General features: G+C 64.0%; 53 protein-coding genes and 1 pseudogene (2 of these 54 only partly in view). 20 read left to right on the top strand and 34 right to left on the bottom strand.

Going from position 1 to position 57331, the window contains the following annotated elements:
* Both CK489_RS26915 and CK489_RS26910 read right to left on the bottom strand, forming a co-directional pair.
* Positions 1-1117 carry the 5' portion of an LL-diaminopimelate aminotransferase gene (locus CK489_RS26915; RefSeq protein WP_050629387.1) on the bottom strand. The gene continues 104 nt to the left of window position 1, outside the view, so 1117 of the gene's 1221 nt are visible here — the first part of the coding sequence; its start codon is at positions 1115-1117; the stop codon falls past the left edge of the window.
* Between the two features lie 216 nt (positions 1118-1333).
* Complete coding sequence (locus CK489_RS26910; RefSeq protein ID WP_050629388.1) at positions 1334-1609, bottom strand: hypothetical protein; 276 nt, start codon at positions 1607-1609, stop codon at positions 1334-1336.
* Positions 1610-1901: 292 nt separating this feature from the next.
* Between CK489_RS26910 and CK489_RS26905 the strand changes: the two genes are divergently transcribed.
* Both CK489_RS26905 and CK489_RS26900 read left to right on the top strand, forming a co-directional pair.
* Positions 1902-3710, top strand: a complete 1809-nt coding sequence (locus CK489_RS26905; protein ID WP_050629389.1) for a PHA/PHB synthase family protein — start codon at positions 1902-1904, stop codon at positions 3708-3710.
* Between the two features lie 73 nt (positions 3711-3783).
* Complete coding sequence (locus CK489_RS26900) at positions 3784-4182, top strand: MAPEG family protein (protein ID WP_050629390.1); 399 nt, start codon at positions 3784-3786, stop codon at positions 4180-4182.
* 172 nt (positions 4183-4354) lie between these two features.
* Here the strand turns inward: CK489_RS26900 and CK489_RS41465 are convergent, their stop codons facing one another.
* A complete protein-coding gene (locus tag CK489_RS41465) occupies positions 4355-4498 on the bottom strand; it encodes a hypothetical protein (RefSeq protein ID WP_158226507.1) in 144 nt (47 codons plus the stop codon).
* Positions 4499-4604: 106 nt separating this feature from the next.
* Entirely contained in the window at positions 4605-5183 is a 579-nt protein-coding gene (locus CK489_RS26895) for a hypothetical protein (RefSeq protein WP_143278225.1), read from the bottom strand.
* Positions 5184-5317: 134 nt separating this feature from the next.
* Between CK489_RS26895 and CK489_RS26890 the strand changes: the two genes are divergently transcribed.
* The gene (locus tag CK489_RS26890) at positions 5318-6745 is read left to right on the top strand and encodes a DUF1254 domain-containing protein (protein ID WP_095734673.1); all 1428 of its coding nucleotides are present in this window, start codon (positions 5318-5320) and stop codon (positions 6743-6745) included.
* 160 nt (positions 6746-6905) lie between these two features.
* Here CK489_RS26890 and CK489_RS26885 read toward each other — a convergent pair whose 3' ends face one another.
* From CK489_RS26885 to CK489_RS26860, 6 genes are all read right to left on the bottom strand, one after another.
* The gene (locus tag CK489_RS26885; RefSeq protein ID WP_095734402.1) at positions 6906-7496 is read right to left on the bottom strand and encodes a class I SAM-dependent methyltransferase; all 591 of its coding nucleotides are present in this window, start codon (positions 7494-7496) and stop codon (positions 6906-6908) included.
* 11 nt (positions 7497-7507) lie between these two features.
* Positions 7508-8485 carry an N-acetyl-gamma-glutamyl-phosphate reductase gene (gene argC, locus CK489_RS26880; protein ID WP_095734401.1) on the bottom strand — a complete coding sequence of 326 codons (978 nt, stop codon included), beginning with the start codon at positions 8483-8485 and terminating at the stop codon, positions 7508-7510.
* A gap of 103 nt (positions 8486-8588) precedes the next feature.
* Complete coding sequence (gene argC, locus CK489_RS26875; RefSeq protein ID WP_095734400.1) at positions 8589-9635, bottom strand: N-acetyl-gamma-glutamyl-phosphate reductase; 1047 nt, start codon at positions 9633-9635, stop codon at positions 8589-8591.
* On the bottom strand, positions 9635-10306 hold the full coding sequence (locus CK489_RS26870; protein ID WP_095734399.1) for an FMN-binding negative transcriptional regulator: 672 nt from the start codon (positions 10304-10306) through the stop codon (positions 9635-9637). The genes argC (CK489_RS26875) and CK489_RS26870 overlap by 1 nt, the downstream gene beginning before the upstream one ends.
* A 220-nt stretch (positions 10307-10526) precedes the next feature.
* Positions 10527-11516: an MBL fold metallo-hydrolase gene (locus CK489_RS26865; RefSeq protein WP_050629396.1), complete on the bottom strand. Its 990-nt coding sequence runs from the start codon at positions 11514-11516 to the stop codon at positions 10527-10529.
* A gap of 146 nt (positions 11517-11662) precedes the next feature.
* Entirely contained in the window at positions 11663-12193 is a 531-nt protein-coding gene (locus CK489_RS26860) for a DedA family protein (RefSeq protein WP_050629397.1), read from the bottom strand.
* A 187-nt stretch (positions 12194-12380) separates the two neighbouring features.
* On the opposite strand from CK489_RS26860, the gene CK489_RS26855 reads away from it, so the two are divergent.
* The 4 genes from CK489_RS26855 to CK489_RS26840 all read left to right on the top strand — a co-directional run bounded on the left by CK489_RS26855 (position 12381) and on the right by CK489_RS26840 (position 16923).
* Entirely contained in the window at positions 12381-12749 is a 369-nt protein-coding gene (locus tag CK489_RS26855) for a hypothetical protein (RefSeq protein WP_050629398.1), read from the top strand.
* 126 nt (positions 12750-12875) lie between these two features.
* On the top strand, positions 12876-14936 hold the full coding sequence (parE, locus tag CK489_RS26850) for a DNA topoisomerase IV subunit B (protein ID WP_095734398.1): 2061 nt from the start codon (positions 12876-12878) through the stop codon (positions 14934-14936).
* Positions 14937-15162: 226 nt separating this feature from the next.
* On the top strand, positions 15163-15954 hold the full coding sequence (locus CK489_RS26845) for an outer membrane protein (RefSeq protein WP_050629399.1): 792 nt from the start codon (positions 15163-15165) through the stop codon (positions 15952-15954).
* A gap of 198 nt (positions 15955-16152) precedes the next feature.
* Complete coding sequence (locus CK489_RS26840) at positions 16153-16923, top strand: glucose 1-dehydrogenase (RefSeq protein WP_095734397.1); 771 nt, start codon at positions 16153-16155, stop codon at positions 16921-16923.
* 73 nt (positions 16924-16996) lie between these two features.
* On the opposite strand, the gene CK489_RS26835 is transcribed toward CK489_RS26840, so the two are convergent.
* The 3 genes from CK489_RS26835 to CK489_RS26825 all read right to left on the bottom strand — a co-directional run bounded on the left by CK489_RS26835 (position 16997) and on the right by CK489_RS26825 (position 20783).
* On the bottom strand, positions 16997-17773 hold the full coding sequence (locus CK489_RS26835; protein WP_095734396.1) for an outer membrane protein: 777 nt from the start codon (positions 17771-17773) through the stop codon (positions 16997-16999).
* A gap of 197 nt (positions 17774-17970) precedes the next feature.
* Entirely contained in the window at positions 17971-19215 is a 1245-nt protein-coding gene (locus CK489_RS26830) for an FAD-dependent oxidoreductase (RefSeq protein WP_198961032.1), read from the bottom strand.
* A gap of 65 nt (positions 19216-19280) precedes the next feature.
* A complete protein-coding gene (locus CK489_RS26825) occupies positions 19281-20783 on the bottom strand; it encodes a caspase family protein (RefSeq protein ID WP_095734394.1) in 1503 nt (500 codons plus the stop codon).
* 219 nt (positions 20784-21002) lie between these two features.
* Between CK489_RS26825 and CK489_RS26820 the strand changes: the two genes are divergently transcribed.
* From CK489_RS26820 to CK489_RS26795, 6 genes are all read left to right on the top strand, one after another.
* Positions 21003-21956 carry an AraC family transcriptional regulator gene (locus CK489_RS26820; protein ID WP_095734393.1) on the top strand — a complete coding sequence of 318 codons (954 nt, stop codon included), beginning with the start codon at positions 21003-21005 and terminating at the stop codon, positions 21954-21956.
* Between the two features lie 115 nt (positions 21957-22071).
* Positions 22072-22686 (top strand): TetR/AcrR family transcriptional regulator, encoded by a 615-nt coding sequence (locus tag CK489_RS26815; RefSeq protein WP_095734392.1) that lies wholly within the window; start codon positions 22072-22074, stop codon positions 22684-22686.
* Between the two features lie 186 nt (positions 22687-22872).
* Entirely contained in the window at positions 22873-23670 is a 798-nt protein-coding gene (locus CK489_RS26810) for a helix-turn-helix transcriptional regulator (RefSeq protein WP_095734391.1), read from the top strand.
* 153 nt (positions 23671-23823) lie between these two features.
* Entirely contained in the window at positions 23824-27672 is a 3849-nt protein-coding gene (locus tag CK489_RS26805; RefSeq protein ID WP_095734390.1) for an autotransporter outer membrane beta-barrel domain-containing protein, read from the top strand.
* A 519-nt stretch (positions 27673-28191) separates the two neighbouring features.
* Positions 28192-29664: a DEAD/DEAH box helicase gene (locus CK489_RS26800; protein WP_095734389.1), complete on the top strand. Its 1473-nt coding sequence runs from the start codon at positions 28192-28194 to the stop codon at positions 29662-29664.
* Between the two features lie 314 nt (positions 29665-29978).
* On the top strand, positions 29979-31046 hold the full coding sequence (locus tag CK489_RS26795; RefSeq protein WP_050629408.1) for a GGDEF domain-containing protein: 1068 nt from the start codon (positions 29979-29981) through the stop codon (positions 31044-31046).
* Between the two features lie 238 nt (positions 31047-31284).
* On the opposite strand, the gene CK489_RS26790 is transcribed toward CK489_RS26795, so the two are convergent.
* The 13 genes from CK489_RS26790 to CK489_RS26730 all read right to left on the bottom strand — a co-directional run bounded on the left by CK489_RS26790 (position 31285) and on the right by CK489_RS26730 (position 44031).
* Entirely contained in the window at positions 31285-32010 is a 726-nt protein-coding gene (locus CK489_RS26790; protein WP_095734388.1) for an ABC transporter ATP-binding protein, read from the bottom strand.
* A complete protein-coding gene (locus tag CK489_RS26785) occupies positions 32007-32750 on the bottom strand; it encodes an ABC transporter ATP-binding protein (RefSeq protein ID WP_095734387.1) in 744 nt (247 codons plus the stop codon). The genes CK489_RS26790 and CK489_RS26785 overlap by 4 nt, the downstream gene beginning before the upstream one ends.
* Positions 32751-32752: 2 nt before the next feature.
* Positions 32753-33757: a branched-chain amino acid ABC transporter permease gene (locus CK489_RS26780; protein WP_094194065.1), complete on the bottom strand. Its 1005-nt coding sequence runs from the start codon at positions 33755-33757 to the stop codon at positions 32753-32755.
* Complete coding sequence (locus tag CK489_RS26775) at positions 33754-34623, bottom strand: branched-chain amino acid ABC transporter permease (RefSeq protein ID WP_050629411.1); 870 nt, start codon at positions 34621-34623, stop codon at positions 33754-33756. The genes CK489_RS26780 and CK489_RS26775 overlap by 4 nt, the downstream gene beginning before the upstream one ends.
* A gap of 41 nt (positions 34624-34664) precedes the next feature.
* Positions 34665-35915 carry an ABC transporter substrate-binding protein gene (locus CK489_RS26770; RefSeq protein WP_050629412.1) on the bottom strand — a complete coding sequence of 417 codons (1251 nt, stop codon included), beginning with the start codon at positions 35913-35915 and terminating at the stop codon, positions 34665-34667.
* A 515-nt stretch (positions 35916-36430) separates the two neighbouring features.
* Complete coding sequence (locus tag CK489_RS26765; protein WP_095734386.1) at positions 36431-36910, bottom strand: TfoX/Sxy family protein; 480 nt, start codon at positions 36908-36910, stop codon at positions 36431-36433.
* A 146-nt stretch (positions 36911-37056) separates the two neighbouring features.
* A complete protein-coding gene (locus CK489_RS26760; protein ID WP_050629414.1) occupies positions 37057-37446 on the bottom strand; it encodes a HesB/IscA family protein in 390 nt (129 codons plus the stop codon).
* A gap of 74 nt (positions 37447-37520) precedes the next feature.
* Positions 37521-37892, bottom strand: coding sequence for an SUF system Fe-S cluster assembly protein (locus CK489_RS26755; RefSeq protein ID WP_021081118.1), 372 nt, complete (start codon positions 37890-37892; stop codon positions 37521-37523).
* Positions 37889-39136 carry a cysteine desulfurase gene (locus CK489_RS26750; RefSeq protein WP_095734385.1) on the bottom strand — a complete coding sequence of 416 codons (1248 nt, stop codon included), beginning with the start codon at positions 39134-39136 and terminating at the stop codon, positions 37889-37891. Before CK489_RS26750 ends, CK489_RS26755 begins: the two co-directional genes overlap by 4 nt.
* Entirely contained in the window at positions 39133-40455 is a 1323-nt protein-coding gene (gene sufD / locus CK489_RS26745) for a Fe-S cluster assembly protein SufD (protein ID WP_095734384.1), read from the bottom strand. The genes CK489_RS26750 and sufD overlap by 4 nt, the downstream gene beginning before the upstream one ends.
* 17 nt (positions 40456-40472) lie before the next feature.
* Positions 40473-41225, bottom strand: coding sequence for a Fe-S cluster assembly ATPase SufC (sufC, locus tag CK489_RS26740; protein ID WP_050629437.1), 753 nt, complete (start codon positions 41223-41225; stop codon positions 40473-40475).
* 58 nt (positions 41226-41283) lie between these two features.
* On the bottom strand, positions 41284-42780 hold the full coding sequence (gene sufB / locus CK489_RS26735) for a Fe-S cluster assembly protein SufB (protein WP_050420250.1): 1497 nt from the start codon (positions 42778-42780) through the stop codon (positions 41284-41286).
* A gap of 93 nt (positions 42781-42873) precedes the next feature.
* On the bottom strand, positions 42874-44031 hold the full coding sequence (locus tag CK489_RS26730; RefSeq protein ID WP_095734383.1) for a cysteine desulfurase family protein: 1158 nt from the start codon (positions 44029-44031) through the stop codon (positions 42874-42876).
* Positions 44032-44471: 440 nt separating this feature from the next.
* Here CK489_RS26730 and CK489_RS26725 point away from each other — a divergent pair, with 440 nt between their 5' ends.
* Positions 44472-45119 (top strand): alpha/beta hydrolase, encoded by a 648-nt coding sequence (locus CK489_RS26725; RefSeq protein ID WP_016843213.1) that lies wholly within the window; start codon positions 44472-44474, stop codon positions 45117-45119.
* Between the two features lie 78 nt (positions 45120-45197).
* On the opposite strand, the gene CK489_RS26720 is transcribed toward CK489_RS26725, so the two are convergent.
* The 3 genes from CK489_RS26720 to CK489_RS26710 form a co-directional block, all read right to left on the bottom strand.
* The gene (locus CK489_RS26720) at positions 45198-45527 is read right to left on the bottom strand and encodes a DMT family transporter (RefSeq protein ID WP_050629417.1); all 330 of its coding nucleotides are present in this window, start codon (positions 45525-45527) and stop codon (positions 45198-45200) included.
* A 3-nt stretch (positions 45528-45530) separates the two neighbouring features.
* Positions 45531-46208, bottom strand: a complete 678-nt coding sequence (locus tag CK489_RS26715) for a glutathione S-transferase family protein (RefSeq protein ID WP_095734382.1) — start codon at positions 46206-46208, stop codon at positions 45531-45533.
* A gap of 82 nt (positions 46209-46290) precedes the next feature.
* Positions 46291-47394: an anhydro-N-acetylmuramic acid kinase gene (locus CK489_RS26710; RefSeq protein WP_095734381.1), complete on the bottom strand. Its 1104-nt coding sequence runs from the start codon at positions 47392-47394 to the stop codon at positions 46291-46293.
* Positions 47395-47546: 152 nt separating this feature from the next.
* Between CK489_RS26710 and tyrS the strand changes: the two genes are divergently transcribed.
* Positions 47547-48800 carry a tyrosine--tRNA ligase gene (tyrS, locus tag CK489_RS26705; RefSeq protein ID WP_050629420.1) on the top strand — a complete coding sequence of 418 codons (1254 nt, stop codon included), beginning with the start codon at positions 47547-47549 and terminating at the stop codon, positions 48798-48800.
* 56 nt (positions 48801-48856) lie between these two features.
* Complete coding sequence (locus tag CK489_RS26700) at positions 48857-50104, top strand: MFS transporter (protein WP_095734380.1); 1248 nt, start codon at positions 48857-48859, stop codon at positions 50102-50104.
* Positions 50105-50129: 25 nt separating this feature from the next.
* Here the strand turns inward: CK489_RS26700 and CK489_RS26695 are convergent, their stop codons facing one another.
* Complete coding sequence (locus CK489_RS26695) at positions 50130-50450, bottom strand: DoxX family protein (RefSeq protein WP_095734379.1); 321 nt, start codon at positions 50448-50450, stop codon at positions 50130-50132.
* A 1-nt stretch (position 50451) separates the two neighbouring features.
* Positions 50452-50832 (bottom strand): DUF4267 domain-containing protein, encoded by a 381-nt coding sequence (locus tag CK489_RS26690; protein WP_095734378.1) that lies wholly within the window; start codon positions 50830-50832, stop codon positions 50452-50454.
* Positions 50833-50956: 124 nt separating this feature from the next.
* Between CK489_RS26690 and CK489_RS26685 the strand changes: the two genes are divergently transcribed.
* Positions 50957-51550, top strand: a complete 594-nt coding sequence (locus tag CK489_RS26685; protein WP_095734377.1) for a TetR/AcrR family transcriptional regulator — start codon at positions 50957-50959, stop codon at positions 51548-51550.
* Between the two features lie 39 nt (positions 51551-51589).
* On the opposite strand, the gene CK489_RS41460 is transcribed toward CK489_RS26685, so the two are convergent.
* A complete protein-coding gene (locus tag CK489_RS41460; RefSeq protein ID WP_158226506.1) occupies positions 51590-51751 on the bottom strand; it encodes a hypothetical protein in 162 nt (53 codons plus the stop codon).
* 12 nt (positions 51752-51763) lie between these two features.
* Between CK489_RS41460 and CK489_RS26680 the strand changes: the two genes are divergently transcribed.
* Positions 51764-52225 (top strand): cache domain-containing protein, encoded by a 462-nt coding sequence (locus CK489_RS26680; protein WP_095734672.1) that lies wholly within the window; start codon positions 51764-51766, stop codon positions 52223-52225.
* A 285-nt stretch (positions 52226-52510) separates the two neighbouring features.
* Positions 52511-52678: pseudogene (locus tag CK489_RS42365) on the top strand (MFS transporter); the annotation flags it as partial.
* Here the strand turns inward: CK489_RS42365 and CK489_RS26675 are convergent.
* On the bottom strand, positions 52623-53906 hold the full coding sequence (locus tag CK489_RS26675) for an alpha/beta hydrolase (protein WP_095734376.1): 1284 nt from the start codon (positions 53904-53906) through the stop codon (positions 52623-52625). The pseudogene CK489_RS42365 and the gene CK489_RS26675 overlap by 56 nt on opposite strands.
* A gap of 161 nt (positions 53907-54067) precedes the next feature.
* Here CK489_RS26675 and CK489_RS26670 point away from each other — a divergent pair, with 161 nt between their 5' ends.
* Positions 54068-55474 carry an FAD-dependent oxidoreductase gene (locus tag CK489_RS26670; protein WP_095734375.1) on the top strand — a complete coding sequence of 469 codons (1407 nt, stop codon included), beginning with the start codon at positions 54068-54070 and terminating at the stop codon, positions 55472-55474.
* Positions 55475-55548: 74 nt separating this feature from the next.
* On the opposite strand, the gene CK489_RS26665 is transcribed toward CK489_RS26670, so the two are convergent.
* Positions 55549-57331, bottom strand: the final stretch of a protein-coding gene (locus tag CK489_RS26665; protein ID WP_095734374.1) for a YhdP family protein. It continues 1919 nt past the right edge of the window; 1783 of the gene's 3702 nt are visible here — the last part of the coding sequence; its start codon lies off the right edge, out of view — the gene reads right to left on this strand; it ends in the stop codon at positions 55549-55551.

Here is a 57331-nt window from a genome sequence, read left to right as displayed (position 1 = left end):
CCACCATCGCGATGCGGACATAACCTTCGCCGTGCTCGCCGAACGCGACGCCGGGCGACACCACGACGCCGGATTTCTCCACCATCAGGGTCGCAAACTGCATGCTGCCGACCGCCTCGAACGCCTTGGGCAGTGGCGCCCAGGCGAACATCGAGGCCTGCGGCGGCGGAATGTCCCAGCCGGCGCGGCCAAATGACTCAACCAGCGCATCGCGCCGCTTGCGGTAGGTGTCGCGCATCTCGCGGATGCAGTCGTCGGGACCGTTGAGCGCGGCGGTCGCCGCCACCTGCACCGGCGTGAAGGCGCCGTAATCGAGGTAGGATTTGACCCGTGCCAGCGCCGCAATGATGCGCTCATTGCCGACCGCAAAGCCCATGCGCCAGCCGGCCATCGAGAACGTCTTCGACATCGAGGTGAATTCGACGGTGACGTCGAGCGCGCCGGGCACCTGCAGCACCGACGGCGGCGGCTTGTCCTCGTCGAAATAGACTTCGGCGTAGGCGAGATCGGACAGGATGAAGATGTCGTGCTTCTTCGCGAACGCGACGAGATCCTTGTAGAAGTCGAGGTCGGCGACATAGGCGGTCGGGTTCGATGGATAGCAGACGATCAGCGCGATCGGCTTCGGGATCGAATGGATGATCGCCCGCTCGACCGCCTCGAAGAATTGCGGCGTCGGCTCCGACGGCACCGAGCGGATCACGCCGCCGGCCATCAGGAAGCCGAAGGCATGGATCGGGTAGCTCGGGTTCGGGCACAGCACGACGTCGCCGGGCGCGGTGATCGCCTGCGCAACGTTGGCAAACCCCTCCTTCGAGCCGAGGGTGGCCACGACCTGGGTGTCGGGGTTGAGCTTGACGCCGAAGCGACGCGCGTAATAGGCGGCCTGGGCCTTGCGCAGGCCGTTGATGCCGCGGGAGGCCGAGTAGCGGTCGGTGCGCGGCTTGCCCAGCGTCTCCTTGAGCTTCTCGATGACATGCGGCGGGGTCGGCAGGTCCGGATTGCCCATGCCCATGTCGATGATGTCGGCCCCGGCGTTGCGCGCGGCCGCCTTGGCCTGGTTGACCTTTTCAAAGACGTAAGGCGGCAAACGGCGAATGCGGTAAAAATCTTCCATGGGACCCTTGCTCCGACAACCGCGATGCCAGAATCGCCCCTTTTGCTGGCTTTGCGGAGGCCTCAACGGCCTCCTCCAGAAATCACACCAAATCAATGACTTAGAGCGAATTCAGGGGCGCGATCTGGGGGCTGTCGCCGGATCTGCGGTTGAATTGGATTTCTTTTAGCACGGACACCGGGCGGCGCCAGCGCTGATCGGCCGCCTGGTGGGGCCTTACTTGCCGGCCTGGGCCGCCGTCGAGGCCTGGTGCTCGCGCGCGGCGATCAGCTCCTGCTCGATCTTGGCTTGGTCCGCCGGCTTGATCGTCGGATCGGCGCGGTCGGGCGGAAGGTCATGGACCGGGAGGTAGCCGTTGGCATCCTTTTGCCGCGCCGGCGCATCGGCCGGCATCGCCATATCGGCGATCGTGCTCGAGCAGCCGCCCAGCGCCAGCGATGACGCGAGCAGCACTGCGGCCGCGAGCCCCCTGTTCTTTCGATCGATCGGCATGCGCCGAATTGTCCCCAACAAGCTAGCGCGCACGTGGCACGGTTGCCGACACGGGTCGCACTGGTACGAGCCTTGCAGCGTCCCCGCTGCGTTAATCCTGGCTTCAGCGTTTCAAACCATTGTCGCCCGAAACGCTTAAAGCGTGAACAGCAAAAGCGACCCCTGAGGCTTCAATATGACGGAACAAAGATTTTTTGTCGCACCGCAACAGAGCGAAACGTCTGATTTTCACTGATTTTCGTTGCCGCACCGCGCGATGACGCCCCCTAAACGACACGATATTGTCCCTGAAATGAGCAACGTCAGCACCGATACCCAAGCCCCCCCGAAATTCAACGCCGAAGCCTTCGCCATGAACATCGCGCGGGCGATGGAGAGTAGCGGCCAGGCGCTGGCAGCCTATCTCAAGCCGCGGCAGAGCGGGGAAGTCCGCGACAAGCCGCCGAACGAGTTCGGCGAGGTCATCAAGACCTTCAGCGTGATCGCCGAATACTGGCTGTCGGACAAGGAGCGCGCCTCGTCGCTGCAGATGCAGCTCGGCAAGGATTACCTCGATCTCTGGGGCTCGGCGGTGCGCCGCATGGCCGGCGAAGCCGACGCCAAGCCCGCGATCGCGCCCGCTCCGCGCGACAAGCGCTTCCAGGACCCGGAGTGGAAGTCGAATCAGTTCTTCGACTTCATCCTGCAGCTTTACCTGTTGACCTCGAAATGGGCGCAGCAGCTGGTCAACGACGCCGACGGCATCGACCCGCACACGCGAAAGAAGGCCGAATTCTACGTCCAGCAGATCACCAACGCGCTGGCGCCGTCGAACTTCGTCCTGACCAATCCGGAGGTGCTGCGCGCCACGGTCGAGACCAATGGCGACAATCTGGTGCGCGGCATGAAGATGCTGGCCGAGGATATCGAGGCCGGCCACGGCACGCTGAAGATCCGCCAGTCCGATTCGAGCAACCTCGAGGTCGGCGTCAACATGGCGACGACACCGGGCAAGGTGATCTACCAGAACGAGCTGATGCAGCTGATCCAGTATTCGCCGGCAACGGAGAACGTGCTGCGCACGCCGCTGCTGATCGTGCCGCCCTGGATCAACAAGTTCTACATCCTCGATCTGCGTCCTGAGAAATCCTACATCAAATGGTGCGTCGACCAGGGCATCACGGTGTTCGTGATCTCCTGGGTCAATCCGGACAAGGAACTCGGCAAGAAGACCTGGGCCGACTACATGACCGAGGGCCCGCTCACGGCGATGGACGTGATCGAGAAGGTTACCGGCGAGATGAAGGTGCACACCGCCGGCTATTGCGTCGGCGGCACCATGCTCGCCTCGACGCTCGCCTACCTCGCCGAGAAGCGCCGCCAGCGCGTGACGTCGGCGACGTTCTTTGCTGCGCAGGTCGACTTCACCCACGCCGGCGATCTGCTCGTCTTCGTCGACGAGGACCAGATCTCGGCGCTCGAGCGCGACATGCAGGAATCCGGCGTGCTCGAGGGCAGCAAAATGGCGATGGCCTTCAACATGCTGCGCTCGAACGACCTGATCTGGTCGTATGTCGTGAACAACTACCTGAAGGGCCAGCCGCCCTCCTCGTTCGATCTGCTGCACTGGAATTCGGATGCGACGCGGATGCCGTCGTCGAACCACTCCTACTACCTGCGCAACTGCTATCTGGAGAACCGGCTGTCGACCGGCACCATGGTGCTCGACAACACGCTGCTCGATCTGTCGAAGGTGAAGGTTCCCATCTACAACCTCGCCGCACGCGAGGATCACATCGCACCGGCGGAATCGGTGCTGTACGGCTCGCAGTTCTTCGGCGGCCCGGTGAAATACGTGCTGTCCGGCTCCGGCCATATCGCCGGCGTGGTCAACCCGCCCGCCTCGAAGAAGTACCAGTATTGGACCAACGACAACATCAAGGACATGAAGCTCGCCGACTGGCTGAAGGGCGCCGAAGAGCACAAGGGGTCGTGGTGGCCCGACTGGCGCAACTGGCTGGAGAGCCATGATCCGGAGACGGTGCCGGCGCGCATGGTGGGCTCGAACGGGGCGCAGGTGCTCGAGGACGCTCCGGGCAGCTATGTCCGCGTCCGCGCGTAGCGCCAACTCTTCCGCTCAGCTATAAACGGACGATCCCGGCGGTCGGGAATCGAATTCACGTGAGGGGGAGACGATGACGCGCGAACTGTTCTGGCTGTCGCTGACGGTGATCCTGACCGGGCTGTTGTGGATCCCCTACATCATCAACCGCTGCCAGGTGCGCGGCCTCTCCGGCGCGATGGGCAACCCCTCGCGCACCGACAAGCCCCAAGCCGAATGGGCCAACCGGCTGATGTTCGCGCATGACAACGCGGTCGAGAACCTCGTGATCTTCGCGCCGCTGGTCCTGATCCTCAACGCAGCCGACTACTCCACCAAATGGACGGTGCTGGCCTGCGCCGTCTATTTCTGGGCCCGCGTCGCCCATCTGATCGTCTACACGCTCGGCCTGCCGGTGTTCCGCACCCTGGCCTTCACGGTGGGCTTCCTCGCCCAGGCCGTGCTGGCGCTCGCGATCTTCAAGATCGTCTGAACCGCGCAGTCACGCCGGCGGCGGCAACCGCCGCGCCGGCGCTGCTGTCTTACCCGCGCACGACGATACCTGCCGCCGGCGCCTCGCCGGTCGTCTTGATCATGCGTGTAACCGGCGAAAGTCGCATCGATGGCCGCCCACCCTCCTGCGCGCCGAGCGGGTGGCGGCGAGATCACGCCATCGCGATCGCTGCTGCGAATTCACCGGCAAGGGAAACTGCTCCTCGCACCCCGTACATCAGGTTCAGACTATTTCGCTTGGCAGGGTCGAAGGCAGCATTCGCGGAACGCAGTTGATTGCCGTCCCGCACGATCAATATGTTCTCCCGTTTTCTACCAGCGGTAGTATAATTGCGGATCAATACTGAATCGTGTCCTCGATCGAAGGCGTCCCGAATTGTCAATCCTCGTCACCAGTCCATTTCAGAGTTGCCGGATTCTCCGCCGGTGAAGAAGTTTATACACCTGCGGATATTCGCCCAGGCCGCGATCCGGGGCCCGCAACGCAAACTCGCTCGCAATCTCTGGATTCAGACTTAGCGAAACTCCGGGTAATACCTGTCCCGGCGCATCTGTGGGGACGCTTTTTATTGCGTCGAATGTCCGCCCAGTACCGTGATAAAGAGGCGTCTCAGTCCTGAAGCCCATTTCACTGGCTCGCGCCATGCGCGACTCGATATCTATTGCCAGTTGCTTCCCCGCGCCACCTCCCGGCACCATACCTGCCGCCGCCTTGGCCGCGCCCCATACGTCGTCGCGGTTTTTTGCATCGATCAGGTCGGCCGCGAAGAACGGTACGGCGAAGGGTGTCAACGAGAGTATGTTGCCCATACCGTTTACGAGGTGACGGGCGGCGTAGGCGTCCGCGCAGTGTGCCATAAGGCCGTCTACAGCACGATCGCCAACCCATTCGCTCGGCGTTGATCTCGTCGCTTTCAGCTCGCCGGCGGGCCGGAAGGACTGCCTCCAATCGTAAGCCGGCGCGTCCGGACGGCCGGGCATCGCGGGAACATCGTCGGGCGCCTGCGTGTCGTTTGATCCGTATCAATGCCGTGCCCACAGCTCCTGCAATGGTTTCGATTCTGTCGGACCCGAAGCGCGGGACAATCTCGCGCGGTGCTAAGCTGGGAGGCCACATGAGAAAGAGCACGATTGGTAGTTTGCTCCTGGGTCTTGTGCTTTTGCCTGTCGTCTCCCTCGCTGCCCAGGCACAGAGCACCGTCACCGAGCAGGAGGCGCAATACATTGCCAGGGATGCCTACATCTACTTCTATCCTCTGGTGAGCATGGATGTGACCCGCAAACAGCTTACGAATGTCGAGCCCGGCAAAGGGTACGGCGCCCCCATGAATTCATTTTCCCACGTTCCGACCTTTCCCACAGCCGACATGAGGCAAGTCGTCCGACCAAATTTCGATACGTTGTATTCTACCGGGTACCTAGACCTCACCAGGGAGCCGATGGTCCTCTCGGTCCCGGACACGGATGGACGCTATTATCTTCTGCCGATGCTCGATATGTGGACGGACGTATTTGCTTCGCCCGGTTGGCGCACAACGGGAACGCAAGCGCGCAATTTCCTCGTCACGCCGCGCGGCTGGAGCGGAAACTTACCGGCGGGATTTATCCAAATCGAAGCGCCGACCCCGTACGTCTGGATTATCGGTCGCACCAAAACTGACGGACCGCCGGATTACGATGCGGTTCACAAAATTCAGGCCGGTTATAAAATCACGCCACTCTCGGAATGGGGCAAACCGTCCAAGCCCGTGGAGACGAAAATCGATCCGACGATCGATATGAAGACGCCTCCAAAAACCCAGGTCGATAGCATGAAGGGCGGTGATTACTTCGTCTATGCGTCCGAACTTCTCAAGCTGCAACCGCCCCACCTCACTGACCAGCCGATTATTGCCCAGATGAAGCGGATCGGCATTGAGCCGGGCAAGAGCCTGGACATCAGCAAGCTTGATCCCGTGGTGAAGAAGGCGCTGGAGGATGCGCCGGCGGCCGGGCAACAACTCATGGAGTGGAAAGTGCCAACGATCGCCAGGATCGCAAACGGTTGGTCGATGAATACCGATACGATGGGCGTGTACGGCAACTACTACCTCAAGCGCGCCATTATCGCGCAGCTTGGCCTCGGCGCGAACGTACCGGAAGATGCGATCTACCCGCTCAACCTCGCCGATGAAACCGGCAAGCCGCTCGACGGCGCAAGCAAATACACCATCCACTTCGACAAGGGCGCGACGCCGCCGGCAAATGCCTTTTGGTCGCTCACACTCTACGACAGCAGCGGCTTTCAGATTGCAAACAGTCTAAATCGCTTTGCGGTGAGTAGCTGGATGCCGTTCAAATACAACCCAGACGGCTCGCTGGACCTCTACTTCCAGAACGAGAGCCCGGGATCGGATAAAGAGGTCAACTGGCTGCCCGCGCCGAAGGGGCCGTTCAACTTGACGATGCGCGTCTATGCCCCAAAGCCGGACGCTCTCACCGGCAAGTGGAATCCGCCGCCTATCACCAAGGTTCAGGGGGCGTCGAACCTGACGGCTCAGTAAACATCCAGGCGGGCATCACGTGGCTCACGCATCTGTGCTCACGCTTCGCTGGATGTCGGCTCATGGCCCTTTTGCGGCCCCGAGAGATGTCCGCCTTTCCGCCGCTGCTGCGGTTGAGCGGACATCAGGCGGCCGGCCGTTTTATGAGTACACGACCTGGTCACCCTGGTTTGCGCACGACGATATGCAGCATCGTCGCCGGCGCTTCGTCAAAGCTCTTGATCTCGCTGGTGTCGGACGAGACTTGCGTCCAAGCACCTGACGATGCGTAGGTCGCCGCCAGCCAGTCGGCCTCGGGATAGTTGTAGTAGCGGCCGATGCTGTCACGGCCGTCGCCATGGCCGATCTTGTAGCTCGCGTAGAAGACGCCACCGGGTTTCAGCGCGCGATGGATGCGGCCGACGATGCCGGCCAATTCGTCGCGTGGCACGTGCAGCAGGCAGGCGCTGGCCCAGACGCCGTCATAGGCCTCGCGATCCCTTAGCTCGTCGAACAACATCGCCTCGACGGGATGGTTGATGCGACGCGCCGCGACCTCGGCCATCTCGGGTGAGCCGTCGGTCGCGCGCAGCACGAAGCCTTGGGCAAGCATGACGGCGGCATGATTGCCGGCGCCGCAGCCGAGTTCGAGGATCGCCCCGCCCGGCGGCAACAGCTTGAGAAAGCCGATCAACCGGGTGGACGGTGCTTTCGCCCACCCGGCATAGGCCTCGGCATTGCGCCGATAGAATTGCAGCGTGGCGTCGTCCACGGTGCGTGCCGTCAGATGTCGGAGAGCCCGAGCATCAGCCGCATGTTCTGGACCGCGGCACCCGAGGCGCCCTTGCCCAGATTGTCGAGCCGGGCGACCAGCACCGCCTGGCGATGCTTGTCGCTGGCAAACACGTAGAGCTCGAGCTGGTTGGTCTCGTTGAGCGCTTCCGGCTCGATCTTCCCGCCCGCGGCGGCCTCGTTCTGCAGCGGCATCGCGGTGACGTATTTGCTGCCGGCATACCACTTCGCCAGAACGGCCTGCAGATCGGCTCCATCAGGCTTGCCCGGCAGCGCGTCGAGCTGCAGCGGCACCGACACCAGCATGCCCTGCCGGAAATTGCCGACCGACGGGACGAACAGCGGCCGCCGCGTCAGATGCGAGTACAGCTGCATCTCCGGCACGTGCTTGTGCTCCAAGCCGAGGCCGTAGAGGTGGAAGGCCGGTGCCGAGCCGTCCTCGAAGCTCGCAATCATCGACTTGCCGCCGCCCGAATAGCCGCTCACCGCGTTGATGGTGACGGGATAATCGACAGGCAGCAGCCCGGCATCGACGATCGGCCGCAGCAGCGCGATCGCGCCGGTCGGATAGCAACCGGGATTGGAGACCTTCGGCGCGTTGCGGATCTTGTCGGCCTGGCCGGGCGCGAGCTCCGCAAAGCCATAGGCCCAGTCCGGCGCGACGCGATAGGCGGTCGAGGCGTCGAGCACCTTCGGCGCTGAATTCCCCATCGTGTCGATCAGCGCGACGGTCTCCTTGGCGGCATCGTCAGGCAGGCAGAGGATCACGAGATCCACCTCCTCCATCAGCGCACGCTTGGCACCGGCATCCTTCCGCTTGTCCTCGGCGATATGCTTCACCGCGACGTCGCCGATCGAATGCAGCCGCTCCTGGATGCCGAGGCCGGTGGTGCCGGACGCGCCATCGACGAACACGGTCTTGGTCGCACCGCCCTTGGTCTTCGGCTGATCGGTATCGGTGAGGGTCATGGCACGTTCCTTTCAAGCTCATTCGTTTGGTTTGCTAACACATCTGGCCGCGCCTGTGCTGCCATAGATTGAGCGCATCCTCGTCCGCGACAACAACCCCCGCTCACGGAAACAACGCGATCTGCTCCAGTCCGGTGGTTTCGGGCAAGCCGAACATCAGGTTCATGTTCTGGATCGCCTGTCCGGCCGAACCCTTCACGAGATTATCGAGCGTCGAGAGCACGATGGCGCGGTTCTTGATCCGGTCGGCGACGACACCGATCTGAACGTAGTTCGAACCACGCACGTTCTGCGTCTGCGGCAGCACGCCCTTCTTCGTCACATGCACGAACGGCTCGTTGGCGTAGGCCTTTTCCAGCTCGGCGCGCAAATCGTCCGGCGTAGCCCCGTTGAGCTTGACATAGGATGTGCAGAACTCACCACGCGCCATCGGAATGAGATGCGGGGTGAAGTTCACCGTCACGGCCGAGCCGGCGGCTGCGCCGATCTCCTGCTCGATCTCCGCCGAGTGTCGATGGCTTCCGATCGAATAGGGCGACAACCCTTCGCCGGCCTCGCTGAACAGCGTGTTCTGCTTCAGTCCGCGTCCGGCGCCGGTCACGCCCGACTTTGCGTCGATGACGATATCGTCGACGTCGATCAGCTTTGCCTTCGCCAGCGGAACAAGCGCCAGCAGCACCGCCGTCGGATAGCAGCCGGGACAGGCCACCAGCCGCGCGGCCGTGATCTTCTCCCGGTAGAGCTCGGTCAGCCCATAGACGGCCTCGTCCTGCAATTCGAGCGCCCGGTGCTCATGACCGTACCATTGAGCGTAGCTGTCCTTGTCGCGCAGCCGGAAATCCGCGGACATATCGAGGATCTTGATTGCGGGATTGGCTTTCAGCACCGCGGCGATGATCTCTTGCGTCGTCCCGTGCGGCAGTCCGCAGAACACGGCATCGAGCCGCGTCCAGTCGACCTTTTCCCATTCCACGAGTCTTGGCAGGTCGAGCATGAAGAAGTGAGGAAACACCTCGCTCATCGTCTTGCCGGCATGGGTGTTGGCGGTAAGCGCGGTGATCTCGGCATCCGGGTGCCGCGCCAACAGCCGCACCGCGTCGGCGCCGGTGTAGCCGGACGCGCCCAGGATGCCGACTTTCTTCTTCGTCATCACACGCCCCCTTGAAGCGAAGTCATTTCGGTCTGTGTCGTTGTGAAAGCCTGCGGGCGCACGTCGCGCATCAAAGCCGCGATCTGCCGGGCACCGGCTTCGGCCTGCAAAGCGAGCGCGTTGCCGACCGCGGCAAAGTCGGGCTCGGATTTGTGCTGGTTCAGCTTGAAGCTGCCCTCCACCTCTTCCACCGTCATCTCAAGGCCCACGATCGCCTTCTTCATTGCTTCGAGCCGCGCCGCTGTCATCTTGGCTGACGTCCACGGTTCTTTCGGCAACAGCCAGTCCTCGAACTTGCCCGTCAGCACATCGATTTGAACAGCGAGTTCCTCACCCGACAGGGTCCGCACCGGCCCGGTCAGATGCACGGCCTGATAGAGCCACGTCGGCACCTGGTCGGGCGATACGTACCAGTCCGGCGAAACATAGGCATCGGCGCCAGTGACGGCCAGCAGCCAGGGGGCTCCGCCCGCCAGCTTTACCAGCGGATTGTGACGGGCAACATGAAACAACGCCCGCGGCGTGCCGTCGTCGGCATAGCTCAGATAGAACGGCAGCGCGGATGCGATCGGCTTGCCGCCGTCCCACGCGCAGGCAAGGCCGAAACCGCGCGCCTCCGCGAAGGCGAGGCTTGCGGCACGGTCGGGCTTGAAAGGCTGCGGCGTATACATGGTCGAACACTCCTGCTTGACGAAGGAGCCGCCAGATCGAACCGCGTGTCTTTTTGAGGAGAGCGCCGCGGGATCAGGTCCGGCGGCAGAGGCGATGGTCTTAAACGCGAGCGACCGCCCATACCGCGAGAATGCGGCTGCGGCGGGCGATGATGATGGTCGCGGCGTTGATCATGGGCGCGGCTATAAGGCCGCGCCCCTTTTGCGTCAAGGAGAACCGTCAGATCACCGGATTCCAAGGGGCCGGCACGACACGGTAGCCGCTGCCGTCCTTCACCACATTGCCGAGGCCCGGGAACGGATAATGGAAGCCCTGCACCTGGAGCCGCTCCGCGACGATCATGTCGTAGACGCGGCGGCGGGTCTTCTCGGCGACGTCGGCGTCCTGGTCGAAGAACGCGTGCCAGCCGGGATTGGTCGCGAACAGATACGGATTGTTGGTGACGTCGGACTGGATGAAGACCTTCTCCGAACCCGAGGCCAGCACGTAGGAGGTGTGGCCCGGCGTATGGCCGACAGCCTCGACCGAGGTGAGGCCCGGCGCGATCTCCTTGCCCCATTCATAGGGGCTGACCTTCTTCTTGAGGGCAGCCTCGAAGATGTTGCGGTTGTTCTTGAACAGGCCCTGCATGCGGCCGGCCGGCGCCCGGCTCATCTCGCCATCGTCCATCCAGAACTTCCATTCGGTCGCCGGCACCAGCACTTCGGCGTTCGGGAACGCCGGCGCGCCCTCGGCGGTGAGCAAGCCGTTCACGTGATCGCCGTGGAAATGCGAGATCACGACCATGTCGACATTCTTGGGATCGAATCCGGCTGCGACGAAATTGTCGGCGAACAGACCGTTGGCGCCCTTGGAACTGGCCTTGGCCAGCGCGCCATTGCCGGTGTCGATCACGACCAGCTTGCCGCCGGTATTGAGCACCAGCGGCGCGTACCAGATCGTCACCATGTCACGCGGCATGAACGCCTTGTCCAACGCCGCGTTGACGTCGTCCCGCTTCGCGTTCGGGATGAAGGAGTCCTCCAGCTTGAAGACGGTCTTGCCATCGGACACCGCGGTGACCGTGATGTCACCAACCTTGTAGCGATAGAAGCTCGGCGCCTGCTTGTCGGCCGCGGGCGACGCGGCATTGGCCGGGAGCGCCGGCAACAACGGTGCGGCGGCGATGCCGGCAGCGCCGGCGAGAGCGTGACGTCGTGTCAATTCCATGTGTTGTCCTCCCAGTGAAATGGCGCCCGATGAACTCGCGCTTGGTGACGCGGTTGTAACAACGTTTCGATGCTCGCGCGATGGTGGCATCACGAGCACTTGTCATCCCGCCTAACCCCTGCATTGCAGCCTTATTCCGGCTCCCGCTACACCGCGCGCCACATCCATTCGAGGGCCTGGGCAATGACGTCGCCGAACAAAAGGAGCGCCGCCGACCAGACCAGCGCGGAGACGAAATTGGCGATCTGGAACTGCCAGTACGACATCTCGAAAATGCCGGCTGCCAGCGGCACCGAGGCGCGGAGCGGACCGAAGAAGCGGCCGATGAAGATGCTGGGCACGCCCCAGGTCTTCACGAAGGCTTCGCCGCGCGGCAGGATCTCCGGATAGCGCGACAGCGGCCACATCTGCGCGACCTGCTCCTTGTAGCGATAGCCGAACCAGTAGGAGACCCAGTCGCCGAGCGCGGCGCCAATGCCGCCCGCGATCCAGATCGGCCAGAAATTGATTCCGCTGACGCCGATCAAGGCGCCGATCGCAACCAGCGCGCCCCAGGCGGGCACCAGCAACGAAATGAAGGCGAGTGATTCAGCGAACGCCAGCAACATGACGATCGGAGCGGCCCAGGCCTGGTGGTGGCGGACGAATTCGGCCAGGGCCCGCGCAAAGTCTTCCATCTCGTCGTGTGCCTTCCGCTCCGTTGAACCTCGAATGAACCTTTCTAGCGGCACGCAGCCTAAGAACAGGTAAGCCAGCCCATTGCGTGACATCAAGTCACAAAGGCGGGGATCAAACGTGATTTCCGGTAAGGCCCCTGCGGTCCGGCTGGCTGGCATCTCCCTCACAAGAAAAAGGAAATACTGGATGATCGGGTCGCTGATGATGTGCGTGGGCGTTGTCGTCTTGCTGTTCGGAATGCTCGCGGGCATCGCAATGGGTATCCAGCACGACTTCACGTTGGGGCCGGCGCACGCGCATCTCAATCTGGTCGGCGGCGTGCTGCTGTTCCTGTTCGGCCTGTACTACCGGCTGGTGCCGGCGGCCGGCCGCATGCTGCTGGCTAAAATCCAGGGCTGGCTCCATATCATCGGTGGCGTGCTGTTTCCGGCCGGCGTGGCCGCCGTGCTGTTGGAAGGTCCAGCGTTCGAGGCAGCGCCCATCGTGGGATCGCTGATGGTGGTCGCGGCGATGGCCCTGTTCACGGTCGTTGTATTCCGCACCTCGCGGGCGTAATCGCAGGCTCCTATCTATGGAGACGGCCGGGCCCGAGGCGCGGTCGCCCCCATTGGCAGCCCGTTCCGTGGCATAGTCAGAGCAACCGATTCGCCGCGCCAAGACTGGCGCGCCACTTGAAGAAACATGGCCAAATCATTGAAGTCGAACGCCAAAAGCAAATCTGCTGACGATCTGTTCGGAGCCCCGGAACAGAAGGCGCGCACCCCGGCGAAGGCCGCTTCCCGGCCCGCGGGAGGCGCCGAAGCCGGCTATACCGCAGCTGACATCGAGGTCCTGGAGGGCCTGGAACCGGTCCGTCGGCGCCCCGGCATGTATATCGGCGGCACCGACGAGAAGGCGCTGCACCACCTGTTCGCCGAGGTGATCGACAACTGCATGGATGAGGCGCTGGCCGGTCACGCCACCTTCATCGACGTCGAGCTGACCGCCGACGGCTTCCTGACCGTGACCGACAACGGCCGCGGCATTCCGGTCGACCCGCATCCGAAATTCCCGAAGAAGTCGGCGCTCGAAGTCATCATGTGCACGCTGCACTCGGGCGGCAAGTTCGACTCCAAGGTCTACGAGACCTCGGGCGGCCTGCACGGCGTCGGCGTCTCCGTGGTCAACGCGCTCTCCTCGCGGCTCGAGGTCGAGGTCGCGCGCAGCGGGCAGCTGCATCGCATGACGTTCGAGCGCGGCCATCCCAAGGGCAAGCTCGAGGACCTCGGCAAGGTCAACAACCGCCGCGGCACACGGATCCGCTTCAAGCCTGATACCGACATCTTCGGCGCCAAGGCGGCGTTCAAGCCGCAGCGCCTGTTCAAGATGACGCGCTCGAAGGCGTATCTGTTCGGCGGCGTCGAGATTCGCTGGCACTGCGACCAGGAGCTGCTGAAGGGCGTCGAGGACGTCCCGGCAGAAGCAAAATTCCACTTCCCCGGCGGCTTGAAGGATTATCTGGCCGCGGCGATCCACGCCGACACGCTGGTGCATCAGGATATCTTCTCCGGCAAATCCGGCCGCAGCGGCGCGCATGGCGCGTGCGAATGGGCTGTCGCCTGGACGGCCGATGCAGATGGCTTCCTGTCGTCCTACACCAACACGGTGCCGACGCCCGACGGCGGCACGCATGAATCCGGCCTGCGCAGCGCGCTGCTGCGCGGCCTGAAGGACCACGCCGAACGCGCCGGCCAAGGCAAGCGCGCAGCTTCCATCACCTCGGAAGACGTGATGGTGGGCGCGGCCGTCATGCTCTCGGTGTTCGTGCGGGAGCCTGAATTCCAAGGCCAGACCAAAGACCGCCTCGCCACCGCTGAAGCGCAGCGCATCGTCGAACAGGCGATGAAGGACCCGTTCGATCACTGGCTGTCGGGCAATCCGAACCAGGCCAACCGGCTGCTCGATTTCGTGATCGATCGCGCCGAGGAACGGCTGCGCCGCCGCCAGGAAAAGGAAACCGCGCGCAAGACCGCCGGCAAGAAGCTGCGCCTGCCCGGCAAGCTCGCCGACTGCTCCGACGCCGGCACCGAAGGCTCCGAACTCTTCATCGTCGAAGGCGACTCGGCCGGCGGCAGCGCCAAGCAGGCGCGCGACCGCAAGACGCAGGCCGTGCTGCCATTGCGCGGCAAGATCCTCAACGTCGCATCGGCCGGCAAGGACAAGCTGACCGCCAACGCGCAGCTCTCCGATCTCGTGCAGGCGATCGGCTGCGGCACGCTCGCGCATTACCGTGAAGAGGATCTGCGCTATCAGCGCATCATCATCATGACCGACGCCGACGTCGACGGCGCGCATATCGCTTCGCTATTGATCACCTTCTTCTACCGGCAAATGCCGCGGCTGATCGACGAGGGGCATCTCTATCTGGCAGTGCCGCCGCTCTACAAACTCAAGCACGGCACCAAGTCGGTCTACGCCCGCGACGACGCGCACAAGGAAGAGCTGCTCAAGAGCGAATTCAACGCCAACGCCAAGGTCGAGGTGAATCGCTTCAAAGGCCTCGGCGAAATGATGCCGGCGCAGCTCAAGGAAACCACGATGGATCCGACCAAGCGCACGCTGCTGCGCGTCGTGTTGCTGGCCGACGATCGCGAGGGCACCGCCGACTCGGTCGAGCGGCTGATGGGAACCAAGGCGGAAGCCCGCTTTGCCTTCATCTCCGACAAGGCGGAATTCGCCAGCGACGACCTGCTCGACGTCTAGGCCCAACCAGCTGATCCGAAACGATTTTTCGGCCGCCCCCGCTCAGGGCGGCCGTTTTTCATTCGGCTGTTTGGAGAGTGCCGGCGGCTTCGTTTTCGGGCGGTTGTGTCTCACCCGCAACAGCATTTCCGGCGGAACCACGTATAGTCCCCAACATGAGTTTCGGGAATCGGTGCCAGCGCACTCCCGTCAGCGACCCGATCGAACGCTAGTCGAGGATTTGGATATGAAGAAGATTTTGCTCGCTCTGACCGCGGTTGCTGCGATGACGGGTTCCGCGTCGGCTGCCGATCTGGCCGCCCGCCCCTACACCAAGGCTCCGGCCCCGATCGCGATGGCGCCGAGCTGGACCGGTTTCTACATCTTCGGCGGCGGCGGCGGTGGCGTCTGGGACGCTGACACCGGCGTGCAGTCGACCGTCACCGGCGCGCCGATCCTCGGCTTCAACCAGCGCCAGGGCGGCGATGGCTGGTACGGCACTGTCGGTGCCGGTTATGACTGGCAGACCGCCAACAGCTGGGTCCTCGGCGTATTCGCCGACGGTCAGTTCGGCAGCCTGAAGGGCACGATCCAGGATCAGGGCCTCGGCGTCGCCGGTACCATCAAGAACGACTATAACTGGGCCGTCGGTGCACGCCTCGGTTACCTGATCGCGCCGAACGTTCTGTCCTACGTCAACGCCGGCTACTCCAGCTCGCACTGGAAGGGCACCACCCTGTTCAACACCGCGACCGCGCTCCCGGTCGGCGGGCACACCGACGGCTTCGACCGCAGCGGCTGGTTCGTCGGCGGCGGCGTCGAGAACAACCTGAACATCTTCGGCATCACCGCGCCGGGCTGGTTCATGAAGACCGAATATCGCGCCGCCTACTACGACAGCAAGAACATCTCTGAGCTGGCTGACGTCACCAACATCTCGAACGGTCGCGACATCACCTTCAAGCCGCTGGTGCAGACCATCAGCACCTCGCTGGTCTATCGCTTCAACTGGACCGGTCCGGTTGTTGCCAAGTACTAAGCTACAGACTGATCCCTGCTGATCCAGCAGACGAAAAGCCCCGGCATTGTCCGGGGCTTTTTTGTTGCCTGAAGACTTTCGGGAGCAATCTCCCGCGCACCCTTTTGCTGCAGGGCCGACCGGCCGCGCCCGATCTGGTCAGGCCTGTGACGATCAGGCACTCTCGCGACCGGATTCAAACCACAGCGGACAACAACAATGAGAAACGGACAGTTTGATCTCTCGGGCCGGGTCGCGATCGTCACCGGCGGCAATGGCGGCATCGGGCTCGGCATGGCGCGGGGCCTGGCGGATGCCGGCGCGGCGGTTGCCGTGGTCGGCCGCAACGAGGCGAAATCGAAGGCCGCCGTCGAGGAGCTCGGCAAGCGCGGCGTCAAGGCGATCGCGGTGGCCACCGACGTCACCGACAAGGCCGCCGTCGCCGCCATGGTCGAACGGGTAATCGGCGAGCTCGGCCGGATCGACATCCTCGTCAACAACGCCGGCATGAGCATCCGCAAGCCGCCGCACGAGCTCGAGCTCGACGAGTGGAGCAAGGTGATCGACACCAACCTCACCAGCGCCTTCCTGTGCTCGAAGGCGGCCTACCCTGCGCTCAAGGTGTCGGGCCACGGCAAGATCATCAATATCGGTTCGATGATGTCGATCTTCGGCGCCAGCTTCGCTGCGGCCTATGCCGCGAGCAAGGGCGGCATCGTGCAGTACACCCGCGCCTGCGCCAACGCCTGGGCTCCCGACAACATCCAGGTCAACGCCATCCTTCCCGGCTGGATCGACACCGATCTGACCAAGGGCGCGCGTCAGCAGGTTGCCGGGCTGCACGAACGCGTGCTCGCGCGGACGCCGGCGGCGCGCTGGGGAGCGATCGACGACTTCGCCGGCATCGCCGTATTCCTGGCCTCGCCGGCGTCGGATTTCGTCACCGGCACCGCGATCCCGGTCGACGGCGGCTATTCGGTCATGGCCTGAGACCAACGCGCCCCAAAACACAAGAGCCCCGGCGCGCCGCCGGGGCTCTTGCATCCTGTTCGCCTCGTATAACTCAGTAGCGCGCGATCACCGGCGCGTCGAACTTGTAGTTCACGCGCACCACCGCCCACTGGATGTCTCGCGGCTTGGCGTCGAACGTATAGGTGCCCACCGCCGTGCCGGCGAGCTGATAGGTCTTGCGCTCGAACGCTGCGTAATTGTATTCGACGCCGATGGTCCAGTTGCGGGTGATGCCGTACTCCCAGCCCGCACCGACGGTCCAGCCGCTGGCCCAATGGGTCTGGCTGCCGGAGCCGGTCGCCGGCGGAACGTTGTCGACGACCGACAGGCGATTGTTCACGCCGGCATAGCCGCCCTTGAAATAGAGCAGATTGTTCTGGATCGCGTAGCCGGCGCGGCCGACGATCGTCGCCATCGCATTCGAGCGCCAGTTGAACTGATCGTCGCGGCCGGCGCCGAACACCGTGTTGGTGACGCGGCCGGAATTGTCGAGCCCGGAGATCGTGCCCTCGACGCCGAACACGAAGTTGTTGGCCTGCCAGTTGTAGCCGATCTGGCCGCCGCCCATGAAGCCCGAGCCGCGCTGCCGAAAGCCCTGGCCGGGTCCGAGATCGCCGAACACCGTCGTGTTCGCGCTGTTGACCCACTGCTCGTTGGTCCAGGCGCCGCCGAGATGGCCGCCGATGTAGAAGCCGGACCAGTTGTAGAGCGTTTCGACATAGGCCGGCGCCTTGGTGTAGGGACGCGCGGCGAGGTCGGCAGCCGCAGCGGCGCTGAGGCCGAGCGCGCTGGCTGCAGTCAAGGCGGCAATGAATTTGGCATGAAACACGGCGGCACCCCCAGGTTGTCTGATGGGCACAGCTTTCCAGGAGAGCCCTTACCAAAAGAAAACCGCCGGAACCGGCAGCGCAGATTCCGTGTCCGCCGGTTTCGAATCATGTCCCGCTGTTGCAGCTACGCAACTTCTAGCGGCCAGATTAAGCAGCTGTTATCCTTGATAAATTCCATCCAAAGCGTGGCCGCGCGTCAGCTCGCGGCCGGCGAATGCACGTGCTCCGGCCGCACCCCGACCGCGACGAGACGCGCCGTCAGGCCCTGCAGCCAGGGCATCGCCGTGATCAACCGCAGCGCGAACGGGACCGGCTGATCGCCTGCCTTCAGCGCGGCGCTGATGATGTTGTCCTGCGCGATCACCTGCATGCGCTGCGTCACACGCACCGGGAATTCGCGGCGCCGGCGCACCGCGTCGAGTTCATTTTCGGACGGCACGCCGTGAACGAGCTTCGCCGCCAGGACGTTGGCGGTCGCGACCGCGTCCTGCACCGCGAGGTTGACGCCGACGCCGCCGATCGGCGACATCGCGTGCGCGGCGTCGCCGATGCAGAGCAGGCCCGGAAGCGTCCAGCGCGTCAGCCGGTTGATCGCGACCGTGAGCAGCTTGACGTCGTCAAAGCTCTTCACGTCGGCGATGCCGGCTTTCAGGATCGGCGCCAGTCGCAGCACGTCGTCGAGCAGCGCCGGCAATCCCCTCGCCTTCACGGCCTCGTATTGCCCCTTGGCGATCACGTAGGCGCATTGCCAATAGTCGCCGCGGTCGAACGTCACCATCATCTTGCCGTGGTCGATGCGCGCGAACAAATTCTCGGTCTCGTCCGGACGCCGCCCGACGCGAAACCACAGCACGTCCATCGGCGCGCCGATCTCCTCGACGGCAAGACCGGCGCGCCCTCGCACGATCGAATGGCGGCCGTCGCAGCCGATCACAAGATCCGCCTCGATGTCGATCAGGCCATCCGGCGTGTTCGCACGCACGCCGGCAACCGCGTCGCCGCGCCGCATCAGGTCGGTCGCCTCCGCGTTCATCAGCACCTTCAGCGAGGCAAAACGCTTGCCGCTCTCGCGCAGGAAATTGAGAAAATCCCACTGCGGCATCATCGCGATGAAGGGATATTTGACGCTGAGGCGGCTGAGGTCGGCGATCCGCACCGAGGTGCCGCCGAACATGCCGTCGAGCTTCTGGATGTCCTGGTGCGGCAGCTTCAGGAAGCCGTCGATCAGACCGAGTTCGTCCATCACCTGCAGGGTCGAGGGGTGCACGGTGTCGCCGCGAAAGTCACGGAAGAAGTCGGCGTGCTTCTCCAGCACCACGACGTCGACCCCGGCGCGCCCGAGCAGATAGCCGAGCATCATGCCGGCCGGCCCGCCGCCGACCACGCAGCAGCGCACCTTCATCCGACGTGTGTTCGATCCTGCCGGATTGCCCGCATCCATGATCCTGTCCTTACGGTTGTCTCGCCGCACCCTTGGTAACGCGGGTCGGGCGACAAGGATGCAAACTATCGCCTGAAGGTCTTGATCTCCGACACGCTGCCGTCGCGATAGGTCAGCTCCACCGAGACCGATTTGGTCTGCGGCGCGAGCTTCAGATAGGGTTGCGCATCGGACGGGATCGCGCTCGGATCGCGCGAATTGCAGGGCGGCATCTTCAACACCTTGTCCGGCACGGCGCTGTCGATGCCGATCCGCACCTCGCGGATCGCGCAGCGATACGACATCAAGTGGGTGTAGTAGACCAGCAGCCCGTTGAACTCGCGGAACGACAGCCAGCTCGTCGCGGTCATGTCGAGAATCTTGCGCTGGTCGCGGATCAGCGCGGCGTCGGGATCGAACTTGATCGGGAACGGTCCCTGCATCTCGCCCTGGGTGTCGACATAGCGAAGCTCGATCGTGGCCGCCGGCGCGTCGGCCGGCAGCTCGATCGACGGATTGGGCATCCGCTTGCGCGTGCGCGGATCGAGCGTGTCCATGAAGCCGGTCTCGCGGAAATCGCCGCTGTCGCCGATCCGCCAGGAAATGCCGAGCGCCGGATCGGCGATCGAAAACACCACGGTCCAGCCGCCATTGTGCCGCGAGAAGCTCGCGATCGGCGCGTTGATCGAGTCCTCCTTCGGCAGCTTCGGCACCGATACCGGCGGCAGCGCAGCCACCTGCTGCGGCGGAGCGGACGGCTTGGCCGCTTCAGCCTTGGCGTTCCCGTTGGCGATCCCGTTCAGGAAGACGTCGTCGACCATCTGGTCGAAATAGACCGGGATCTGCTTGTGCTTGACGGTCTCGGCCATCTCGCTGACCAGGCGCCGCGTACGCTGGGCGACCTGCACGAGGTTCTCGCCGGGCTGCAACAGCTCCTTGGCAAAGGTCCGCGTGAACACCGAATTGGGATTGGCATCATCGTTCGACAGCCGGTCGAGCGCGGTCTGGCGCGGCCCGGCCGAGAACACCGAGAACACGCCTTCGGGCAGCTGCATCATCGGCGCAAGGCCACCGCCGCCGGCAACCGCGCGCGTGCCGGCCCGCTCGAACGGATTGTTGCGGCAGGCGTCGAACACCAGGATCGAGGTGCGCGCCTTCTTGTTCTGCAACCGCTCGATGATGCGGTCGGCGAGAACCGAGGCGTCGCGCACCAGCTCCTCCTGCCCTTCGGTCGCCGCCGGCACATCGGTCGGCAGCAGGAAGTTCTGGCCCGCGATCTCGAAGCCGTGACCGGCATAGAAGAAGAACGCGGTATCGCCGGGCTCCACGGCACGGTCGAACGCGAGCAAGGTCTCGGAGAACGCCTGCCGGTTCAGATTCTCGGCCACCATGACGTTGAAACCGAGCTGCTTCAGCGTGTCGCCCATGGTGCGGGCGTCGTTGACCGCCTTCTGCAGCTTGGGCACGTTCCTGTAGTCATTGTTGCCGATCACCAGCGCGACGCGCTTTTCGGCCTGGGCAGGCGCCGCCGATGCAACGAATGCGACCGCCAACAGGGTCGCCGAAAGTCTTGAAAGCCAGCTCTTCATCCCAATTCCCGCCTGCGCCGCGCGTGAGACCGCCGCCTAATAGTCGGATCAGCCGTTTGGCCGGTTCAAGGCCCGCGGCGGATGGCCGTCATGGCCGCCCATCCCTGGTGACCATGGGGCGCCCCACCCGTCCCAGGTCAAGTTTCTTTTTACGGCCCGCGTGATAGATTTGGGCCCTCACTCCCGCGCGAGCTCTCCACAGGTCCCAAGGGCTTTTCCGTGTACACATGGTCCACTGAGCAGGTCGATCCCCGGGATCGCTTCGACTATTGGCGCGAGGTGCGCGCCAAGGGGTTATTCGGTGTCACGGCCGAACTCGAGTCCGAGCACCGCCGCAACTTCTTCGGCGAGTTCTCGCTGCGCAAGCTCGGCGATGCCGCCCTGGTCGAGCTGCGGGCCTCGCCCTACCGCGTCGAGCGGCGCGCAGGCGATATCGCCGATGCAGCCAGCGACAGCCTGTGCATCTACCAGCAGCTCGGCGGCGGCGGCTGGTTCGGCGGCGCGCGGCTCGATGAGTTCGCGGTGCGCGACGGCATGTTCGCGACCAGCTATTCGGATCTGCCCTATCGCACTGTCCCGCTGCACGAGGACGGCTTCCACCTGCGCATCATCAAGATCCCGGTGACCGACATCGTCCCGCCGGGCGCCGAGCTCGGCGAACTCGTCGCCAGGCCCGTGCAGGATGAGACTGCGCTGCAGCCGCTGCTGGAATCATGCTTCCACGACCTCGTCGACGGTAACGATGCCGCGGCGGCGGACCCGGCCCCGATGGTGCAGGCGCTGGCCCATATCGCACTGATCGAGCGCGGTATCATGCGGCCAAAGAGCCGGCTTGCGCAGCAGGCGTTGCGAACCGCCCACCTGTCGCTGGCCCGCCGCCTCATCCGGCGCCATCTGTCGAATGCTGCAATGACGCCGGGCCTGATAGCCGGCCTGCTCGGCATCTCGGTCCGTCACCTGCACATCCTGTTCGAGGAGACGGAGAAGAGTTTCTCGGAGACCGTCACCGCGCTTCGGCTCGCACAAAGCCGCCGCCTGCTCCGCGAGCAGTCCGGCCAGACCATCGCCGAGGTTGCCTTTGCCTGCGGCTTCGAAAGCCTTGCGACGTTCTACCGCCTCTTCAATGCCTCGGAATCGATGACGCCGGGCGACTACCGGGCCCGCCTGGCCTGAGCGTCCACCCGGACGCGCAGGCGCACCGGGCTCTTGCGGGTTGCTAAAGCGCGCTGATGCCCGTAATCGGGATTCCCGGCGTCACGCGCCGTTCCTCGTCGTCCCCGGACTCCTGATGTCGAAGAAGATGATCAAGCCTGGTCCCGACCTGCTGACGCAGGTCAATCAGGCTTTTCTCGACTACGGCTACAGCGGGCTGTCGATGGTCGGGCTGGCCAAGGCCTGCGGCTTCACACAGCGCGCGCTGTACTACTACTTCAGCAACAAGGAAGAGGCGTTTCGCGCCGTGATCGCCTGGCGCCACGTCGAGGACGTCGCGCTCGCGCTGGAGGCCGGCCGATCGGTGCGGGCAAAGGGCGGCGGCGCGCTGGATATCTTCGCGACGATTCTCGACGTCCGCTACGGCGAGACGCGACGCCGCCTCACCGGCTCGCCGCACACCGTCGAGCTCAATGCCGAGGCCTTCAAGCGCTGCCGCGACTTGATGGTCAAATCTGCCGTCTCGTTCCAGGCCGATCTGGAAAGACTGGTGATCGACTTGCAGGCCGCGCGGCTGCTGAAGCTGAACGGTGAGTTCACGCCGGAGCAGATCGCACAGGCGCTTGCCGACGGGGCGCGCGCCGTCAACCAGGCATTGCCGCCGATCGCGCGCGACGACTTCTCGGCCCGCTACCGCCAGATGTGCGCCATGGTGCTCTACGGCTGCGCCGTGATGCCGAAGCGGAAGTAATCCGCGCGACCACCGGCGCGCAGCCGGCGCTGATCCACAAACCCCTCCGACAATCGGCCATCAGGCGCCGGCCGGACCGTTTCGCCGGCCTACCGATAAGTTTTGGCACGTGTTAGCTATTTCATATTTTACATTACTATGTGAAATATACGATATTGCATCGCAAGACCTTTTGGGGAGTCTCGAATGGCTGACACGGGGCAAACGGACGATCCGGCCGACCGTCGCGCGATCCGGCATCCTCTGGATCGAAGTGAACAGCCTGCGCGCATTGAGAAGATAATTTCCGTCGACTTCGCCAGAACCGCGCTGGCGCTTCGCCCGGTCTCGGCACAGCCGATTTCCTTACCTGCGAGGCGCGCTCTGATGCAGAGCGAGGGGTTTTGCACGATGCGCACAAAGCTTGAGGACGGCACGCACACGCGCGCCGGCGATGCCGTGGATCAGACCGCAGCTCTCGAGCTTGCCCGTCGGGGTTCTCCGACGACCGGCAATCGCGGCTGGGCACCGCTGCTCGAAGCCTGCCTTGCCGACTTCAAGGACGCGACGGAGGCCGGAGATACGGTGAGCATTCCTGCGCTGGTTAAGATCGTGGCCGACCTTGCGCTGATCGAGCGCGGCGCGATCAGGCCGGGCAGCCGCCGCGCGCAACAGGCGCTGCGCGTCGGCCGGCTCAGCCTCGCGCGCCGTCTGATCACCCGCCACCTCGCGAAGCCCGCGCTGTCGCCGGGCATGGTCGCCGACATGCTCGGCGTCTCGGTCCGCTATCTGCACGTCCTGTTCGAAGCGACCGGAGCGAGCTTCTCGCAGACCGTCACCGCCCAGCGCCTGAGCGAGAGCCGCAAGCTGCTGTGCGAAAAGCCGCCGCGGCCGATCGCCGATGTCGCCCTCACCTGCGGGTTCGGCAGCCTCGCGACCTTCTACCGGATCTTCAGCGCTTCCGAAGGCCTGACGCCCGGTGAATACCGGGCTGCGGGGCTCTAGCCGCGACAACGACCTGATGAGGCCATACGGCCACAGTTGGCTGCATTTTCGCAGCAAGTCCGCTTTGGATCGACGGTATGCGCGCACTGAGAAGACGGCGCACGAACGTTGCGCCAGAAACAACCAGTTACATTGGCATGCGGGGGCAAGGTCATGGCGAGCGGCGGCAGGCCGGGGATGTGGCGCGGCGCGCTGCTTGGATCGGCGTCGTTGATCGCGCTGAGCTCCACGGCAGAGGCTGCGGTCTATTGCACGGGCGTCGGCACCGCCAACGTGCTCTGCGATGCCGCCCATCCATCGGACGGCGGACTCAACACGAGTTTCGGCGGTGATCTCACGGTCAACATCAACGCCGGCGCCGGGATCACGACCCGCGGCGTGACCGCGAGCAGCAGCGGCAACCTCACTTTCAATCACAATGACCCCGCAGGCATCACGGCACACCAGCCGTACAATGGCATCGGCCTCTCCGCCCTCGGCACGATCACCTACACGGGATCGGCCGACGTCACCGCCGACGGGTACGCGATCACTGCCGGGATCGGCAACGGTCTGACCTCCATTACACAGACCGCCGGCACGATCAGGGGCGGCACCGGCATCCAGGCCATGGGCAGCGGACCGAATGCCAGCGTCAACATCAACACGGTTGGAAGCCAGATCGTGGCCGGCCTTGGAATCTACGTCCTGACCGACGGCAGCCAATCCGATGTCACGATCGCGACAGGCGCAGTCACCGGCACTGCGCCCATGGGCGCCAGCGCAATCTTCGCCCGGATGGGACAGAGCCTCCATACTGCGCGCAATCTTTCCGTCACCACCAACGGCGCGATCGTCGGCGACATCTATCTTCAGAACGGCGGCGTCGGCACTGTCGACCTCACCACCAATGCGAGCGTCTCGGGCAACATCACCCTCGAGGGAAACAATTCGGCGAACACCAGCGCGTTCACGGTGAAGCTCAATCAGGATGTCAACGGCTCCGTGACCTTGCAGAACTACGGTACCGGCACCACGACGGTCCGAACGCACAGCATCACCGGCGGGACGCTTTCGGTGTCCGCCGGCGGCGGTGCCAACAACAGCCTTGTCGTGGACGGCAATATTGCCAGGGGAAGCGGCCCCGATACGGCCTACTACGGCGCCCTCGCGTCCGTCGTCTTCTCTGCCGCCAGCGGCACCAACACCGCGACCTTCAATGGCGACATTTCCGGAACCTTCGACACCAGGACGTCGACCTCCGCTTCGGCCGGTGGCACGGTCGTCGGCCTCGCGGCCCGGCTGGGAAGTTCATCGAGCAACGGATCGGCGACACTGAATGCCAACGGATCGATCACGGTCACCGGCATGACAAGGTCCGGCTACGTCGCAAATGTGACCGGAGCGTCCCTGTCGGCCTCCGGCGTGGTCCCGGTCGACTTCAACCTGCACGGCGCAGTGACGGCAACATCGATCAGCGACATTGCGTCGGCAGTTGCTGGCATCAGCATGGTACAAAACAATCTGGGCGCAGTTCGGTTGACCGCCGACGGCGCCGTGACGGCGACCGCGATCGGCGCTGGCAGCACGGCCACCGGAATCAGCGCGTCAGGCAGCAGCTTTGCTCCGAGCAACATCAACACCGGCACGCTCACCGTTCACGCCAATGGCGATGTGAGCGCGACTTCGGACGGCGCCGCAATCGGCATCACGCTGAACCGTGGCAGCACCAGATTCGCTGCCCTGACCGCGGGGCTGGGCGGCATCGATCTCGATACCAAGGGGACCGTGAGCGCAACCTCGGCAAGCGCGGCGGCGATCGGCATCAGCGGCGTCATCGTCAATGGCGCCGACAACGCCGCAGCGCTGTCGCTGCGCGCCGAGGGCAATGTGATTGCGAGCGGCAAGGCGGCCGGAAGCTACGGCATCTTCGCCCAGCGCGATGGTCTCGGCGACATCAGGATCGAGGCGCTTGCCGGCGTGCAGAGTTCGGGCATCGGCATCGCCGCCTCGCGCTCGACGCCGGGCAACATCTTCATCACGACCGGGACGTCAGTCACCGGCACCACCGGCATCGTGACGTCGGGCGGCACCACCACGCTGATCGCCAACGGCACCATCACCGGCACCGGCGGCACTGCCGTTCAGTTCGGCGGCACCAACGATGTGCTGCAGGTGCAGTCCGGCGCCGTGTTCAACGGCAACATCGTCGGCAGCGGCACCAGTATCGTGCAGTTCGGCGGAACGACCGCGTCGAGTTTCGATCTCTCGAAACTTGGTATTGGCTTTTCCAATTTCGGGGTTCTTGCCGGCTCGAACTGGAGCTTCACCGGCAGCAATTCGAGCTTTGCCGGGACCGTCAACGTCGACAGCATGTTCATCCTCAACGGCGCAATGCCGAATGCCAATGTCACGGTCGGCCCGAGCGGGACCCTCGGCGGCAACGGCACGATCGGCAACACTGTGATCAGCGGCACGCTGTCGCCCGGCAATTCGCCGGGGACCATCACGATGGCGAGCCTGACGATGACGACGGCGGCAACCTATCTGGTGCAAGTCACGAACACGGTCAGCGACAAGGCGGTCGTGACGGGCACCGCCAACATCGCCGGCAACGTCATTGTGCAACCGCTCGAACGGATCACCAGGAAGATCACCTACACGATCGTCAACGCGGGAACGTTGAGCGGTACCTTCGGCTCGGCAAGCCTGTTGCTCGCCAACAACCTCGCGCGCAATCCGGTGCTGAGCTATGTCGGCAACGACGTGCTGCTGTCGGTCGATCCCGGCCTGCTCTCCCCGATCCTGCCGGCCAACGCGGGCGGCAATCACAGGAGCGTCGCAGGCGCGATCGACAACAGCCTGCTCGGCGGCGGCAATCTCTCCAGCGCCTTCAGCGCGATCTTCAACCTGTCGGGCGACAATCTGCTGAACGGCCTGACCCAGCTCTCCGGCGAGAGCGCGGCCGGATCGCAGCAGACCACGTTCAACGCCATGAACCAGTTCATAGGCACGATGCTCGATCCCTTCGTCGACGGCCGCGGCGCCACGGCGACGCCGGCCGGCGCGACGCCTTACGCTGACGACAATTCGCTGGCCTATGCGGCAAAGCATCCGACCGGCGACGCCACCGCCGCGATCTATCGCAAGGCGCCGGTTGCACAGGGCTATGATCCGCGCTGGAGCATGTGGGCGGCGGCCTACGGCGGCTCACAGTCCACCGACGGCAACACCGCACTCGGCTCGAACAACACCACGAGCCAGGTGTTCGGCACCGCCATCGGTGCCGACTATCGCTTCTCCCCGAACACCATCGCCGGCTTCGCGCTCGCCGGCGGCGGGACCAATTTCAGCGTCGCCAACAGCGGCGGCGGCCGCTCCGACCTGTTCCAGGCCGGCGCTTTCATCCGGCACAATATCGGCGCGGCGTATCTTGCAGGTGCGTTGGCCTATGGCTGGCAGGACGTCACGACGGATCGCACCGTGATGGTCGGCAGCGTCGATCGCCTGCGTGCCGAGTTCAAGGCCAATGCCTGGTCGGGGCGCGCCGAGGGCGGCTATCGCTTCGTCGCGCCATGGATCGGCGGCATCGGCCTCACGCCCTATGCCGCCGGCCAGTTCACGACGTTCCGGCTTCCGGGCTACGCCGAGCAGGCCATCGTCGGCGCCAACACCTTTGCGCTCGCCTACAACGCCAAGAGCGTCACCGACAGCCGCAGCGAGCTCGGCCTGCGCGCCGACAAATCCTTCGCGCTGTCGGATGCCGTGCTGACGCTGCGCGGCCGCGCCGCCTGGGCGCATGATTTCAATCCCGACCGCAGCATCGCCGCGACATTCCAGACCCTGCCCGGTGCAAGCTTCGTCGTGAGCGGCGCGGCGCAGGCCGCCGACTCCGCGCTCACCACCGCCTCCGCCGAACTGAAATGGGCAAACGGCTGGTCGGCACTCGCAAGCTTCGAGGGCGAGTTCTCCAACGTGACCCGCTCCTACGCCGGCAAGGGTGTGGTCCGTTATGCGTGGTAGCGCCATCCCGATCCGCGGCGGAGCTGTCACATGTGGCTATAGGCCATGACGACGTGGAAACGTGCATCTGCACGATTTCTGAATATTAGAAAAGTACCCGCGAGTTGCCCGACGTGTCAACCTGCCTGGTCGAACGCCGGCCGCCCGCCGCCTCCTTTGCTTTGCATGGGGTTGTTTTCGATATTTTGGCGACGCGCCCCTCGCAAAGGCGGCGCGGGGTCTCGTCATCGGATCTGGGACTGGCGATTCATTTGACCGCCAAATGACGGAAATGGCGGTTATTTTGGCGAAAACGTTAAGGTTTTTCGGATATCCGGCCGGTTCCAAGATTGACTTTACCGGTTTCGCCCCTATGTTGCGGGGCAACGCGGCCCTCGGATCGAAACGCGATTCGTCAGGTTTGCCGTCCGTCAGCGTTAGTCAGAGCCCCCGAGCTTTATAGAAGAGCGAGCCGTTTCGGGGCCGAACGCGACAGCCTTTTACCTTCGATTCCGAACGGCGGTTTCGACCAGAGGCTCAATGTCTTTTTCCAATCTAGGCCTGTCCGATAAGGTCCAAGCCGCAGTTGCGGCCACCGGTTACACCACCCCCACCCCCATCCAGGAACAGGCAATCCCGCACGTTCTCGCCCGGCGCGACGTGCTCGGCATTGCCCAGACCGGCACCGGCAAGACCGCTGCCTTCGTTCTTCCGATGCTCACCATCCTCGAGAAGGGCCGCGCCCGGGCACGGATGCCCCGCACCCTGATCCTCGAGCCGACCCGCGAGCTTGCCGCGCAGGTGAAGGAGAACTTCGACAAATACGGCGCCGGCCAGAAGCTCAACGTGGCCCTCTTGATCGGCGGCGTCTCGTTCGGCGACCAGGACTCCAAGCTGATGCGCGGCGTCGACGTCCTGATCGCAACCCCCGGCCGCCTGCTCGACCACACCGAACGCGGCGGACTGCTGCTCACCGGCGTCGAGCTGCTGGTGATCGACGAAGCCGACCGCATGCTCGACATGGGCTTCATCCCCGACATCGAGCGCATCTGCAAGCTCGTCCCGTTCACGCGGCAGACCCTGTTCTTCACCGCGACGATGCCGCCGGAAATCAGCCGCATCACCGAAGCGTTCCTGCACAACCCGGCCCGGATCGAAGTCTCCAAGCCCGCAACGACTGCGGTGACCGTGACCCAATCCCAGGTGCCGGCCGGCCGCGAGCCGCACGAGAAGCGCGAGATCCTCCGCCGCCTGCTGCGCGACGCCAAGGACCTCAACAACGCGATTATCTTCTGCAATCGCAAGCGCGAAGTCGCCGTCCTTCACAAATCGCTGCAGAAGCACGGCTTCAGCGTCGGCGCCCTGCATGGCGACATGGACCAGAGCGCACGCATGGCCGCGCTCGATCAATTCCGCAAGGGCGAGCTGCCCCTGCTGGTGGCCTCCGACGTCGCCGCCCGCGGCCTCGATATCCCGGCCGTCAGCCACGTCTTCAATTTCGATGTGCCGCATCATCCCGACGACTACGTCCATCGCATCGGCCGCACCGGCCGCGCCGGACGCACCGGCACTGCGATCTCCATCGTCACCCCGCTCGACAGCAAGTCGATGGCCGCGATCGAGAAGCTGATCGGCCAGCAGATCCCGCGCACCGAGGGCGACTACACCGTTCACAGCGAAGCCGGCGACGAGGATGCCGCGCCGCGCCGCTCGCGCAGCCGCGACGGTTCGCGCGAGGGTGCCCGTGGCGGCCGCAAGCCGCGGCGTGAGCGCGAAGCGCGCCACGGCGAACGCGAGCCGCGTCACGACCAGGAGCCCCGCCAGGAGCGTGCAGCCAAGCCGGAGCGCGAGCCGCGCCATGGCCGCGGCAACTCGCCTCAGGCTGCTCCGTCGCACGTGCCGTCGATCGGGCGAGCCGAGCCTCGGCGGCCGCAGCGCGAGGTCGACCACGAGCCCGCCGATCATTCGCACCTGCCCGCCTTCCTGCTGCGACCGGTGCGCGCACGCGCCTGAGGCTTGCCGTGCAGCCGCCGCGCCAGCGGCGGCAATCCGGACCGTTGACGTTGCCCCCTAGCTGTCACCGCACCTGCTGATCTCCGGCGTTTGAAGCAAATGCGTGCGGTTTTCGTATCGCACTGGCACGCAAGCGAAATGCTGCCGAAAGCCGCATGCGAACGCGACAGCGGAAGGTGCATCAACGACAGTCACGGCCGGCGTCCCGTAGTTCTACTGTTTACCTTGCCTTCACTCTCGTCCCGTACCCTCGCCCCAATAATTTAGTCATTGCTGCCGGGCACGACCGGCATGGGCGCATTGAGGACGTAACAGTGGTCAAACTGCTGGACGAACACGAACGTACGTTGGCCTTTGCCGAAGTCGCGCTTGGTCAGATCCGCTCGCTTCGCCAGACTGCCGTCCCCCGCAACTATGAGATCTGGTACGTCTACGCGACCGGATACAACGCTCCGCTCAACAAGGTCATCAACGAGACGCTGGCGCGCAGCGGCAAGCTCTCTGAATCCGATCTCGAGCAGATCTACGAAACCTACCTTTCGCACATCAAGACCTCGGACCGCATCGACAAGGTCGGTGCCCGCGTCATCGGCGAGATCGATGCCGTCATGAAGCTGATCACCGATGCGCTCGGCGTGTCCGCGACCTATGACGCCAGCCTCGTCGGCGCCAGCGACCGCCTCTCGACCGCGACGACCCGCGACCAGATCAAGACCATCGTCGAGGGGCTCGCCAAATCAACCCGCGAGATGCGCGAGACCAACCAGGCGCTGGAGAACCGGCTTGCGCTGTCGAAGTCGGAGATCAACGAGCTGCAGCACAGCCTCGAGGCGATCCGCGCCGAAAGCCTGACCGATCCGCTCACCGGTCTCGGCAACCGGAAATATTTCGACCGCTCGATGGACATGGCGGTGCAGGCGGCATTGGCCAGCGGCGAGCCGCTGTCGCTCCTGATGTTCGACATCGACCATTTCAAGTCGTTCAACGATTCCTACGGCCATCTCACCGGCGATCAGGTGCTGCGGCTGGTGGCGCAGTCGCTGAAGCAGACCATCAAGGGTCAGGACATCACCGCCCGCTACGGCGGCGAAGAATTCGCCGTGGTGCTGCCCAACACCGCCCTGCGCCAGGCGCTGACGGTCGCCGACCATATCCGCCGCGCCGTGATGGCGAAAGAATTGAAGAAGAAGTCGACCGGCGAGATCCTCGGCCGCGTCACGATCTCGGTCGGCGTCTCCATGCTGAAGCCGACCGACGATACGGATGCGCTGATCGAGCGCGCCGATGCCTGCCTCTACGCCGCCAAGCGCGCCGGCCGCAACCGCGTGATCTGCGAGGCCGATCCGGAATTCAGTGCCGAGACCCAGACCCGCGTCGCGTGACCTGGAAGCGGGATAGAGAGACGCGACCGCGTCCGATCCCGCCATCCTTCATTTCGTCGCAAGTTCAAGGCATGCCGTCTCAGACCTGCCTTCGATGGAAGCGATAGAGCAGCACGCCAAGAGCGGTAGTAGCGATTGCGTAGAACAGCATGACATCGACGTTCGGATGTCCTTCGAGAAGCGTCAGCATGTTTTCCCTCCTGGCTATCGCGAGGCCGACCTGGCGCCGCATACGGCCTCAAATGTCGCTCGTGACCCATTCCTTCGCACTGGCACCGGCCATCGAGCGGACGCGCTCCTCGTCGCCGGCGAGTTCGGCTGCACTGCCGCTGTAGATGATCGCACCATCATCAAGCACGTAAGCGCGATCGGCGACGGCAAGACTGACCCGGACATTCTGTTCGACCAGCAGGATCGAGATTCCCTCCTGGCGCATTGTCTTGATGATCTGAAAGACTTCCTTGACGATCAGGGGAGCAAGTCCCTGGCTCGGCTCATCGAGCAGGAGAAGTTTTGGGTTGAGCAGCAAGGCTCTCGCGATCGAAAGCATCTCCTGCTCGCCGCCGGAAAGCTGCCGGCCGCGATTGTCCCGTCGTTCGGCGAGGCGCGGGAAGGTCTCGAAGACGCGCGTGGTATTCCATGGACCGGGGCGCACGGCGGGAACCCGCAAATTGTCCTCGACGGACAGGTTGGCGAAGATCTTGCGCCCCTCCGGCACGTAACCTACGCCGAGTCCCGCCACCCGATAGGGTGACATGCGCGTCGCATCTGTCCCGAACAGCCTTACATTGCCCTCGCGGGGTGGTGTCAGCCCCATGATGCTGCGCAGCGTCGTCGTCTTGCCGGCGCCATTGCGGCCAAGCAGAACGACAATCTCGCCCTCTTTCACCGTCAGGCCGACATCGTGAAGGATGTGGCTCTTGCCGTAGAACGTCTGCAAGCCCGCGACCTCCAGCGGCGTCATCGGCTCTCTCCAAGATAAGCGGCCTGCACCGCCTCTGAGGCGGCGATCTCGTCGGGCTTTCCTTCGGCAAGCAAGCCGCCCTGATCGAGCACCGTGATGTAATCGGCCAGGTGAAACACCACGCGCATGTCGTGCTCGATCAACACAATGGTGTAGTTCCTCTCCCTGTGCAGACGGCGAATGAGCGTCGTGATCTCGTACGTTTCCTGATCACCCATGCCGGCCGTCGGTTCATCGAGCAGCAGCAAGCGCGGAAGCTGCGCCAGCGCCATTGCAATCTCGGTGGTCCGCTGGTCGCCGTGGGAGAGTTCTCCCACCAGGCGGTCCGCTTTGGCCGTGAGTCCGACAAGCGCCAGCATCTCGGCTGCGACGTCGTTGGCCAGCTTGGCGTCGGCCCGGTTTGGCAGCATGTGCAGGGTCTGGCCCGCCTTGACCTCGGCCGCGGTGAGCACGTTCTCGTGGACGGTCAGCTCCGGAAAGACCTCGGTGATCTGGAAAGTGCGCCCCATGGCGAGCGCAACCCGCTGATGCGCGGGCACGTGCGTCACGTCCTCGCCCTGAAACAGGATCGATCCCTTCGTCGGCGGAAAGTAACCGCTGATCATGTTGAAGAACGTCGTCTTCCCCGCCCCGTTCGGGCCGATGATGGCGCGCAATTCGCCGGTCTTCACCGACATCGACACGTCCTTCACGGCAACGAGATTGCCGAAACGCTTCGTGATGTTCCGAACCTCGAGCATCGCTACGCCGATCCGCGGATCCGCCGCATGCCGAGCAAGCCGCGCGGAAAGAACAGGACAACCAGCACGAAAATCGCGCCGACAAAGGACATCCAGTTCACGGTCATCGACGAGATGTAATCCTGCAGCACCACGAACAACGCCGCACCGACCAGCGGCCCCCAGAACGTCCGCATGCCACCCATCACGCACATGACGACGAAATAGCCCGATAGCGAGTAGTGCAACGCCAGAGGATCGGCGAAGTTGTTGAGCAAGGCATAGAGCGTGCCCGCAAGCGCGGTGAAGAAGCAGGAGATCGAGAACGACAGCCAGATCTGACGTTCGACCGGGATCGCCAGGAAGCGCGCACGACGCTCATTTTCCCGGATCGCCCGCAACGTATGGCCGAACGGCGAGCGCACCAGAAGGCCCATCAGGCCGACGGCAGCCGCGAAGACGGCGAGAAGGAAGAAATAGAAGCGATCGCCACCTTGGGCGATGTCGAGCGTCAGCCGGCCAAATCCGATCGGCTCGCGGTGGAAGTCGCGCAAGCCATCAAAGCCTCCGGTGAAGTCATTCCAGCTATAGGCCAGGTAGTACCAAAGCTGCCCGAACGCGATGGTGCACATCGCAAAATAGACGCCGCGGCGGCGAACGATCAGGAGGCCGAACAGGCTGCCTGCCAACCCACCCAGGAGCGTTCCCAACAGCATGGCGAGCGGAGTGCTGTGCGCGAGATACCGCAACGTGAGGCCGGCGCCATAGGCGCCGAGTCCGAAATAGGCGGCATGGCCGAAACTGAGGACGCCCGTGAAGCCGAGCAGCAGGTTCAGTCCCATCGCGGCCAGTCCGAACACCAGCACGCGCCCCGCGAGCGCCGTGTAGCCACCAAGCAACGGGAGCCAGTACGGAACCGCGATCAGGACGGCCCAGACCAGGATGAGCACACCCCATCGCGGGACGATCGGGCTCCGCCTGGCCGCGACCGAAGTGATGGCCGGGCTCGTGCCGACGTCGGTGCTCATGCCATCATTCCTTCCTCGCCCATCAGGCCCCGCGGACGAACCAGAAGGACGATCATCATGATCGCGTAGATCACGGCCTCGCTTCCGGCCGGAAAGAATACCGTCGTAAGCGCCGCCGCCACGCCGATCAGCAGCCCGCCAAACAGCGTGCCGATCAGGCTCCCGACGCCGCCGACGATGATCGCGATGAAGCTCGGCATCAGCAGATCATCGCCCATGTTGGGATTGAGGCCGATCTGGCCGGCGGCGAGCACCCCGCTGAGACCGGCCAGCAAGCAGCCAAGCGCGAAATTGAAAGTTCGCAACAGGCTGATATTGACGCCGAGCGAAGCCACCGTCTCGAGATCGAGCGTGCCGGCCCGGATGCGTATGCCGATGCGCGTGTAGCGAAGGAACGCGAACAACCCGAGCACGGCGACGATAACGACCGCGACCATGAAGACGCGATACCAGGTGATGAAGAACAGGGTTGGATTGATCGGCTGCGACAGGAACTCGGGCAATCCGAGCGGCAGCCCGTTGGGTCCCCAGATGAAGCGGGCGGCATCCTGCATCACGAAGGCGAAGCCGAACGTCAGCAGCAGGCTGTAGACCGGATCGCGATTGTAGACGCGCCGGATCATCAACCGCTCGACCGCGAGACCGATCAGCGCCGTGATCAGGGGCGCGACCAATAACGCCCCCCAGTAACCGAGCGTCGGCGACAAGGTGAAAGCAAGATAGCCGCCGAGCGCCAGGAAGTTGCCGTGAGAGAAGTTGATGACGTTGCTGAGATTGAGGATCAGCGACAGGCCCAACGCCATCAGCACATAGAACGCGCCGATGATGAGACCATTGGTGACGTTGAACAGTATGACCTGGATCATCCGCCCCTCCGGGCCGCCGATTGTTCAGCCAATGGGTCGGGTCAGGCCGGCTCCACCATCTTGCAGCCGGTGTCAGCCACGGACCCTGCGGCCTCTTCGCCAGGGACGAGCGTCGCGGCCGTGAACACGTCATCCGGCGAGGACTTCGACGGGTGCACTTCGCCGACAAAGATGTTCGGCATCAATTCATGATCTCCGGCCCGGTAGCGCACCTTTCCCGGCTGCAATGCAACGTCGGGCGGCAGTTCGAGGTCCTCGAGCGCCTTCGCCATTTTCGGGCCTTCCAGCGATTTCGCCCTCTCGGCGGCAAGCCGGACCGTGTGCATCGCCACGTAGCCGAACCAGTCGCGGGCGGACGGCGTCTTCTTGGTGGCCGCGCGGAAATCGCTCACGAACTTCACGACCTCGGGTACGTTGGGTTGATTCCACCACCACTCCATTGTCCACCAGCCGGTCTGAGCATCGGGCGGACATCCCTTGATGCTCTCGAGTTCGAACAACGCGCCCCCGAGCGCCATCTCCTTCTGCATTCCGAACTGCGTGAACTGCTTCATGCAATTGATCTGGGTCAGGCCCCCCATGTTGTTGAGCAGGACATTCGGCTTGTAGGCCTTGGCCTTGATCAGCGTCGCCGAGAAATCGGTGTTGTTGATCGGGAGCATGTCTCCCTCGTACGTCCCGCCGGCCTTCTTCAGCGCCTTGATGAAGGCGTCCTGCAACGTGTGCCCGTATGCGTAATCCGGCGTGACGAAGAACCACTTCTTGCCAAACTTCTTCACCAGTTCCGGCGTGACCGCGTTGGCGTCCATCGTCGTGGTATTGCAGATGCGGAAGACATTCCATTTGCAGTTCGTGCCGGTGATCGGATCAGTGTGACCGCCCGGAACGATGTGGAAGACCTTCTTCTCGTTGGTCACTTGCGACATCGCATAGGCGATGCCGGAATTCACGTCGCCGAGAATCACAGCGACATTGTCCCGATCGATCAGCTTTCGGGTCTTCTGCACGCCGGTGCCGACGTCGTTCGCGGAGTCTTCGACCAGAAGCTGGACCTGGCGACCCAAAATGCCGCCCTTCTTGTTGATGTCGGATTCGGCGTATCTGGCGCCGTCAACCTCGCTTTGAGCCAGCGCGGAAAGCACGCCGGTCAGAGGATTGACCATTCCGATCTTGATCGGTTCGTCCGCCAACGACTTGACGATGAATGGCACACCAATCACCTGGCTTCCAGCCAGAGCGAATCCGGACTTGATGAGCGTACGACGATTGATCGAAAGCCGAATCGTAGCCATTTACGTACCTCCCGGTTTTGTCGTCTTTTTTGCGAACGCTATTTCATGAAGACAAACTCATTCCTGCTGCCCCAAATGATCCCGAAGAGATCACAGTCTCGAAGACCAAGGGCGATTTGACATCGCTGTTAGGAATTGGGCGCGCGGCGCGGCTCTCGGCTCTTCCTGCATCGCAGGATGCGGCAGCTACGGCGCTCCGATGCGGCAGATTGCCTCACTCCTTCCGAAGCACAAATTCGCAATTCGTCTAACTTTGCTGCGGTTGTCCCGTCTCGACTAACGGACACGCCGTGTTCGACTTGCTGCCGTGCAGCATCGGACGTTCGCCGCAACATAAACTTTGCGAAGGAATCCCGATCGCTCGGGAAAAATGAATCGGACATCGCCCGCGGCGCATCGCAAACGTCCGATACGGCTACCGCATCGTGCGGAAGAGCGCGAAGCGGCCTTCCGGAAAAATCATGCTCGAACAAGAATCCAAAGCGCGATGATGCATCACCCGATTGCATCGTGCTTTAGCGAGTCCGGCGCACCCGCTTCGCTTTGCTTCGGCTGGATTTCTTTTTCGGGTGCGCTTTCCGGAGCGACGGTCGTTTTGTAGCGGGCTTCTTCACCGGCTCGCTGCTCAAAACCGTCTTCGCGTGAGGTTTCGCCTTGCGCGTGCGCGGCCGCTTGCGCAACGCCGCACGTTGGGCGGCGCCGAGCGCAAGGCGTGCCCAGACGGCAAGCTCCTCGGCATCGTCGAACAGCCGCGCCGGCAGCTGCCAATAGGAGTTCACCGTGACCGTCTTCGAACTCGTCTGGTACTGGAACGGCTTCGAGCCCTCCGCCTCGAATTGCGGGATGGTCTCTTCGTCGGCGCGGAAGTAGAGCCCGGCACGCAAGGCCAGCGCGAAGTTGGTGCCGTCGGCGGAGATACCGTAACCGGAGAACATCCGGCGCAGCGTGACCGGGCCGAAATCGACGAACAGGTCGGTGAGAAATTCACGGTCCATGTGCCCACCCTCATTGCAGCGCAACCGGACACGCCTGCCGAGCCCGCTGGCTGAGCAGTATGGTCGACGAGTACGTCGACACGCAACGATGGTGGCATCTGGTTCAAAGCGCGAGCGCGATTGCGCGCTCGCCGGTGCGGCAGCGATCAGACCGTCGCCGGCTTGAGCTGCACCGATTCGCCGCAGCCGCAGGCGGAGACCTGGTTCGGGTTGTTGAACACGAACTGGGCCTGCATCTTGTCGGCCACGTAGTCCATCTCGGTGCCGAGCAGGAACAGCACGGCCTTCGGATCGACCAGGATCTTGACGCCCTTGTCCTCGACCACCTCGTCGGTCGGGCGGATTTCATGGGCGTATTCGACGGTGTAGGACTGACCGGCGCAGCCGCCGTTCTTGATGCCGACGCGCAGGCCGACGATCTCGGAATCGGCGCGCTTGGTGAGCTCGCTGATCCGCTCCGCCGCCGCGTCGGTCAGCTTCATGACCTGCGGTCGCGGCCGCTTCGGCTTGGCTGGGGTTGGTGAAGCTTGCGTCATGTCACTCATGTGGTCAGTCCCAGCGGCAAATCAATTGCCGATCTTCTCGAGCCTAAGTCCAATCCCCTAACGCATCACCACATATTGAGGACGAGGCGCGCCTCGTCCGACATCCGATCCGGCGTCCAAGCCGGATCCCAGACCAGATTGACGTTGACGACACCGACGCCGGGAACGCTGGCAACCGCGTTCTCGACCATGGTCGGCAGTTCGCCGGCAGCCGGGCAGTTCGGCGTGGTCAGGGTCATCAGGATGTCGACCGAACGATCATCCTTCAGGTCGACCTTGTAGATCAGGCCGAGCTCGTAGATGTCGGCCGGGATTTCCGGGTCGAACACCGTCTTCAGCGCCGCGACGATCTCGCCGCTCATGCGCTCGGTCTCCTCCGCCGGCAGTGCCGAGGTGGTTTCCATGGTGGCGGTCTTGACTTCGGCTGTATCGGTCATGCGAACAATTCCCGCGCCTTGATCAGCGCCTGCGCCAAATGGTCGACTTCTTCCCTTGTATTATACATCCCGAAGGATGCACGGCAGGTAGCCGTCACGTTGAACCGCTCTAAAAGCGGCATCACGCAATGCGTGCCGGCGCGCACCGCGATGCCCTGGCGGTCGATCACGGTCGCGACGTCGTGTGGGTGCGCTCCCTTCATCTCGAAGGAGATCACCGGGCCCTTGTTGCGGGCGGTTCCGATCACCCGCAGCGAATTGATCTCGCGCAGGCGATCCTGCGCATAGGTGAGCAAATCATGCTCATGCGCGGCGATCCGCTCCTTGCCGATGGAATTGACGTAGTCGATCGCGGCGCCGAGCCCGATCGCCTCGACGATCGGCGGCGTCCCGGCCTCGAACTTGTGTGGCGGATCGCCATAGGTGACCCAGTCCTTGGCCACTTCGCGGATCATCTCGCCGCCGCCGTTGAACGGCCGCATCGCGACCAGATGCTCGTGCTTGGCGTAGAGCGCGCCGATGCCGGTCGGCCCGTACACCTTGTGGCCGGTAAAGGCATAGAAATCGCAGTCGAGGTCCTGGACGTCGATCGGCAGATGCACCGCGCCCTGCGCGCCGTCGACCAGCACCGGAATGCCGCGGGCGTGCGCCAGCCGGATCACCTCCTTGACCGGGACCAGCGTGCCCAGCGCGTTCGACATCTGAGTGATGGCGACGATCTTGGTGCGCGACGTCAGGAGCTTCTCGAATTCCTCGATCAGGAAGTTGCCTTCATCGTCGACCGGCGCCCACTTGATCACGGCACCCTGGCGCTCCCTGAGGAAGTGCCACGGCACGATGTTGGAGTGGTGCTCCATGATCGAGAGGACGATCTCGTCGCCCTCCTTGATGTTCTCTCCGCCCCAGGACGACGCCACCAGATTGATCGCCTCGGTGACGTTGCGGGTGAAGATGATCTCCTCACTGCGGCGCGCGTTGATGAACTGCGCGACCTTGCCGCGGGCGCCCTCATAGGCCTCGGTCGCGGCATTGGCGAGGTAGTGCAGGCCGCGATGCACGTTGGCGTATTCGCTCTTGTAGGCCTCGGTCATGCGGTCGAGCACCGCATTCGGCTTCTGCGCCGAGGCCGCGTTGTCGAGATAGACCAGCGGCTTGCCGTAGATCTGCATGGCGAGCGCCGGGAAATCCTGCCGCACCAGCGCGACGTCGTAAGAACCGTTGGCGACCGCCTTGTGCATGCTCACGCCCTCGCCTCCAGCCAGCGCTGCGCGGTGGCAATTGCTACCTCCCGCAACGCGTCGCTGGCAATGCTTTCGATCGCTTCGCCGACAAAGGCCTGGATCAGAAGCGCCTGCGCTTCCTTCTCGGGCAGTCCGCGGGCGCGCATGTAGAACAGCAAGCTCTCGTCGAGCGCACCGGTGGTCGCACCGTGACCGCAGGTGACGTCGTCGGCGAAGATCTCGAGCTCCGGCTTGTTGTCGGCTTCCGCGTCGTCGGACAGCAGCAGCGCGCGCGTCATCATCTTGGCGTCGGTCTTCTGCGCGTCCGGACGGACGATGATGCGGCCCTGGAATACGGAATGGGCGCGGTCGTCGACGACGGCACGGAAGATCTCGCGGCTCGCGCAGTGCGGCACCGCGTGATCCATGAACAGCGTGGTGTCGGCGTGTTGCGTGCCGTTGATCAGATTGACGCCGTTGGTTTCGACCTTCGAGCCCTCGCCGGCGCAGGTCACCGTCAGCTGGTAGCGGCTGACATGACCGCCCGAGGTCAGGCCGAAGGTGTTGAAATGGGCGTGGGCGCCGAGCGACACCGTCGCAGAGGAAATGTTGAAGGCATCGACGCTGTCTTCGACCAGACGCACGTGATCGAGCCGTGCGTTGTCCCCGATCGAAACGATCAGCCCGTCATGGGCCTGATAGGCCTTGGCGCCCTCGCCGGCGAGATAGCTCTCGACCAGCGTCACGCCGGCATCGCGGCCGAGCCGGAGCAGCGAACGCGTGAACATCGAGGCCGGGGCCGTTCCGGATGCGACGTGTACGATGTGCAGCGGCTGCACCAGCACCGTGCCGTCCGCGACCTCGATGACGACGCCATCGGTCGCCATCGCACCGTTCAGCGCAATCATCGGATTGGAGACGTCGGTCGCGATGGCCTGCGTCGAGAGTGCGCCGTCGCCGGCGTCGAGCACCTCGCGCAGCGGGCGGATGCTGATGCCCTTGTCGAGATTGCCGAGATCGGAGAGATCAGCGGCGAACGCGCCATCGACCAGCACCAGGCGGCGTACGCCGTCGATCGCCCGCAGCTTGACGGCGGCAGCAGCGCGACCCAGCGCCGCGGCATCCGGCGCAGGCGCGAGCGGCAGCACCTCGCGCATCAGCGCGCGCAGGTCAGTGTATTTCCAATCCTCGATCCGGCGATGCGGCAGGCCCAAGCGCTCATAGGCCTCGAACGCCTGGCGGCGCTGATCGGCGATCTTGCCCTTGCCCGGCAGACGGTCGCGCGCGACGGCGAATGCATCGCTCAGCGCGCGCCCGGTCTCGGTCTTTGCGACAACGTTCATCTGAGAACCCGTATCCGTCAGGCAGCGTCTTCGAACTGCGCGTAACCGGACTCTTCCAGCTCCAGCGCCAGTTCCTTGCCGCCGCTCTTCACCACCCGGCCCTTCGACATCACGTGCACGACATCCGGCACGATGTAGTTGAGCAGCCGCTGGTAGTGGGTGATCACGACCATCGCGCGTTCCGGCGAGCGCAGCGCGTTGACGCCGTCGGCGGCGATCCGCAGCGCGTCGATGTCGAGGCCGGAATCCATTTCGTCGAGGATGCAGACGGCCGGCTCGAACAGCGCCATCTGCAGAATCTCGTTGCGCTTCTTCTCGCCGCCCGAGAAGCCGACATTGACGCCGCGCTTCAGCATGTCCTGCGGAATGTTCAGCGATTTGGCGACCTCACGGACCTTCTTGAGGAAGGCCGGCGACGAGATCTCGTCCTCGCCGCGCGCCTTGCGCTGGGCATTGAGCGCCGCGTGCAGGAAGTTCCAGGTGGTCACACCGGGAATCTCGACCGGATACTGGAACGCCAGGAACACGCCCTTGGCGGCGCGCTCGTTCGGCTCCATCTCCAGGAGGTCCTCGCCCTTGAACAGGATCTGGCCGCCGGTGACTTCATAGCCGGGCTTGCCGGCGATGACGTGCGACAGCGTCGACTTGCCGGAGCCGTTCGGCCCCATGATCGCGTGCACCTGCCCCGGGTTCACCGTGAGCGACAGCCCGTGGAGGATCTCGCGCTCCTCGACACGAACCTGCAGATCTTTCACTTCAAGCAGAGACATCTGATTTTTCCTGAACATCATCCGAAAGGCGCGTCGGCCGCGCCGTCAGCGGGATGGATTAGCCAACCGAACCTTCAAGGCTGATCGAGATCAGCTTCTGCGCTTCCACCGCGAATTCCATCGGCAGTTGCTGCAGCACATCCTTCACGAAGCCGTTGACGACGAGGCCGACGGCTTCCTCCTGCGAGAGCCCGCGCTGGATGCAGTAGAACAGCACGTCCTCGGAAATCTTCGACGTCGTCGCTTCATGCTCGAACGTCGCCGAGGAATTCTTGGCCTCGACATAGGGCACGGTGTGCGCGCCGCATTTGTCGCCGATCAGGAGCGAGTCGCAGGCGGTGTAGTTGCGCGCGCCCGTGGCTTTGCGATGTGCGCTGACCAGGCCGCGATAGGTGTTCTGCGACTTGCCGGCGGCGATGCCCTTGGAGATGATCCGGCTCGACGTGTTCTTGCCGAGGTGGATCATCTTGGTGCCGCTATCGACCTGCTGGAAACCGTTCGAGATCGCGATCGAGTAGAACTCGCCGCTCGAATTGTCGCCGCGCAGGATGCAGCTCGGATACTTCCAGGTGATCGCCGAACCGGTCTCGACCTGGGTCCAGGAGATCTTGGAGTTCTTGCCGCGGCAGTCGCCACGCTTGGTGACGAAATTGTAGATGCCGCCCTTGCCCTCGGAATTGCCGGGGTACCAGTTCTGCACCGTCGAATACTTGATCTCGGCGTCATCGAGCGTGACGAGCTCGACCACGGCGGCGTGCAGCTGGTTCTCGTCGCGCTGCGGCGCGGTGCAACCTTCGAGATAGGAGACGTAGGAGCCCTTGTCGGCGATGATCAGCGTGCGCTCGAACTGACCGGTGTTGCGCTCGTTGATGCGGAAGTAGGTCGACAGCTCCATCGGGCAGCGCACGCCCGGCGGCACGTAGACGAACGAACCGTCCGAAAACACCGCCGAGTTCAACGTCGCGAAGTAGTTGTCCGAGGTCGGCACCACGGTGCCGAGATATTTCTGCACCAGCTCGGGATGCTCGCGGATCGCCTCCGAGATCGGCATGAAGATCACGCCAGCCGCCTTCAGCTCCTTCTGGAAGGTGGTCGCAACCGAGACCGAATCGAACACGGCATCGACCGCGATCTTGCGGTTCGCCGACGGCGGTCCGCCCGGCGGGGGCTCGACGCCCTCGAGGATCGCAACCTCGCGCAGGGGGATGCCGAGCTTCTCATAGGTCTTGAGGATTTCCGGATCGATCTCGTCGATCGACGACAGCGTCTTCTTCGGCTTCGGCGCCGCGTAGTAATAGATGTCCTGGTAGTCGATCTTCGGATAGTCGACGCGCGCCCAGGTCGGCTCGGTCATGGTCAGCCAGCGGCGATACGCCTCCAGGCGCCATTCCAGCATCCAGGCCGGTTCATTCTTCTTTGCTGAGATGAAGCGGACGGTGTCTTCCGACAGCCCCTTCGGGGCCTTGTCGGACTCGATCTGCGTCTCAAACCCATATCGATACTGGTCGACGTCGATGCGCCGGACGCGCTCGACCGTCTCTTGTACAGCAGGCATTCATATCCTCCGCTCGCGGTTTCAAGGACCGCGGTGGATCTCAGTTCCGAAATTCTCTTACGATGCTTGAAGACGAAATCCGCTTAGAACAGTTCAAGCTGTGTTTCGTCGTTCCCCCTTAACTAAGGTATCGGCGAGCTTTCGCCAAGCCTTGAGGGTCAAATCCACGTCTGTCTCCGTGGTAGACCAGCCAAGACTGAGCCGCACCGCTCCCTGGGACACCTCCGAACGGTACCCCATTGCCTCCAAGACGTGGGACGGCTGGACCTTGCCGGACGAACAGGCGGAACCGGAGGACACCGCGATTCCCCCGAGGTCGAACCCGATCACGGCCGTTTCGGCCTTCATCCCCGGTGCGGTGAAAAGAACGGTATTCGGCAACCGTTTTACGTCGTCGGAGAACACCAGCAGGTCCGGCGTCTGCCGCAGCCCGTGCTCGAGCCGGTCACGCAGTCCCCTGACGCGGGCGGCGTCGGCCTTCAACGCCGCCATCGCGGCCTTCGAAGCCGCACCAAAGCCTGCGATCCCGGCGACGTTCTCGGTCCCGGCCCGCCGCCCGAGCTCCTGCCCGCCGCCGCGCAGCGACGCCTCCAGTCCTTCGACGCCTTCGGCGAGCACCAGCGCGCCGGTGCCCTTCGGTCCGCCGATCTTGTGCGCCGACAGCGTCACCAGATCGGTCTGGGTCGAAGCGAGGTCGAACGGAATCTTGCCGAACGCCTGGATCGCATCGACATGCAGCAGGCCGCCGGCCGCGTGGACGATCGCGGCGACATCGGCCACCGGCTGGATGGCGCCAGTCTCGTTGTTGGCCAGCATTACCGAGACCAAAGCTGGCGGACCTTCCGCCAGCAGCGCGCGCAGATGATCGAGATCGATCACCCCGGCGCGCGTGACATTGATGGTGCCGATCGCTTCACGCGAAAACCGCCCGCCCGCGAGGACGGACGCATGCTCGATCGCGGACACCAACAGCCGCTCGACCGGCGCGCCCGCACCGCGGTGCAATCCCGGCGTCAAGGCGAGCGCATTGGCTTCGGTCCCGCCGGAGACAAACACGACGTCCTGCGACCGGCCGCCGACCGCCTTCGCCACCGCATTGCGCGCATCCTCGACCAGCCGGCGCGCGCGGCGTCCTTCGCTGTGCACCGAGGACGGGTTGCCGCTCAACTCCCACGCCGCAGCCATCGCCGCTTTCGCCTCCTGGCGAAGCGGCGTGGTGGCATTCCAGTCGAGATAGACGCGATCGGCCATCGAGCTTGTCCGCGGCAACCACCGTGGTTGCGGCCTTCCATTGCGACATAACGACAGTCGGGCGGCGAGACCAGATCAGAGTGAGCGGCGCCGGAGATTTTTCACGCCCACGGAAGACCTCACCTGTGCTGCCAGGCGAGACATCCGTTTGCGGCAAGCGCGATAGCAATGTGACAAACCAAAACTTCAGGTAGCCAACGAGCAATTCGGCGTGTTGATCCCGATCGTACGGCGCCGCGCGAATTCACGCCGGCCAAGCGGCACAATTTCCTTGATTTTTGCCCCTTGCGTCATGCTAGAAGGCCCACCAGCGTGCCGCCCAGCGGCGCCTGTGCCGATTTCATCATGAGCCGCCCTGTTCGCGCCCCGCCGCTGAAGATGGCTCCAACCGGTTGATTGATCGACGTCAATCAAGGGAACGCGTCAATCAAGGGAACACAATGCCTGAAGTGATTTTCACCGGCCCTGCTGGCCGTCTCGAGGGCCGCTATCATCCGGCCAAGCAGAAGAACGCGCCGATTGCGATGATCCTGCATCCGCATCCGCAGTTCCACGGCACGATGAACCACCAGATCGTCTATCAGTGCTACTACGCGTTCGCGCATCGCGGCTTCTCGGTGCTGCGCTTCAACTTTCGTGGCGTCGGCCGCAGCCAGGGCTCGTTCGATCACGGCACCGGCGAATTGTCCGACGCCGCGAGTGCGCTCGACTGGGCACAGGCGATCAATCCCGAGGCGCGTGCGTGCTGGGTCGCGGGCTTCTCGTTCGGCGCCTGGATCGGCATGCAGCTGCTGATGCGCCGGCCCGAGGTCGAGGGCTTCATCTCGATCGCGCCGCCCGCCAATCTCTACGACTTCTCGTTCCTCGCGCCCTGCCCGTCGTCGGGCCTGATCGTGCACGGCGACAAGGATGCGGTGGTGCCGCCCAAGGACGTCAACACGCTGGTCGAGAAGCTGAAGACGCAGAAGGGCATCGTGATCGACCAGCAGGTGATCCCCGGCGCCAACCACTTCTTCGACGGCAAGCTCGAGCCGCTGATGGAGACGGTAACCGGCTATCTCGACATGCGCCTCGCCAACGTGCGGTGACGCCGACGCTTTGGTAGCCCGGATGGAGCCAACGGCGCGCGCGAACGGGCGCCCGATGGCTCCATCCGGGCTACGCATTTACTCCGGCGCCAGCTTCAGCGCCGCGATCCCGATCAGCACCAACGCTATCCCCGTGACCTTCATCGGGTTCAACGCCTCGTTGAACAGCAGCACCCCCATGGTCAGCGTGCCGACCGCGCCGATGCCGGTCCAAACCGTGTAGGCGACGCCGACGCCGAGCACCTGCAGCGCGCGTCCGAGCAGGAACACGAACGCTGCGAGCAGCACGAGCGAGACCAGCGTCCAGCCGAGCCGCGTATAGCCCTCGGCATATTTCATCGAGATCGCCCAGCCGACGTCGAGAAGACCGGCGACGACCAGCGCGACCCAGGCAATGGAATGCGACATGGCTTACGCGGCAAGCTTCAGCATATGCGCGCGGTGGCCGACCAGGAACGCGTGCAACAGCGCGGGATAGTCGGGCGACACCGCGCTGCGCACGCTCGGCCGCTGCGCCAGCGCGCTGCGCCAGGCACGGAGTTTTGGCGTGTGGGTGAACACCGCAAGGTCGGTCAGCTGATCGAACAGATCGAAATAACGGAAGATCGGCGCGAACACCGCATCGACCAGGCTGAACTTCTCACCGGCGAAGAACGGGCCGGCGCCGAGCGCAGCCTCGACGCGCGCGAATTTTGCCGCCACCGCCTGCCGCTTGCTCTCATGCGTCGCAGCATCAGTTGCGGTCTCCAGTCCCCAGAGATCACCGAGGATAGCCGAGCCGAACTCCATCCAGGCGCGATGCTCGGCGCGGGTGAGCGCATCCTGCGGATGCAGCTTCGCGCCGGTTTGCGTCTCCTCGATGTACTCACAGATCACGTTGCTCTCGAACAGCGCGACCTCCTTGCCGTCGTCGCGGGTCACGACCAGCACCGGCACCTTGCCGAGCGGCGAGATCTTCAGGAACCAGTCGGGCTTGTTGGCGAGATCGATGTCGATCCGCTCGAACGGCACGCCCTTCTCCTGCAGCGCGATCACCGCGCGTTGTACATAGGGACAGAGCTTGTGGCTGATCAGCTTCAGGACGGCCATGACGAACCTCGCGTTCAATGCAACTGCATCCAACTAAATGCAGCGGCATGGAACTGTCAAGGTAGATGCATTTGCATCTAAATCACGGTCGCGCGATGATGCCCCCGGTCATCGGGATCGGCACCCCCGTGGTGGCGGGGTAGCTCAGCGGCAGGCCCTTCATCCCGCGCGCGGCCAGGAAGCCGAATGCCTGCGCCTCGATCGCGTCCGCGGCCCAGCCGAGCGCCTCGGCAGGCTCGACGGTCGCCGGCGCCAGGCGCTCGCGCAGCATCCGCAGCATCGTGAGGTTGGAGGCGCCGCCGCCGCAGATAATCCAGCTCTTCGGCCGTTTCGGCAGCAGCGGCACGACGCGGGCGATCGCGGCCGCGGTGAACGCGGTCAGCGTCGCGGCGCCATCGGCCGGCGCCACGGCGCCGAGCTTCAGGCCGGCAAAGTCGTTGCGGTCGAGCGATTTCGGCGGTGGAACCGAGAAGAACGGCAGCTTGAGCGCCTGCGCGATCCAGACCTCGTCCGGCTTGCCGAGGGCTGCGAACTTCCCGGCGGTGTCGAACGGCTGATGCATCTGGCGGAACATGAAGTCGTCGAGCAGCGCGTTGCCCGGCCCGGTGTCGCAAGCGATCAGCGTGTCCGAGCCATCGATATATGTAATGTTGGAAACACCGCCGATATTGACCACGACGATCGGCCCCTCGCGGTTCAGCGACTGGGCCAGCGCACGGTGGTAGACCGGCACAAACGGCGCGCCCTGCCCGCCGGCCTCGACGTCGGCGGCGCGGAAATCATGCATCACCGGGATGTGGATCGCCTTGGCGAGAGCCAGGGCGTCGCCGATCTGGACCGTCAGCCTCCGCTCGGGGCGATGCAGCACGGTCTGGCCATGGAACCCGACGATGTCGATCTCCTGCGCCGAGATCCGGTTCTGCGCCGTGAAGGCGGCGACCGCCTCGGCGTGGGCTGTGGTGACGGCCTGCTCGGCCTGCCGCAGGATCCCCGGTCGGGCATCGCGTTGCGACAGATGAACGGCCTCGGTCAGCGCCTGGCGCAGCAGGCTGCGTTCGCCCTCGCTATAGGGACGATAGCCCGAAGGTCCGAAGGCCTTGATCTGCCGGCCGTCGGTCTCGATCAGTGCCACGTCGACCCCGTCGAGCGAGGTCCCGCTCATCAGACCGAGTGCCGTTAACATCATTGTAGAAGCGCCCCAGCCGGGAACCCCCGGCTTGTCTCAAACAAGTACATCCTATAATGCCACTGCGCGTCCGCCTGCGGCAGCCTCAAGCATCAGGGTTCCGCAAATAGATGCAAAAACCGTAAAACAAGAATGATCTGGCTCGCCGACAAATGACTGCATTTAAATCGGATTTCCTGAACACTCTACAGGAACGCGGCTTCGTTCACCAGTGCTCCGATTTCGAGGGCCTCGACGCGCTGGCCGCGAAGGGCGAGGCCACCGCCTATGTCGGCTATGACTGCACCGCGCCGTCGCTGCACATCGGCAACTTCCTGACGATGATGATGCTGTACTGGCTGCAGCAGAGCGGCAACAAGCCGATCACGCTGATGGGCGGCGGCACCACGATGGTCGGCGACCCCTCCGGCAAGGACGAGACGCGCGCGATGCGTACGGTCGCCGAGATCGAAGCCAACAAGGCTTCGATCCGCGGCGTGTTCGCCAAGGTGCTGCGCTATGGCGACGGCAAGTCCGACGCCATCATGCTCGACAACGCCGAGTGGCTGACCAAGCTGAACTGGATCGAGATGCTGCGCGACATCGGCCGGCACTTCTCGGTCAACCGCATGCTGACGATGGATTCGGTGCGGCTCCGGCTCGAGCGCGAGCAGGAGATGAGCTTCATCGAGTTCAACTACATGGTCTGCCAGGCCTACGACTTCGTCGAGCTGTCGCGCCGCGCCGGCTGCCGGTTGCAGATGGGCGGCTCCGACCAGTGGGGCAACATCGTCAACGGCGTCGATCTCGGCCGCCGCATGGGCACGCCGCAACTGTTCGCGCTGACCACGCCGCTGCTGACCACCGCCTCCGGCGACAAGATGGGCAAGACCGCGAAGGGCGCGGTATGGCTCAACGCCGACCAGTTCTCGCCGTACGACTTCTGGCAGTACTGGCGCAACGTCGAGGACGCCGACGTCGTCAAGTTCCTTAAGCTGTTCACCATCCTGCCGATCAGCGAGATCAACAAGCTCGCGGCGCTCGCGGGCGGCGAGATCAACGAAGCCAAGAAGGTGCTGGCGACCGAGGCGACCGCCCTGCTCCACGGCCGCGACGCAGCCGTTGAGGCCGCCGAGACCGCGCGCCGCACCTTCGAGGAAGGTGCGCTGGCCGAAACCTTGCCGACGGTGGAAATTCCGCGCGGCGAGTTTGAAGCCGGCGTCGGCGTGCTCGCTGCCTTCGTCAAGGCCGAGCTCGTCGCCTCGAACGGCGAAGCGCGCCGGCAGATCAAGGGCGGCGGCCTGCGCGTCAACGACGCTTCGGTCACCGATGAGAAGATGCTGCTGACGCCGGCCAATCTGACGCCGGAAGGCGTGGTGAAGCTGTCGCTCGGCAAGAAGCGCCACGTCCTGCTGAAGCCTGCATAGGCGCATTCGCTTTTGTCGGTTGTCGGGAGTGCGGAAAGCGCGCTCCCATCTTTCCGATGGACCAGACCACGCTTCCGAACGACGTGCTTGCCGCGCCAGCTAAACAGTCACGCACGGCGCTGAACGTGCTCGCACTCTGCTTCGTGCTGTCGGTGCTCGGGCGCGGTCTCAGCGACAGCTTCACGGTGTTCCTGAAGCCGATCTCGGAAAATTTCGGTTGGGATCGCGCCTCTGTTGTATCGGTCTATTCGCTGACCTGGCTTGCCAGCGGCCTCACTGCGCCGCTGGTCGGACGCTTGTTCGACCGCTCCGGCCCGCGCCTGGTCTATGCGCTCGGCCTGTCGCTGCTCGGTTGCGCCTTCCTCGTCGCCTCGCGCGCCGAGCAGCTCTGGCAATTCCAGCTCAGCGTCGGGCTCTGCGTCGGTTTCGGGACCGCGCTGATCGGCAACGTCTCGAACTCGATCCTGCTCGGCCGCTGGTTCGGGCCGCGGCTGACGACCGCGATGGCCGTGATGTATTCCGCGACCGGCGCCGGCCTCCTGCTGCTGCTGCCGCTGTCGCAGGTGCTGATCGACCGGATCGGTTGGCGCGAGGCCTATCAGGTGTTCGGCATCGGTGCGCTCTGCCTGCTTGCTCCGCTGGTTCTTTTGCCGTGGCGGCTGCTCGCCGGCGGCTCGCCGCATATCGTGAAGAAGACCGAGAGCAATCTGGCCGATGAAGGCTGGACGTTGCTGCGCGCGATGCGCCATCACGCCTTCTGGGCGCTGTTCTCGACCTTCTTCTTCACCGCGGTCGCGATGTACGCGCTGACGGCGCAGATCGTCGCCTATCTGATCGATGTCGGGTTCCCGCCGCTGCAGGCGGCCACCGCCTGGGGCTTCTCCGGCGTCGCGCTGTTCGTCGGCATGCTCGGCGTGTCGACCCTCGACGGCATCATCGGCCGCAGGCCGTCGGTGCTGTTCAGCTACGGCGTCTCGATAGCAGGCATCATCCTGCTCTGGCTGCTGCAATGGTATCCGAACTACTGGCTGCTGACCGGCTTCATCGTCTGCTTCGGCAGCATGATCGGCTCGCGCGGCCCGCTGATCACGGCGACCGCGCTGAAGATCTTCCGCGGCGAGCGCGTCGGCACGATCTATGGAACGATCATGATCGGGAGCGGTCTCGGCTCCGGCCTCGGCTCATGGGGTGGCGGCCTGATCCACGACTGGACCCACAGCTACAACCCGCTGATCGCCTTCGCGCTCGTCAACGTCGTGCTCGGCCTGATCCCGTTCCTGGTGGTGCCCGCGCTTCGGCGCTGACGGCCGATCGCCTCGCGGACAACACTCAGGACGCGCCCCCGGCAACGGCGATCAAGGCGGCGAAGACGCCAAGTGGCACAAGGTGCGAAAAATCGCGGTGACGCAGAACGGTCACGACCGCAACCACGATGATCACCGCCCCCAGCGCCAATCCAACACTGCGACTGACAGGCAGCGCAATCAGGACGGCACCCATGATCTCCAGTCCGCCAGTCAGGCGTCCCCACCAGCGCGGGTAGCCCCATCGCGCGAAATCGCTTTGCGTCCCGGCCGTGCCGATCGCGTTGAAGACGCCCGCGCCAAGGAAGCCGGCGACCAGAAGCCAGATCGAAACGGCGTGCACCATCTCAACGCACACCGATCATGAGCGGCATGGCCGCCAACACCATCAGCACTGCCGTGACACCGTGCATGCCGACGGCGCTTCCGGTGGAGCCTTTCGCTGCAAGAATGACCAGCATGTCCCCGACGGGGATGACGGCTTCCACAAGCAGGACGATGCCGACGGCACCTGGAGGGCCCCACGCCATCAGCGCCAGCACAGCCAATCCCGATGCGATATCGCGCACGCCCTTGAGACGAAGCCACCAGGTGATGTTGCCGCCGTCTTCAGGAAGCGGCAGGCCGAAACTGCGGGTCGCGGCCCTTGGGTTCACAACATAGAGCGCGCCGATCGCGATAATCGCGAAGGCCACGAGCAGTGCCAGTCCGATCGCAAGCCAGTGCATTGCAGCCTCCACAGACAAACCAGAAAATCTAGCATCGCTAGAAAATATCTAGCATTGCTAGATTGTCAAGCGCCGGTATGGTAGGTTGGCGTTTGTGGGCCCTCCGGATCCGGGAGATCAAAGATTGGGAACCGCCGAGCGGAAAGGCAGGGAACGGGCCGAGCGAGAGCATCGGATCGTCGCGGCGGCGCGCGTGATCGCCGAGCGTGAGGGATGGGATGCCGTTACGGTCCGCCGCCTGGCCGACGAGATCGAATATAGCCAGCCCGTGCTCTACTCACATTTCGCGAACAGGGACGCGATCGTTGCGGCCGTTGCGGTCGACGGTTTTCAGGAGCTCAGAGCCGTTCTCCTGGAGGCGGCAAGCAAATCCAAGGGACGACGGAACGCGCTCAAGAATGTCGCCACGGCCTATCTCACCTTTGCGCTGGGTCGCCCTGCCCTCTACGACGCGATGTTCATCCTGCCGACGGATTTGCGGTTCGCCGAAGCCGGAACCAGACCGGAATTGCGCGCCGCTTTCGAAGCCCTGGCGGCCGTTGTCGCGCCGTTCTGCGACGACGCAGCGCTCGCCACCGAGACGTTCTGGGCAGCCCTTCACGGGCTCGCGGCACTCGAACGTTCGGGCCGAAACCGGCCGAGCGCGCGCGGCGAACGCATCGCACTTGTCGTCCGGGCGATCGTCGTTTCCGGAAAGGGCTCGCCGGCTCGCAGCTGATATCGCAGCCGCTGTCGCGGCCGAGTTCGTGCGACAGCGTCATATGTCGCGATGGGCCGCATCCGGAAATGGCCGCCCGCCTCTCTTTGTCAGCTCGTCGGCGGTCGCGAGCAGGCTGGTCAATTGGGGCAATGTTTGAATATGATGATCCCTGCGGGCCTGCGTACGGTGCATGACAATTGCAAATTCCTCGACGACCACGGAGGAATATCCATGTTTCGCAAACTCGTAATTGGCGCGCTGGGCGCCATGGCTGTCTTGTTCTCCACGACGGCATTCGCGCAAGGCACTGCGTCGGACGCCAAGGCCATGCTTGAAAAGACGGTAGCAGCCATCAAGGCCGATAAGGCCAAGACGCTGGATGCGATCAACAAGGGGGAAAATGGCTTCCTTGTGGGTGACCTCTATCCCTTCTGCTTCAATCTGAGCGACGCACTCCTCGTCGCGATCGGCAATCCCAACGTCAAGGGGTTGCTCGGCAAGGATGCAAGGACATTCAAGGACCCCACGGGCGATGTGTATGGCCCAAGGCTCTATGACGCGGCAAAAGAGGGCCAGGTCAGCGAGGTCAGCTACATGTCGCCCAAGGCCGGTGCCGACAAGACATGGGTGCCGAAGGCGAGCTTCGTCACCGCGGTCGCCGGCCTCGGATGCGGCGTCGGTTACTACAAGTAATCCGACCAAACCAACCGTCACATGGGCGCGCCGAACTCGAGCGCCCACGCAATGCTATTTTCTCGCGTGACCGGGCAGTTGCGATGCCCTTCACGCCACCGGCGCCGTTTGCCGGCGCGGCTGGTCAGTTCTGGCTGCGCCTCAATGAGTGCGTATCCTAGTTGTTCGTCGTCGGCAGGTCGTTCGGGCCGTATTGCTTGAACTCGAGGATCTTTCGCGTCAGGCCGGGCGCAAAAGCGCGGAGATCGGGTTGACGCGCAGCATCGGCTGGCTCGGCGTTCCCACTACGGCACCATCATGATCGGCAGCGGTCTCGGTTCCGGCCCCGGCTCATGAGGCGGCGGCCTGACCCAGGACTGGCTCCACAGTTACAATCCGCTGATCGTCTTCTCGCTCGTCAGTATCGTGCTCGGCCTGATCCCGCTCCGGGTGGTGCCGGCGCTACGGCGCTAGCATCTCGGGGTTTTTCATCAAGGAAGTCGCATATCTCGGCGACAAAGACAGACCATGCCGGCTCGTCTGGAAGCAAAATATGATTGCGGCTCTCAATCGGAACGAACCGCGCGCTTGGAATAGCGTGCGCGAGTGCCAGACCTTGATCGAACGGAACCAACGCATCGTCGCGGCTGTGCATGACGAGCGTCGGCGCCGCGATCTGATGCAGCGCATCGGAGACGTCGATGTCGCCAAAGGCCAGGAACAGCGACGCAGCGTTCTCCGGTGATGTCGATATGCGCTGCACCTCGTTGAAGTCGCGCATTTGCTCCTGCGTCGCGTTTGGATGCACCAGCGAGGTAAAGACCTGACGGAATGCAGGGGTATCCTTGCCCCACCCTTCCCGGATCAGAGTCGCGAGAGCTTCGCAGCGGGCAATCTGGTCCGGAGCGCCCCGTTTGCGGAAACCGCGCACATATCCACCGTGCAAGACGAGGCGGGACACACGGTCGGGATGTCGCGCGGCATATGCGATGGCAACTGCAGCGCCCTGCGATATACCGAACATGGCAAAGCGCTCGAGCGACAGCGCATCGACGACCGTCTCAAGGTCATGCACGAGGGCCGCAAACGAAAAGTCGGCGACGCGCCAATCGGACAAGCCGTTACCGCGCTGATCGTATCGAACCAGCTTGTGCCGAGCAGCCAATTGAGCGTGGAGCGGACTCGAAACCTCTATTTGCCAGTCATGCTCGATATGGGTCAGCCAATTCGCCGTCTTTACGATCGGAGAGCCTTGGCCAACGCTCGCTACGGCGAGATGGACCCCGTCAGGCGCTTCGCAGAACGTAATCTCCTCGCGTAACCCGAGTTCCTTGGGCGGCCCCGCCGCCCCCTTTGGGAAACGGGATGAGATATGTTCGACCGGTCGTGCTTCCTCCTGCTCCACTTCACCGACGAAGCGGATTCCCCGCCGCGCAGCTGTCCGAATATATCGCTGGTTGATGCCGTCATCTCCGATAGCGCGGCGAGCCGCGTTGATCCGGCTGGCTATCGTCGAGTCGGAGACGATCCGGCCGCGCCAAACCGAGGTCACGAGATCATCTTTGGAAACCACCTGATCACGGTGCTGGATGAGGTGCAGAAGCAGATCGAAGACCTGCGGTTCGACCGTAATCGTTTGAACGCCGCATTGCAGCTCGCGCCGCCCTGCATCCAGAACGTAATCGCTGAACTTGAAGCGCATCAGGCTCCTCGGGGCCGAGCTTGGCTCGCGTACAAATCACAAGCTTCTCAAGCGAAAATCAAGGCTTTCTGAAAGGCAAAATCACTGCCGCTTGCTAGTTGCCAAGGTGGGCATTTGGCTCGCCCCGCGCTCTGGAGCCATCCATGGCGGCGGGGGAATAGATGAGCAGAATCCTGGTTTGCGGTGGCGGCTTGATCGGATTGTGCGCTGCGATGATGCTCGGCCGCGACGGCCACCGCGTCACAGTGCTGGAGGCCGATCCCGAAGATCACCCTTCGACCTCTGTCGAGGGATGGCACTCGTGGCAACGCCCGGGAGTTGCCCAGTTCAGACAACCCCACAGTCTCCATTCGCGATTTCGAATGGTCAGCGATCGAGAATTGCCTGGATTGACGGAAGGCCTGCTTCGCGCCGGTTGCGTCTGGGTGGATTATCTCGACGGTCAATTCCTTCCCCCGACCATCCCCGACCGGGCGCCGCGTCCGGGCGATGAAGCGATGCGCTGCGTCGCCGGCCGCAGGCCCACGGTTGAGTGGGTGGTGGCCGCGATGGCGCAAGCAGCACCGAACGTGACCATCCGTCGGGGAACTAAGGTTCGGGAATTGATCACGGGCACATCGGCCATCCCCGGCGTGCCCCACGTTGCCGGGGTCCGCACGATGGCCGGCGAAGAGATTCGTGCAGATCTGGTCGTCGACGCCATGGGACGGAGAAGCCCGGCCTGCGAATGGATTCTCGGTGCAGGTGGCCGCAGTCCGATCGAAGAATCCGAAGATAGCAACTTCGTCTATTTCGGACGCTATTTCTCGGGGCAGCAGCGGCCTCGCCGGATGGGTAGCACGCTTACGCCGATGGGCCTGTTCTCGATCCTGACGCTGGACGGAGACAACGACACTTGGTCGGTCACCTTGTATACCTCGTCGAAAAACAAGGCGATGCGAGCCCTGCGTGATCCCGTCACATTCCATCGCGTCGTTTCCGCGTGCCCGCTTCAGGCCCATTGGCTGGACGGAGAGCCCATGACGGACGTCCTGTTGATGGCGGGAGTTCTCGATCGGTACCGGCGATTTGTCGTCGACGGCCGGCCCGTCGTCACGGGATTCGCCGCTGTTGGTGACGCATGGGCCTGCACCAACCCCTCCGGCGGACGGGGGCTGAGCGTTGGTTTGCTCCACGCACAGGTGCTCCGCGATGTCGCGCGCCGGCACATCAACAATCCCGAAGCATTCGCCCGGGACTACGACGCGGAGACCGACCGCCAGGTAGGCCCGTACTATCGAAACCAGATCGCCGCGGACCGCGCGAGGGTTGCCGAGATGAACGCGCTGGACGAAGGCTTGGCAATGCCTGCGCCCAATCCAGTCACCGCCAGGCTGCTCGCCGCCGCATCCGAGGACGCCGATGTGTTTCGCGGGATTCTTGAAATCGCAATGTGCGTTGCGCTGCCTCAGGACGTCATCGCGAGGCCGCGCGTCGCCGCAAAACTAGCCGAACTGGAAGGCGAGCCATTACCGCCGCCCCCGGGCATCATCGATCGACATCGGTTGGCGGCACTGCTGGATAGCTGATCTTCGACACAGCGCGGTTTATTTCTCTTCACCAGCTCGAAGCGCGGCGGGCATCCGCTTCGCTCACACGCGGCCTAGTTGTTCGTCGTCGGCAGGTCGTTCGGACCGTACTGCTTGAACTCGAAGATCTTGCGGGTCAGGCCGGGCGCCAGCGCGGAGATCGGGTTGACGCGCAGCACCGGCTGGCTCGGCGTTCCCACCACCTCATATGTCACGCCGATCAGGCCTTCATTGCTGCCGGCGCCGAGGAAGATCCCGAAGAACGGGATCTGGCCGAACATGTTGTTCAAGCCGTACATCGGAATGAAGGTGCCGTTCATCCGCACCTGGTTGCCGACATAATCGATGCTGCCTTCGATGGTCGCGCCGATGCTCGGTCCCTTGACCACGCCGTTGCGGATCGAAAGCTGACCACTCTGGCGGGTGAACTCGGCACGCAACGCGTCAAATCCGATGCCGTTCTGGGTGCTGACCGGCCCGCCTGCGACGGCGCGATCGAGCTGGGTTTCGCCCTTCACCGAGAAGCCGGAGATGTTGATAAGACCTTCCCTCGGGCCCGGCTCGGGGATCGGCGGCTCCATCGCGAGCGTGAGCTGGCCGCCGACCACCTTCGAATAGGTGTCGATGAAACGCAGGAACGCGCCGGCGTCGCCGGTTTGCAAATAGATCACCTCGCGGCCCTGCTGGCGGCCGCGCATGTCGACCGAGACGGGGGTGTCGCGGCCGACCTTGCCGCTCAGCGTGAATGCCTTGAAGAACCCGTTGCGGCGCGAGATCTTGGCGTCGACGCTGCGCAGCGCCTCGCCGTTGAAGCCGGCCACCGCGCCGAGTTTCAGATCGACATCGAAATCGGTGGTCTTGGTCTTGCTCTTGGGATCGCTGTCGCGGCCGGAGATCGCCGACTTCAGGAAGCCGCGGCCATCGAACACGTCGCCGCGCATCGTCACCTTGATAACGCCGTCGGGCCCGCGATCGGCGCGCAGCGATGTCTTGTCGCCTTCCGACGGCGCGTAGGTCGGGAAGTTCGCATTCATGAGATCGCCGTTCTGGTCGACCTCGAGCGCGCCCTTGATCGAAACGCCGGCGCCGTCGATCGAGATGTCCTCGAACCGCGTCGACTGCCCCTTCGGCACCACGTTGAAGGTCGCCTTGCCGGCCCTGCCCTGCGTCTTGACCCAACCGGGCAGGATGTTGTCGAGCTTGAGCTGGGTCAGGTCGGCTTCGACGCCCATCTTGGTGGTGGGATTGTCGCCGCTGCCGATCTTGCCGTTCAGCTTGATCGGGATGGCACCGGACACGGCAGGACCGAGATCGAGTCCGAGGCGCGCGCGGCTCGCATCGTCAAGCGTCGCCTGCAGCTTGACGTCGGCATCGCCGTCGGTCGGCTTGCGATAGTCGAGCGAGGCCGCCTGTCCGTTGATCTTGACGTCGCCCTTGACCTGGAAGCCGGCGTTGCTGGCAACCAGCTTCAGCGTGTTGGCCTCGAGCTTCTGGTTCATCACCAGCTTGTCGACGGCAACGCCGGTGATGTCGGCCGCGACCGAGTACATCGTGTCGGCCTTGGTGAGCTCGCCCTTCACCGGCATGCCGAGACTGATCGTCGCCGTGACGTTGCCCTTGCTGGCGTTGGGATCGATCGGCGGACCGGAGAGGTCGCTGAGCCGGTCGGATGCGAGGATCTCGGCGGCGGCCGGCACCGGACAGTCGACCCGGAACTTGACCTTCGACGGCGACGGCTTCGGCGCCATGTCCGGCACCTCGAAGGTGAAATCCGACAGCGTGATCTTGCGGCCCGCCGGCGTGTCGGCGATGCCCTGGTTGATGGTCACGGTCGCGGTGCGGCCGGTCACCCTCGCC

The sequence above is a fragment of the Bradyrhizobium sp. UFLA03-84 genome, from assembly GCF_002289535.1.
Taxonomy (GTDB): Bacteria; Pseudomonadota; Alphaproteobacteria; order Rhizobiales; family Xanthobacteraceae; genus Bradyrhizobium; species Bradyrhizobium viridifuturi.
This window is presented reverse-complemented; position numbering and strand designations above follow the sequence as displayed.

Coding starts and splice junctions, on each gene's coding strand:
- CK489_RS26890 (WP_095734673.1), top strand. CDS start 5,318: ATGAGAAAGAGCACGATTGGTAGTTTGCTCCTGGGTCTTGTGCTTTTG.
- CK489_RS26695 (WP_095734379.1), bottom strand. CDS start 50,450: ATGGTGCACGCCGTTTCGATCTGGCTTCTGGTCGCCGGCTTCCTTGGC.
- CK489_RS26810 (WP_095734391.1), top strand. CDS start 22,873: ATGGCTGACACGGGGCAAACGGACGATCCGGCCGACCGTCGCGCGATC.
- CK489_RS26770 (WP_050629412.1), bottom strand. CDS start 35,915: ATGGCTACGATTCGGCTTTCGATCAATCGTCGTACGCTCATCAAGTCC.
- CK489_RS26860 (WP_050629397.1), bottom strand. CDS start 12,193: ATGGAAGACTTTGCGCGGGCCCTGGCCGAATTCGTCCGCCACCACCAG.
- CK489_RS26755 (WP_021081118.1), bottom strand. CDS start 37,892: ATGACCGATACAGCCGAAGTCAAGACCGCCACCATGGAAACCACCTCG.
- CK489_RS26845 (WP_050629399.1), top strand. CDS start 15,163: ATGAAGAAGATTTTGCTCGCTCTGACCGCGGTTGCTGCGATGACGGGT.
- CK489_RS26825 (WP_095734394.1), bottom strand. CDS start 20,783: ATGAAGAGCTGGCTTTCAAGACTTTCGGCGACCCTGTTGGCGGTCGCA.
- CK489_RS26725 (WP_016843213.1), top strand. CDS start 44,472: ATGCCTGAAGTGATTTTCACCGGCCCTGCTGGCCGTCTCGAGGGCCGC.
- CK489_RS26895 (WP_143278225.1), bottom strand. CDS start 5,183: ATGCCCGGCCGTCCGGACGCGCCGGCTTACGATTGGAGGCAGTCCTTC.
- CK489_RS26720 (WP_050629417.1), bottom strand. CDS start 45,527: ATGTCGCATTCCATTGCCTGGGTCGCGCTGGTCGTCGCCGGTCTTCTC.
- CK489_RS26905 (WP_050629389.1), top strand. CDS start 1,902: ATGAGCAACGTCAGCACCGATACCCAAGCCCCCCCGAAATTCAACGCC.
- parE (WP_095734398.1), top strand. CDS start 12,876: ATGGCCAAATCATTGAAGTCGAACGCCAAAAGCAAATCTGCTGACGAT.
- tyrS (WP_050629420.1), top strand. CDS start 47,547: ATGACTGCATTTAAATCGGATTTCCTGAACACTCTACAGGAACGCGGC.
- CK489_RS26700 (WP_095734380.1), top strand. CDS start 48,857: ATGGACCAGACCACGCTTCCGAACGACGTGCTTGCCGCGCCAGCTAAA.
- CK489_RS26800 (WP_095734389.1), top strand. CDS start 28,192: ATGTCTTTTTCCAATCTAGGCCTGTCCGATAAGGTCCAAGCCGCAGTT.
- CK489_RS26790 (WP_095734388.1), bottom strand. CDS start 32,010: ATGACGCCGCTGGAGGTCGCGGGCTTGCAGACGTTCTACGGCAAGAGC.
- CK489_RS26760 (WP_050629414.1), bottom strand. CDS start 37,446: ATGACGCAAGCTTCACCAACCCCAGCCAAGCCGAAGCGGCCGCGACCG.
- CK489_RS26730 (WP_095734383.1), bottom strand. CDS start 44,031: ATGGCCGATCGCGTCTATCTCGACTGGAATGCCACCACGCCGCTTCGC.
- CK489_RS26865 (WP_050629396.1), bottom strand. CDS start 11,516: ATGGAATTGACACGACGTCACGCTCTCGCCGGCGCTGCCGGCATCGCC.
- CK489_RS26815 (WP_095734392.1), top strand. CDS start 22,072: ATGTCGAAGAAGATGATCAAGCCTGGTCCCGACCTGCTGACGCAGGTC.
- CK489_RS26765 (WP_095734386.1), bottom strand. CDS start 36,910: ATGGACCGTGAATTTCTCACCGACCTGTTCGTCGATTTCGGCCCGGTC.
- CK489_RS26870 (WP_095734399.1), bottom strand. CDS start 10,306: ATGTATACGCCGCAGCCTTTCAAGCCCGACCGTGCCGCAAGCCTCGCC.
- argC (WP_095734401.1), bottom strand. CDS start 8,485: ATGACCCTCACCGATACCGATCAGCCGAAGACCAAGGGCGGTGCGACC.
- CK489_RS26840 (WP_095734397.1), top strand. CDS start 16,153: ATGAGAAACGGACAGTTTGATCTCTCGGGCCGGGTCGCGATCGTCACC.
- CK489_RS26715 (WP_095734382.1), bottom strand. CDS start 46,208: ATGGCCGTCCTGAAGCTGATCAGCCACAAGCTCTGTCCCTATGTACAA.
- CK489_RS26785 (WP_095734387.1), bottom strand. CDS start 32,750: ATGCTCGAGGTTCGGAACATCACGAAGCGTTTCGGCAATCTCGTTGCC.
- CK489_RS26855 (WP_050629398.1), top strand. CDS start 12,381: ATGATCGGGTCGCTGATGATGTGCGTGGGCGTTGTCGTCTTGCTGTTC.
- sufB (WP_050420250.1), bottom strand. CDS start 42,780: ATGCCTGCTGTACAAGAGACGGTCGAGCGCGTCCGGCGCATCGACGTC.
- CK489_RS26680 (WP_095734672.1), top strand. CDS start 51,764: ATGTTTCGCAAACTCGTAATTGGCGCGCTGGGCGCCATGGCTGTCTTG.
- CK489_RS26910 (WP_050629388.1), bottom strand. CDS start 1,609: ATGCCGATCGATCGAAAGAACAGGGGGCTCGCGGCCGCAGTGCTGCTC.
- argC (WP_095734400.1), bottom strand. CDS start 9,635: ATGACGAAGAAGAAAGTCGGCATCCTGGGCGCGTCCGGCTACACCGGC.
- sufC (WP_050629437.1), bottom strand. CDS start 41,225: ATGTCTCTGCTTGAAGTGAAAGATCTGCAGGTTCGTGTCGAGGAGCGC.
- CK489_RS26775 (WP_050629411.1), bottom strand. CDS start 34,623: ATGATCCAGGTCATACTGTTCAACGTCACCAATGGTCTCATCATCGGC.
- CK489_RS26900 (WP_050629390.1), top strand. CDS start 3,784: ATGACGCGCGAACTGTTCTGGCTGTCGCTGACGGTGATCCTGACCGGG.
- CK489_RS26675 (WP_095734376.1), bottom strand. CDS start 53,906: ATGCGCTTCAAGTTCAGCGATTACGTTCTGGATGCAGGGCGGCGCGAG.
- CK489_RS26780 (WP_094194065.1), bottom strand. CDS start 33,757: ATGAGCACCGACGTCGGCACGAGCCCGGCCATCACTTCGGTCGCGGCC.
- CK489_RS26710 (WP_095734381.1), bottom strand. CDS start 47,394: ATGATGTTAACGGCACTCGGTCTGATGAGCGGGACCTCGCTCGACGGG.
- sufD (WP_095734384.1), bottom strand. CDS start 40,455: ATGAACGTTGTCGCAAAGACCGAGACCGGGCGCGCGCTGAGCGATGCA.
- CK489_RS26690 (WP_095734378.1), bottom strand. CDS start 50,832: ATGCACTGGCTTGCGATCGGACTGGCACTGCTCGTGGCCTTCGCGATT.
- CK489_RS26830 (WP_198961032.1), bottom strand. CDS start 19,215: ATGGATGCGGGCAATCCGGCAGGATCGAACACACGTCGGATGAAGGTG.
- CK489_RS26670 (WP_095734375.1), top strand. CDS start 54,068: ATGAGCAGAATCCTGGTTTGCGGTGGCGGCTTGATCGGATTGTGCGCT.
- CK489_RS26805 (WP_095734390.1), top strand. CDS start 23,824: ATGGCGAGCGGCGGCAGGCCGGGGATGTGGCGCGGCGCGCTGCTTGGA.